This is a genomic window from Nibribacter koreensis (genome assembly GCF_039541795.1).
Classification (GTDB): Bacteria; Bacteroidota; Bacteroidia; order Cytophagales; family Hymenobacteraceae; genus Nibribacter; species Nibribacter koreensis.
Window position 1 is genome coordinate 57,672 of sequence record NZ_BAABGX010000001.1, and the last position, 57,671, is coordinate 115,342.

Sequence of the window (57,671 nt, forward strand, 5' to 3'; positions counted from 1 at the left end):
TGGAGTGTTCTGCTAGGGGCGGCCTTCCTGATGGCTACCTCGGCGGTAGGTCCGGGCTTTTTGACGCAGACCACCGTGTTCACGCAGAAGCTGGGCGCCAGTTTCGGGTTTGTGATTCTGGTGTCTATTCTCCTGGACATTGTGGTGCAGTTGAATGTCTGGCGCGTGATTGCCGTGTCAGAGAAGCGTGCCCAAGAAATTGCCAACCTCGTGCTACCCGGTCTGGGCGTGTTCATTTCCCTCTTGATTGTCTTGGGCGGATTTGCCTTTAACATTGGCAACGTGGGCGGGGCCGGGCTGGGCTTTCAAGTGCTGTTAGGCTTAACGCCAGAGACCGGAGCCGTTATTGCGGCGGCCATTGCCATCGTGATTTTCCTGGTGCGCGAAGCCGGCAAAGTCATGGACCGTTTCGCTCAAATCATGGGCCTGCTCATGATTATACTCATTATTTACGTGGCCGTGGTGTCTGCACCGCCATTAAGGGAGGCCGTCGTGAAAACCGTCCTGCCCGACCAATTAGACCTGATGGCCATCATTACGCTGGTGGGCGGTACCGTGGGCGGATACATCACCTTCGCCGGTGGGCATCGCTTGCTGGATGCCGGCATACGGGGCGAGGCCGCTTTGCCCAGCGTGAATGCCAGCGCCGTTTCTGGGATTACTGTGGCTTCCATTATAAGGGTATTTCTGTTTCTGGCCACTTTGGGCGTAGTGAGCAAAGGCTTGGTCTTGGATGAAGCAAATCCGCCGGCCTCGGTGTTTCAACTGGCCGCCGGGGCGGTGGGGTACAAGCTGTTCGGGTTGGTGATGCTGGCTGCGGCAGTTACGTCCATTGTGGGCTCTGCCTACACCTCGGTCTCTTTCCTAAAGTCCTTCCACCCCCGTATTGCCGCTAATGAAAAGTGGTTCATCATCGGGTTCATCGCCATTTCTACCATCATCTTTGTCCTGATTGGTAAACCAGTGCAACTATTGATTTTAGCTGGCTCCTTGAATGGCTTGATCCTGCCCATCACGCTGGCTACCATCTTAATTGCCGCGTACAGGTTCAACATCATTGGCACTTACAAACACCCGCTTTGGCTTGCCATTCTGGGTGTTGTGGCGGTGCTGATGATGGCGTATATGGGCGGGTATACCTTGGTCCAGCAGTTGCAGCAGTTGTTTGCGTAACCTCTTGTAAATAAAGATTTCCTCCATATCTTTTCAGAAAGATTCATATCTACTTGTCTCTGTTTCCATGAAAACCAAACTCCAGCTTCTATTGCTGTTGGTATTGTGCACCATGTGCGGCCAGCCACAGAAAAACTATGTGGCAAAAGTAAAGCTCCTGCAACTAGATGAAGATAACTTCTATGACAAAGAGCTGGTGTATGACGTCATTTTTGATGCGCAGGAACTGGAGATTGACTCTGTGAAGAACCTGAGCCGCCAATTGTTTTTGCAAGGCATGGACCAGTTCATCAATAAGAAGAACCCAACCCAAGCGGTAGAACTGCTAAAGAAATCCATCCGGGTTTTCCCAGACGCCAAAACGTATTATGAATTGGGTAACGCCATTGTAGAGTCACAGCTCTGGACCCATGAGGCCATCAAAGCCTATGAGGTGGCCGACCATCTACAGTTTCAGCCCAAGGCCAACATCAACTTCGCCAAAGCTACTGCCTATGCTAAAATAGAGCAGGAGAAGCAACAGAATGAGTACCGGGGTAATGCGTACAGTGAGCTATACAGAGCTTTTGAAAATGGTTTTTCAGATACGCTTCTGCTCTTTAAAAACCCATCCTTGAAACTTGTATATAATTCTCCTGAGTTTCAGAAACGCTTAGGCTATCTGCGCATGAGTCAGGAGGAGCGCCTACCAGACAACCAGTACGCACTGTTCCTGAAGTCCTTTAAGCCAGCCTCTCAGCCTTTTGAGATTCCTTTGGATAAGGTAGACATGAAGGCGTACAACCAGGCCGTTAGCTATGATTTTGCCAAGTTTATACCAGAGATGCAGAACACCAGCTTTGGACGTGATGTCTCTCATGACTTCTTCTTCGTGGCCAAAGTGGCGGAAACACCCCAATACACAGCGCTCCTCTATTCTTCGGTGAGCTTTTATGAAGAAGACATGCAACCGGTGCTTACCAAGTTGGTCACCTTCAATAGCACCAGAAAACAAATAGCCTCTCTACTGTTCAGTTGCCAGTGCTCTGCTGAGAAAGTGAAAAAAGGGAAAATTGAGAACAACCTCATCACTTTAGAAGACTTTAAACGCATCTGGAAACAACCCATAGACAAGGTGAGTTTTGAAGAAAACTCTGTTCTTAAATACGAGCCTCTGGCCACCGCCACGTACCGCCTGACAGACACCGGAGAGATTGTAGCAGAAGAGGTTCCTGCCAATTACAAAGACACCAAAATCATAGCCTCTAAAAACTAACGTTCTATGAAATCAATTGTAAGAATTTTAGTCTTGGCGGGGTTTGGTTTTTCTTTGGCTCAATGTACATCCAAGCCAGAAGTGCAGACCGTGGTCAAGCAGGTGCCTGTACTAAGGGCAAGCAGTATCTACCAAGCAGACTCTGTGTACAGGTTCAAAAGTGAGCACCTTGACTTTAACCAGGAAATGACGCTTTCTTACCTAGAGAAAGCCACTGAGGTGGAAGAAAGTAATCTTGAAAGAGCCATTTATTATGTAAAAAGGGCTATTACCCTACAACCTGCTTTGGACTACTATAAAAGGTTGGCTGGTTTATTAGTGAAGGCTGACAGACCGGAGGAATTGCTACAATTGTACCAGCTCATTTTACAAAAACATACCTTCTCCCTTGCTCGCCATGGCAACATCACAGAATTCTTGTTTGAGAAGCCAGATGAGGCCACTGCCTATGAGTACCTGACCTTGGTCCTTCTGAAACAAGAGTATGCCTTTGGAGAGACTTTGTCTGAACTGCAAGAACTTGGTTTCTCTATGGTCAACCTAAAAGAAAGGTTATCGAAAGATGAGCGTTTAAAGCTTATTCCCACCTCTGAGCGGTATAAGAGCCTTATGTTATACTTTCTTCCAGAAGAAGAGTTGGCCTCTTTTGTTAGAAGTGAGGACAATTTTCAAAATCTGTTGTCTTCTATCAAAGACAGCGCCTCTGTTTTTGAGATAGACAAGCAAGAAGTGGCGGCATTCAATTACCAAGAGTCAGAAATGCCTGAGGATTATGACGGTGCTCAAGATATAAGAAATCATTATGGTCTCTTTCTACAGGAGAAACACCAACAGCCCAAGGAGTGGTATGCGTACAATTTTAAGCGCAAAATCAAGATAAATGACAACGTGCAGGCTGTTGTATACGCCATTGATTCTTCTGCATTGGCAAGCCCTGTGAATATGCGTCACATCTATTACCGTCTGGTCACTTACACCAGAAAAGGTCAACTCATCGGCTCTGAAATTGTGGCTACCCAGGCAGGAGAACATTTATCTACGGCAAGCTTTCAACATAACACCTTCACGGTAACTGACCATACGCGCTTCTGGAAGAAGCCCTATCAGAAAGATGATTTTGACAATTTTCTTGTGAAGACGGAGAAAGTAGGGGAGCGTAGGTTTGAGATTCTACCTGATGGGAAGATTGTTCCTGCCAAAGCTCCAGTCGCTCCAATTGATTCTACGCAGGTAACGGCAAGCGCCGTCTTTTAATCAGCCATTCGGCTATCAGCAGGTTAGGAATCCAGCTTAGCCACGCAATCCAGACGTACATCTCACGGCCATGCAAATGATGTATGTGTGAAAAGAAAGGAAGAAGCCATGCCAAGGTTCTCAAAGTAATGGCAGACAGCGTAAGCGCGTAACTACGGTACATAAAGGCTTGGTGGGAGGGTATATCTTTGGTAACTGCTTTTCTGTACCCTTGCCATGTAAAGTACCACCATAGCACTGAGATAATCCCGAAGGAGAGTTTGGCCCAGAAGCCACCGCTGGCATAGAAGGCCATAACCAAACCAGAAGGAGCGCTTACCAATAAAATAGCGGCCACATATATTCTCCCTGCCCACTTGTGTACAGCAGGGTAGTGTAGAAGCAAATGCCTCACAAACTGAAAAAGCCCTGTAACTAATACTAGCAGGCTTGAGGTGATATGGGTATAAAAGGCTATCCGCCAGCTGACTATATGTAGAATGGATTGCTTGGTTAACAAGAAGTCTACATCATACTTAAAGGACAGGTACGGCCAGGTGATTCTTGCCATTAAAACGACGAAGAACAATCCTAGGAGTAACAGTAGGATCTGTAAGGTTTTGTACAGGATAGTCACACAGGCACATTCAACAAAGCCATAAGGTAGTATCAAAAATGAAAAGTTGCTAATTCCAAATCAAGGCATTGGGCCTGAGAGTTACAAGCATGCGCTCTGGCTGGCATTTCTGGACTTGGTGGCGGTAGTGATGATGGCGTACATGGGCGGGTATACCTTGGTCCAGCAGTTGCCGCAGTTGTTTGCGTAAGATCGTTTTTGGCCTGTTTTCTGGGAAGTAGGCTAAAATCAAGTTGTCTATATCTTTTCAATTTCCTTTAAATAATCAGGAGCTACATATTCTGTCAACCACACCCCATTCTCAGATTGATAGAAAAGGATTCCCTGCCGATGCATGAGGCCACTGGCCACTTGAAGAACTACAGGCTTGCCATGGCGTTGACCTACTTTTATAGCTGTCTCTCTATCAGAAGAAAGATGAACGTGTTGTCTGGACTGCTTCTGGAGGCCTTCTTTTAAGATAGCGGGAAGCCATTTTTCAGCAGTGCCATGATAGAGCGTGTCTGGAGGTGAAGCAGGAGTTAAGCCTAAATCAATTGGCAATGAATGGCCTTGGTTGGCTCTTATTCTGGTGCGGTCAGCGTTGAAGGCGAATCGTTTTTTGTCGTTGTTGGCTACTACCTGCTCCAAGAAAAGCATATCCACAACTAGTCCTTTTGCCTGCAGATTAGCCAATAGTTGCGGCACTGCTGCCCAGCCTTCTGGGTCTAAGCTAAGGTTTAGCGTCTCAGGCTGGTGTCTTAGGGCTAAGCTCAACAGTTTGCTCAAGTCTCTTTCTTTCATCACTTTTGAAATTGCTGTTTAAAACTGACATAAACAAAAAGGCCTGAGAAATCTCCCAGGCCTTTTCTATCAACAACATGAGAGTCTTACGTCTTATGTCCTGCGTCTTGTGTCTATTTCACTTCCTTCAACAACTCCTGCACGGCAGCTTCTAGTTGTTGGTCTTTGCCTTTGGCTACCAGCTCAAACTCGTTCATCACTTTCACGTCTGGCTCGGTTTGCAGGTTCTCCAGGTAGCGGCCTTGCACGTCTTTTACGCCCAGCGGTGGTACGCCCCAGCGCAGGCTGTTGTCCTGCAGAGACTCCCAACCCGCAAACGTACAGGTGCCCGGTACCGGCATGCCCACCAACTTACCCAGTTTCAAATCCTGGTAACTGAACGCGAAGCAGTGGCCGTCTGAGTAGTTGGCTTCGTTGGCCAGGGCAATGCTCGGTTTGTTCCATCTAAACGACGGTTCTACGCCAGTCACCCGGTTGTCAGTGGTGTAGGTAAGGAACAATTTGCCGCTCAGGAACATGGCCAGGTCTGCCACCAAGTCACCGCCGCCGTTGTTGCGGGTGTCTACCACCATGGCTTTGCGGTTGGCATACTTACCCATCACTTCTTCATAGACGGTGCGGTAGCTTGGGTCGTTCATGCCCGGTATGTGCACGTAGCCCAGTTGACCGTTGCTCAGGCGGTCCACCTCCTCGGCGTTGCGGCGCACCCAGCGCTTGTAAAGCAGGGTGTTTTCCTCGCCGCCAGAGATGGGTTTCACGGTAATATCACGACGGTTTTTAGTGCCTGGGTCATACACAGTGATGAGCGTGTTCTTGCCGGCCTTGCGGTTCAGATACTGCGCGTAGTCTTTTTCTGGCGTGATGGCCTCGCCGTCAATCTTCTCAAGGATGGTACCCGGCTTAATGTTCATGCCAGCCTTGCTCAAAGGTCCTTCAGCGATGACCTCGTCAATCTTGATGCCGTTGCCGTTATAGGTCTGGTCCATGAAAATACCCAAAGAAGCAGTAGCGTCTGCGTTCACGGGTACGTTGGAGAAGCTGGCCCCCGAGTGCGACACGTTCAACTCGCCCAGCAATTCGCTCAGCATTTCTGAGAACTCATAATTGTTGCTGATGTGCGGCAGGTACTTCTCATAGTCAGGCTTCAGCTCGGCCCATTTGGCCCCGTGGAAACCGGCGGTGTAGAAGGTCTTCTGCGTGCGGCGCCAAACGTGGTCAAACATGAACTCGCGCTCAGCGGCTACGTTCAGGTTCATCTCGCCGTTGATGGCAACTGCTTCTTGTTTGGCCGTGGCCGGATCCAGCTTTACGATTTTACCGTCGGACAGCAGGAACATGTTTTTCATCTCCTTGTCCCAGGCCAGTGAGGCGCGGTTGGCGTTCAAAGGTACCAGCATCTTGGTTTCTTTGGTGCGCAAGTTGGTAGACCACAGATTATAGCCTTTCTCAAAACGGGCCAGGTAATACAACGTCTCGCCGTCTTTTGAAACCACAGCATCACCTAATTGAGAAGAGTGAAGCGTGAGGCGGGCTTTGCGGGTTTTCAGGCCTTCCCAGTCAATGGTCATGCCTTTGTCTTCTTCCTTTTTCTTCTTTTTGTCTTTCTCGTTTTCTTTGGCTTTTTCCTTCTCCTTGGCGGCCTTGTCCTCTGCTTCTTTCACCAGGGCGTAGTCTTCTTTGCTCAGCCTGAATTTGTCATACGCATCCTGGGTTAGGAACATGGCGAACACGTCGCTTTGGGCGCCGCCGCTGTTGGCCTGGGCGCGCATGCCTTCGCGGGTGCTGGCCCAGATGAGCATCTTGCCTCCCTGCATCCACTTCGGGGCAAAATCCTGGTAACCGCTCTCCGTCAGGTTGATTTTCTTGCCAGAACCATCAGCGGCAATCAGGCCCACTTCGCCGTTGGCGAAACCCGGCTCTGAGAACTCAAACGACAACCACTTGCTGTCTGGGCTCCAGGTAAAATACTGGTCGTTGTCTGACATAGAGAACAGCTCATTGGTGGTGAGCAGGGTGCGCACCTGTTTGCTGGCCAGGTTGTACACCTTGAGGGTCATGCGGTCCTCCACGAAGGCAATCTCTTTGCCATCCGGCGAAAACTCTGGTTGATAGTTCTCTTTGTCATTGTTGATGATGGGCGTCTCGCGGAGTAGGGTAGAGGCGTAGAAATACGGCTCCTCTGAGCGCACCATCTGGGTCTGATAAATCTTCCAGCCCTTGCCGCGCTCGGTGGCGTACAGCAAAGACTTCCCGTCTGGAGAGAAGCTCACACTGCGCTCCTGCTCAGGGGTGTTGGTGATGCGCTTGGTCACGCCCCCTTCTACTGAGGATACGAACACCTCCCCTCGGTAGATGTAGGCCACTTCTTTGCCGTTGGGTGATACCGCCATGCCGCTCACGCCGCCACCCACGTTCACAATGCGCTCGTTGTTGGCCTTGGCATCGGTGGCGATAATCACGGTTAACTTCTGCGGCTCGCCGTTGGGTTGTTTGGTATAGAGTTCGCCGTCAAAGCTGAAGCACAGCACGCCGTTGTTGGACGCGCTCAGGAAACGCACCGGGTGCTTGCTGAATTTGGTGACCTGCGTAGAGGCGGCGTTTGGCGTGCCGGCTGCCATCTTGTGCACGTTGAAGGTGCCGCTGGCCTCACTCAGGTAGTAGATGCTTTTCTCATTGTCAGCAAAGACGGGATTGCGGTCTTCGCCTACATGGTTGGTCAGTTTTGTGTGCTTGTTGGCTTTGGCATCATACATCCACAGATCGCGGGCAATGGCAGACACCTGGTGCTTGCGCCATTGGTTTTCGCCGCCTTTCTTGTCATGGTAAAGCAGTACGTTGCCGTCTTTGCTCACTTTCACGTCCTCAGCGGGTGTAGTCAAGACCTGGGTCACACGTCCACCGGTTACGGCAACTTTGTACAGCTCTGGCAGCGCGAAGGTAGAGAACATGCGGTTGCTGGCTGCGTCCATGCGCGTGGACCCAAAATAGACCGTCTTGTCATCCGGAGAGAAATCATACGGATACTCATTAGACGAATGGAACGTCAGGCGCTGGGCCTCGCCGCCGGTGATGGACATCTTGAACACGTCAAAATTCCCGAAGCGGTCTGAGGCGAACACAATAGACTTGCCGTCATGGCTCCATACGGGCATGAAGTCGTGGGCCTCGTGCTGGGTGAGGGGCATGGCCGTGCCGCCGCCTGCCGCAACTTTGTACAGGTCGCCTTTGTAGGTGAAGACAATGGTCTGGCCGTCTGGCGAGATGGAAGGGTAGCGCAACCACGACGGGGTGCCTTGCGCCGAAGCGGCTATACTGGACCCCGCCAGCAACGCCGAGCACAGAAGTTTCTTTAGCATAGTATGTTGAATTAGGGAGAACTGGATTTGTGGCAGTAAGTTACTGACTTAGTAGCAAGATTAGTAGACTTTCGCTCTTTCATCTTACAACGGAACAAGGCTTTTTAGTGCGTTTTTGGCCTGGTTTCCAGAAAACAAGCCAAAAACGGATAAAGGCACCGGCGCTTACAGGGTCTGCTTGACGCTACAAACTCATTTGACCTACCCTATGGTTTCACAGTGTCCAAGGCTTTCCAGATGGCGGCCATGTGTTCGGCTAGTTTCTGGTTTACTTTTCCGGTGCTTGGAATGTCTAGTTCGGTGTTGGACATGAAGATTTTGCCCAGGCCCGTAGCAGGGTCAAAATAGAGCAAAGTGGTCACGCCCAGGTCACCGCCGGTATGGCCTATCTGCCCGTTCTTACGGTGCACCCAAAAGATGCCGCTGTTAGGCTCAGAGGCCTTAAGGCCGGCAGGCAGATTATCCTCTGAAAACTGCTTTTGGAACAGCGTGGCAAACTGAGATGCCGGTATTAAAGAAGACTGCCCTTGGTGTCCTTTTATCATCTCTTGCAGAAACCTGGATAAGTCTTGAATGTTGGTACGCAGGCTTCCGTCTGGATAGGTAATCTCGCTGTACAAGGGGTAAGCCTTCTTTTGAAAGCTGTAGTTTTTGCTACTGGCTTGGGCTAGCTCAGGGTTCAAGAACCAATCGGTCTGCCTCATGCCCAAAGGCTGGAAAATATGCGTATCGCAGAAATCAGAAAAAGACATCCCTGCTTTCACTTCAACCAAATAGGCCGCCAACGCAGAGCCGATGTTGGAGTAAGCATACGTCGTGCCGGGCGCCGTATGCCCGAAGTTTTTAGTGCTGTAATACTGCCCGTTTTGAGTGAAGTAACCTTTCAGGAAGGAAGCCAAAGTCGTGTCAGTCCGGTTAGCTAGTACCGCTTCTTTTTGCATCCATTTGTACAGCGGTGATTTGGGGTCTGAGAACTGCGTAAGCGTGAAGATTTTTCCATAGACTTCTTCTCTATCCAAAATGCCAGAGGTGTGGGTGGCCAAATGTTTTACCAGAATGGGAGTGGAGTTATTGGGATTAGCGACTGGCCAGGGTAGAATGTCATGGATGGGCGTGTCTAGCGTAAAATAGCCTAATTCTACCGCCTTCATCAAAGCCACCCCAATCACGGTTTTACTCACTGAGGCAATGTTCTGCACCGTGCCCGTGGTATAGGGCTTTTTCTGCTCCAGATCGGCAAAGCCAAAGGCCTGTTGGTATAAAACCTTGTCCTTATCTACTACCGCCACGGCCCAACCCACAAAGCCTGAGGATTTGTGTAGCTTCTCCAATGATTGCGTGAGCGCCTGATGCGACGCGGGCTGCCCAACTGAATGAAAGCCTACTAATAGAAGAACGACTAATGTAGAGGTGCGGCGGATAAAATGAGTGAATTTCAAGCGAAATAGGATTAGGGGACTGGTTTTGATTTCAGGTAAAGAACAAGGAGGCTACTCATAAATAGGGCGCCGTCGTTTTTGGCCTGATTCACCGGAAACAGCCTAAAAACGGCAACTACCTTTCCAAGCCAGCCAACCTGCTTTCTATCTCAAGAAAAGATGGCCTATTAGAAGCCACTGGGTGTAGGCAGTCTGCTTGCAGTAACAGCAAATCCTCTCTGGTCTTTTGTCGCGCCGGGGCGTCAAAAGTTACAAAGGGCAGCAAATCTTCCAGCAAACAGCCAAAGGCCCGCACCTCAAGCTTCTCTAATGCCTTGCCAAGCTCTTCATTCTTTACGTCATACACCGTAGCCGCGCCAAAGTCCCCGAACAGCGGATTGCCTTGCTCATTCACCAAGGTGTTGTGGGCGTACAAATCGCCGTGCAAAACGCCTTTTGAATGTAGGTGTTTGGCAACCGAAGCAATGCCTTTCACAATGGTTAGGACTTGCTCCAGCGTGAAGGTGGTTTCTGCCGGAAAGGTGTCTCTGGTAATGGTGGCAAAGCTGGGCGGACCTCCCAAGTTGCTGTACCCGCCTGGAATCAAGCCCATGACCAATCCCTGCTTCTGGTCTGGATGATGGGTGAGCACGCTTACCGTTTCCACTAGATTAGGGTGCGCGCCCGCCACCAGGCAAGCCTTTATTTCATCCGCCGGAAGGCCGTCGCTGGTGATGGCGCCTTTAAAGATTTTCACGGCCACTTCTGTTGGAAGGCAGGCGTTGGTTCCTGTTTTCACCTTCGCTTTGTAGATCATGCCCGAAGCGCCTTCGCCTAATTGATTCTCTATTCCTAAGTCTTTCCAGGATGTAGTAGGAATCTTGTGCTGAGCTATAGAAGCATGCCCTGAGCTGCAAGGATTGCCGGCGAAGGCCAGCCAAGCCAATTTAGGTAGGGAGAAAAGCCACTCTGGAAGTGTTGTTAATTGGTTTGCTGAGATGCGGATTAGTTCCAGGTTGTGGCAGTTGGCGAGCGCTGCTGGTAAGGCCTCCAGTTGGTTCCCGGCCAGCATTAGCTTTTGCAGATGCGTGCAGTTGCCAATAGAAGCGGGTAGGCGTGTTATTTTATTGTCTGTGAGGATAAGCCAGCGGCAGGAGATAGGGATGGCGTTTTCTGGAACGGTTTCCAGTTGACAGGCCTTAAACCCAATCATCTCCAAAGCGGAGCACTTGCCTAGTACCGCTGGGAATTCTGTGAACGGGTTGTTGGATAAAAAGACAACTTTGAGGCGGGTCAACCGGGCAACCTCCTCTGGCAAATCCGAGAGCTGGTTACCCGACAGATCTAATACTTCCAGCGTATCTGCCAAGGTTAGAATCTCCCTGGGGAAATGGGTGAGACCGCAGGAAAGTTTTAAGTGGCTGGTGCCGGTTAACGCGCCGCTTTGTAATTGCTCAAGGGTGTGCATAGCATGAGAATAAACCCAAAGGTACGCAGCAGGATTTTGTTCCTCTTGAAGCTGCCCAGTCGTTTTTGGCCTGTTTTCCGGAAAATAGGCCAAAAGCAGAGATCATACAGGGTTACTGTATTCTTAACATTGGCGTAACATAAACATAACAGTGCCATCACAAAATGGCCATTTGTTCAAAATACCTTTGTAGCGTAAAAATAGATTTACCAGATAAGCAATGGAGACGCCGTCGCTGCCAAATACCACAGTACCTTTTTTTGCTGTGGCTCTACATCCTTAACGGTTGACTACCGTTGTAGATGCTAATTTATTTCTGACCTAAAACCACCTGTTATGTTCTCACCCATAACTAAGTTTTTGACAAAGAAAGTAGTGCTTGTTGTAGGTGCTGCGTCTTTGGTAACATTGAGTAACCAAGATTTGCTTGCGCAAACCACCACCACTTCTGTAGATTCTATTCAATTGAATACTACCTCCGCCCCGGCTCAGGAAGAGAAGAAGGAAAGCAAATGGTATGACAAAATCTCGCTGCGCGGCTATGTGCAGATACGGTACAACCGCCTCTTAGAAACCAATCCAGAGCTCAAGACCGACTACGATAAATCTGTGGGAGACAAAGGTGGTTTCCTGATTAGAAGGGCCCGTCTGGTATTTAGCGGCAACGTGCATGAGCGCGTCTATATTTACATTCAGCCAGACTTTGCCTCTACTCCGTCTGGTAGCTCATCGCAACACTTTGTTCAATTGAGAGACGCCTACTTTGACCTGTCTTTGGACAAGAAAAAAGAATACAGACTGCGCGTTGGGCAGAGCAAAGTGCCTTACGGTTTTGAGAACATGCAATCCAGCCAGAATCGCCTTACGCAAGACCGTAATGACGGCTTCAACAGCTCAGTGCCTAATGAGCGTGACTTGGGCGTGATGTTCTACTGGGCGCCAGACCACATCAGGAAAAGATTTAGTGAGTTGGCCAACAGCCGCATGAAAGGCTCTGGTGACTATGGCGTGTTCGGCTTGGGAATTTACAATGGTCAGACGGCCAACCGCGCTGAAGCCAACAACAACCAGCATATTGTGGCCCGCGTGTCATATCCCTTCGCCTTTAAAAACGGGCAGATTTTGGAGCCCGGCATCCAGGCCTATACGGGTGTGTACACTGTAACCGCAGATCAACTGAGCAGTAATACGGTGAAAGGCGGCAATTTTGACGATAGACGCGTTGGGGCCAGCATCGTGTTATATCCACAGCCTTTTGGTTTTCAGGCAGAATACAACATGGGCAAGGGCCCCGAGTTTGACCCTGAGACCATGACCATCCAAACCAAGTCTTTAAGCGGCGGCTACGCACAGGCCATGTATGCGCTAGAAGTAGGAGACAATACGTTCATCCCGTTTGTAAAGGCCCAGTTCTATGAAGGCGGTAAGAAAGCCGAGACGGACGCCCGCTTTAGCAAAGTGTATGAGACCGAGGTAGGCGTGGAGTGGCAGCCCATCAGGAATTTTGAGCTGGCGGCCCAGTACACCATCACAGACAGAACCACCAAAGATGGTAAGGCCCTCAACAACCGCCAGCACGGACAATTACTGCGGTTACAAGCTCAATTTAATTTTTAAGCGTACAACAGGCATTATAAATACAAACCTATGAAAACGACATTTCTTTCTTTTAAATCGCAGGCGGCCAGCTTATTCTTGGCTTCTATGCTGTTAGTTTCCTGCGGCAAAGGCAATGACCAGAAAGCAGAAAACACAGAGACAGACAAAGGTTCTGGCAGCTCAACGGCTTCCATTACCATCAAAGGCTCTGACACCGTGTTGCCCTTAGCGCAACAGCAGGCTGAGCGCTTTATGGCCAAGAACAAGGAAGCCTCCATAACTATTGTAGGCGGTGGGACCGGCGTGGGCGTATCTGCCCTCATGGAAGGTACCACAGACATTGCCATGGCGTCCAGAGAGTTAAAGACCAAGGAGAAACTGGAACTGAAAGGCGCTAAGAAAGACGTGAAAGAAGCCTTGATTGCTTTTGATGCACTTTCTGTCATCGTAAATCCTAAGAACAAGGTCAACCAGTTAACGCGTGAGCAGCTGGAAGGCATCTTCACGGGCAAAATCACCAACTGGAAAGAAGTGGGCGGCTCTGATGCCAAGATTGTGGCCTACTCTAGAGAGACCAGCTCTGGCACCTATGAGTTCTTCAAAGAAGAGGTCTTGAACAAAAAGAATTACGCCTCTGGCATTTTGATGATGCCGGCCACCGGTTCTATTGTGCAGAGCGTGGGCCAGACCGAAGGCGCCATTGGCTACATTGGCCTGGCTTATGAAACCAAAGAGGTGAAATCACTGGCCGTGTCTTATGATCAGGGCAAGACGTATGTAAAACCCAGCGTAGCCGCTGCGCAGGACAAGACGTACCCTATTTCAAGACCGCTGTTCTTTTTCTATGACGCCTCTGCAGAAAGCAAAGTAAAGCCTTTTGTGGACTACATCCTGTCAGCAGAAGGTCAGAAGACCGTGCTGGAGATTGGCTACGTGCCCTTGAACAAGTAAGAATAAGTACCGCTCTGCCATGAAAGCACCTGCACCACCTCCTGTAAAACGCAAGGTCAAGAACCTGGGCGAAAAAGTCATAGAGGCACTCCTGACCATTAGCGGGACCGTGACCAGCTTAACAGTGCTTTTGATTGTCTTCTTCCTGTTTAAAGAGGGGCTGGGCTTGTTTTCCCAAACACCGGTGAGTGAAGGGACCGTGATTGCGGTCAGCAACCAGAACCCGGTCAAGGAGCTTTCTGCCCATGAGATAAAGGAGATTTTTGACCAGAACATCACCAACTGGAAAGAGGTAGGCGGGCAGAACGCACCTATTAAGATCTTCAGCGTAGATGACATCACAGACTACTACACAGAAGAAGAGATTGGCGCCGATTTTGAATACCTGCCTCAGCGCTTAAGTGACTTGATGGTGAAGGAGCCCAACCTTCTGGCCCACTTTCCGGAAGAGTATATGGCCAAAGACTTTAAAGGCCATGAAATCAAGCTCAAGAACTTTACCCTGGGTGATTTTTTGTTAGGCCGCGAGTGGTATCCTACCATTACGCCGGCCGTGCAGATGGGCGTGCTTTCGCTGATTCTGGGAACCCTGTGGGTAAGCTTGGGCGCCATTTTAATTGCCTTGCCTTTGGGTTTGGCCACTGCCATCTACATGGCCGAAATTGCCAGCCCGCGCATGCGCAACCTGCTTAAACCCATCATTGAGTTGCTGGCCGGTATTCCGTCGGTGGTGTTTGGTTTCTTTGGCTTGGTGGTCATTGTGCCCATGATCCAGAATGTGTTTGGGTTACCAGTAGGAGAGACGGCGTTGGCGGGTAGCATCATCCTGGGCATCATGGCCCTGCCTACCATCATCTCCGTGTCTGAGGATGCCATGCGTACTACCCCGCGGGCCATGAAGGAAGCCAGTCTGGCGCTGGGTGCCAACAAGTGGCAGACCATTTACAAAGTCATTATCCCATATTCGCTTTCTGGTATCTCTACCGCGGCCATTCTAGGCATTGGCCGCGCCATTGGCGAGACCATGGCCGTGCTGATGGTGACAGGAAACGCCTCTGTGATACCAAGTACATTCTTGGAGCCGGTGCGTACCATTCCGGCTACCATTGCGGCAGAACTAGGCGAGGCACCACAGGGAGGCATCCATTACCAGGCCTTGTTTGCGCTAGGTTGTATCCTTTTCCTGATGACCCTAGTCATTAACCTCACCGTGGACTACGTATCTGCCAAGAGAGAAGCGAAGTAAGTTTTTTAGACACAAGACATATTTTCCAGACACAAGACGTAAGATCCAAGACATAAGACAAATGGTGAACCCCAAAGGCAAAGAATTTCCAGTAAGGAGAAATCTTATGTCTTTCGTCTTGTGTCTTGCGTCCAAAATTAAAGCTGATTAGTCATGGGATTTCAAGAAGGAACCAAAAAGGGAGACAGTAAGCGCCTGAAGCAGACGCTGGCCTTTGGCGTGTTCAAGGTGATGAGCTTTCTGGTGGTGGCCATTCTGGTCATCATCCTGGGCTTCATCATCTTCAACGGCATCTCAGCCATCAGTTGGGAGTTCCTGACCGAGATGCCCCGTGAGGGCATGACGCAGGGCGGTATCTTCCCGGCCATTGTGGGGACCTTGTGTTTGGTGCTGGGCAGTATGCTGTTCGCGTTTCCGGTGGGCATCATGTCTGGTATTTACATCAACGAGTACGCCAAGGACGGCTGGCTCAAGCGTTTCATCAAGCTCATGACCAACAACCTGGCGGGCGTTCCCTCCATTGTGTTCGGTTTGTTTGGGATGGCTTTGTTTGTGAACAAGCTGGGTTTTGGCGACTCCTTGCTAGCGGGCTCGTTAACCTTGGGATTGCTGGCCTTGCCCGTAGTGATTAGAACCACCGAGGAAGCCTTGAAAGCCATTGATGATTCGTTCAGGGTGGGTAGTTTGGCCTTGGGAGCCTCTAAGTGGCAGACCACCAGTAAAGTAATATTGCCCATCGCGTTCCCTAACATCATTACCGGTTTGATTCTGTCTATTGGCCGGGTTTCTGGCGAGACGGCGCCTATCCTCTTCACGGTGGCCGCCTACTTCCTTCCCAAATTACCGACGAGCATTTTTGACCAGGTCATGGCCTTGCCGTATCACTTGTATGTGATTTCTACCAGCGGTACCAACATTGAGGCCTCGCGCACCATGGCCTATGGCACTGCCTTTGTCCTGATTGTGATTGTCTTGCTGGTAAACCTGCTGGCCAACTGGCTGCGCAAGTATTTCGGTAAGAAAGTAAAAATGAACTAAGCTCCGTTTTTAGCCTATTTTCCAGAAAACAGCCCAAAAACGAACAATTGAACTGCCTCTTTCTCAAAAGATATGAATAGCATAGAAACCAAAGACGTCCACCTGCACTACGGCGATTTTCATGCCCTCAAAGGCATTACCATGGCCATGAAGAAGAACCAAGTGACGGCTTTTATTGGACCTTCGGGCTGCGGAAAGTCTACCTACCTGCGGTGCTTTAACCGCATGAACGACCTCATTGACAACGTCAAAATCACCGGCGAGATCCTGATTGACGAGGTAGACATCTACGCGAAAAACATACGCGTAGACGACCTGCGCAAGCACGTGGGCATGGTTTTTCAGAAACCCAACCCGTTCCCTAAATCCATTTTTGAGAACGTGGCCTACGGCCTAAGAGTAGACGGCATTAGTGACAAGGCGTTCATTGAGGAGCGCGTGGAGCGTTCCCTTAGACATGCCGCCCTTTGGGACGAGGTGAAGGACAAGCTCAAGAAATCTGCCTTTGAACTGTCAGGTGGGCAGCAACAGCGTCTGTGCATTGCGCGCACGCTGGCCATTGAGCCGTCTGTGGTACTCATGGATGAGCCGGCCTCAGCGCTGGACCCTATTTCTACCGCCAAGATTGAAGAGTTGATCCATGAGCTCAAGAAAGACTACACCATTGTGATTGTGACGCACAACATGCAGCAGGCGGGCCGCGTGAGTGACAGCACGGCCTTCTTCTACCTGGGCGAACTGATTGAGTACGGCAAGACCAAAACCATCTTCACCAGTCCCAAGGACGAGCGCACCCAGAACTACATCACCGGCCGCTTTGGTTGATACTTGAGCCTTTAAGGCAGAACAAGTTTCGTTGATAAAGAAAGATTTCCTACATTCAAATCTAGCTACACGTGTCTCCAGGAATGAATCAATTAGATAAAGAGTTGCAGCTCATCAAGGCGAAGGTAAACGCCATGTGGGAGTTGGTAACGGCACAAGTGTCTTCTGCCCGCGAGGCACTGGAAACCGCCAACCATGACTTGGCGCGCAGGGTGGTCAAGCGAGACAAGAAGGTAAACACCTATGACTCCAAGATTGACCGCATGTGTGAGAACTTCTTCGCGCTGTACAATCCGGTGGCGGTAGACTTGCGCTGGGTTTTGGCCACGCTTAAAATCAACGCGAACCTGGAGCGCATAGGAGATTCTGCCGAAGGTATTGCCCAACAGGTGCGCGAAATTGAAGGCACCTTCTCGCCTGAACTTTTAGAGATCACCAGGCTGCCAGAGATGTTTACCGCCGCCCAAGACATGCTCCAGGATGCGTTCAGGGCCTTTGATGACCAAGACACCACCCTAGCTCGTGAACTGATTCTGCGCGACAAACTGCTCAATAAAATCAACGGCAAAAAGGATAGAATACTGGTCAAGTACATTCAGGCCCATCCAGACCAGATTGACCACTGCCTAAAAATGTCCAGTGTCCTGCAAAAGCTGGAACGCATTGGCGATCAGGTCACTAACATAGCCGAAGAGGTGATCTTCTACGTGGACGCCAAGATGATCAAGCACAAGAGCATGAAGAAGAAGACCAAAGGAAAAAAAGACAAGCCAGACACGGGAGAGGCACCATCCGTTTAAATTAGAATTCCATGGCGCAAGCGTCTGCTTGTGTCTGCACGTATGCAAGACCAAAAAAGGGAGAGAAGCCTTTTCCTAATTTAAGGTTAGTCCTAACAAGAAGGCCGATGCTACTTTAGCATCGGCCTTCTTGTTTGATAAGAATCTCGTTTTTGGCCTGTTTTCCGGAAAAGAGGCCAAAAACGACACGTTACGCTGGGTTGGTAGACCGCAGGTAAGTGGGTTTAGTACGCGCTTTGGTAGCCTGCTCAAAGGCATAAGCCAATCCAATCAATGGTCCTTCTGTGTACGGTTTCCCAAAGAACGAGAACCCGATAGGCAGGTGATGAACCAAGCCCATGGGCACCGTGATGTGCGGGTAGCCCGAGATGGCTGCCGGCGTGGACAGTCCGTAACCCGAGAAAGCGTCACCGTTCACCACGTCAATGCACCAAGACGGACCGTAAGTAGGACCAGAGATGGCGTCCAATTTGTTGTCCTCCATGATTTTGTTGATGATGGCGCGGGATTCTCTTAAATTCTTTTCACGGGCGGTGATATAGTCTTTGCTGTTGATGTCGCCTAGCTTCTCAGAACTCTCCAAGGTTTCCTGCTTGAAGTAAGGCATGGCCTTGGCTTCGTTTGCCTTGTTGAATTCAATCACTTCTTTCAAGGACTTTACTTTGGCATTGGCCGTGGCCAAGTATTTGTTCACGCCGTCTTTGAACTCGTATTGCAACACTTTGAATTCATCGCCGCCCAGCTGACTGATTTTCTCCATCACCTCTACTTCCACCACCGTAGCGCCTTTACTTCTGAGTACCTCAATGGCTTTTTGGTACAGCGTGTCTATGCCTTCATGGCCTTTCAGGAAGGATTTTTCTACGCCAATGCGTTTGCCTTGCAGGCTGTTGGCATCCAGGAACTTGGTATAGTCGGTAAGGGCTTTGCCGGTGCTTTCCTGGGTGATGGCATCATTGGCGTCTGCACCCGTCATAGCGCCCAGCAAAATAGCCGCGTCGGCCACGGTTCTGGCAATGGGGCCGGCCGTGTCTTGGCTAGCCGAAATAGGAATAATGCCCGCGCGGCTCACCAAGCCCACGGTTGGTTTAATGCCCACGGCGCCATTTACGGAGGCCGGGCATACTACGGAGCCATCGGTCTCGGTGCCTACGGCAATGGCGCACAGGTTGGCGGAAACGGCCGTACCCGAGCCAGAGCTGGAGCCACAAGGAGAACGGTCCAGCACATACGGGTTCTTGGTCTGACCGCCTCTACTGCTCCAGCCGCTGGTAGACCGCGTGGACCGGAAGTTGGCCCATTCGCTTAGGTTGGTCTTGCCCAGGATGACGGCACCGGCCTCGCGCAATTTAGTAACTACAAAGGCGTCTCTGCTGGCTTTGTTTTCGGCTAGAGCTAAAGCGCCCGCGCTGGTAGACATCTTGTCTTTGGTGTCAATGTTGTCTTTGATGAGGATAGGAATGCCGTGCAATGGGCCGCGCACCTTGCCGTTCTTGCGTTCCTGGTCTAAGGCTTCGGCAATCTGCAGGGCGTCTGGGTTGACCTCAATGACAGAATTAAGTTTGGGGCCGTTTTTATCAATGGCTTTAATCCGGTCCAGGTACAATTGCGTGATTTTTTTTGAAGTCAGGTCACCGCTTTTCATCTTGTCTTGGAGCTGCTGCACGGTGGCTTCGCTCAGTTCAAAATCGTCTTGGGTGGCTGTAGCTTGTTCGCCTTCAGAGGTAGTGTTGTCGGTTTTTTTGGTGGCACAGGCGCCTACGCCCAGCATAGAAAAAGTGATGCCCGCCAAAGAGCCGGCCTTTAAGAAGTTTCTGCGTTTCATGTTGGTTAGTTTGGTCTTGAAAGATAAGCGCCAGACGGTGAAATCAAAATAGGCAATGCCATTTAAGTGAGTCAGCGAAAAGAGCTTTACCGGTAAAATTCATATAGCAAATGCTCTTGCTCTACCAGGCCGTTTTTGGCGTGTTTTCTGGAAAACAGGCCAAAAACGCTTGCGGTACTGACGCTGGAGGGCTAAGCTAAAATGGATGGATCACTAAAGAGATTTTCTGAGAAATGTACCGGCTACTTTTTACATTTACTTCTAGCCAGAATCCTTGCCCATGAAACAGCTTCTCATCCTTTTATTTGCGCTATGCCTTTTGCCTTGGGCCCAGGCCCAGCAACGCAAGCGCGTCCGGGAGTACGGTGTAAAAATTGGCGTATTGCCCCCGGGTTCTCTGAACGCCATCACTGATGTGCCAGGCATACAGGTGGGGCACGTGACGTTAGTGCAGGGCACGCAGGTGCGCACCGGGGTGACGGCCATTCTACCGCACGGCGGCAATCTGTTTCAGGAGAAAGTGCCGGCGGCGGTGTTTGTAGGTAACGGTTTTGGCAAACTGGCGGGCGTGACGCAGATACAGGAACTGGGCAATCTGGAATCACCCATCATCCTGACCAACACCTTGGGCGTGGGTACGGCGATGAATGCCGTATTAGATTACACCCTGCAACAGCCCGGTAATGAGATGGTACAGTCGGTGAATGCGGTGATAGGAGAGACCAATGACGGCTATTTGAATGACATACGGGGAAGGCACGTGAAAGAAACCCATGTGCTGGAGGCCATTAAACAAGCCAAGGAAGGCCCGGTGGCCGAAGGAAACGTGGGCGCAGGGACGGGCACGGTGTGCTTCGGGTTTAAGGGAGGCATTGGCACGTCTAGCCGTCAATTGCCGCAGAGTCTGGGCGGGTACACCGTAGGCGTGTTGGTGCAGACCAACTTTGGCGGCGTGTTGCAGATAGACGGCGTGCCGGTAGGCGAGGAGCTGAAGCAGTTCTCCTTCAGCAAGCAGATTCTGGAGAAGGCCGATGGTTCTTGTATGATGGTGGTGGCCACCAATGCGCCGGTAGACGCCCGCAACCTGGAGCGCATGGCGCAACGGGCCATGCTGGGATTGGCCAAAACCGGCGGCATTGCCTCCAACGGAAGCGGGGATTACGTCATCGCTTTTTCTACCAACGCCGGGGTGCGCGTGCCGTTTACTCCTAAAGAACCTAGCCAAACGATGACCTACCTGCACAATGATGCCATGAGCGCCTTGTTTCTGGCCACCATTGAAGCCACTGAGGAAGCCATCATCAACTCGCTCTTCAAAGCCGAAACCATGCAAGGCAAAGACCAGAACACCATTCAGGCCCTGCCGTTAGACAAAACCTTAAACATACTCAAGAAACACCATGCCCGCTAACCCAACCCTGTACGCCTACCTGCGCGGCGAAATCCTGCCCTACGACAAAGCTTTTCTGCATGTGAGCGACCTGTCCATCCAGAGAGGCTACGGCATCTTTGACTTCCTGAAGGTGGAGAATGGACAGCCCTTGTTCATGGAGCATTACCTGGACCGGTTCTACCATTCGGCGCAACTGATGGAGTTGGAGATTCCTTTGGAACGGTCGGCCTTGCAAGAGACGGTTTTTCATCTGATAGACAAGAACAACCTGCCGCTATCCGGCATTAAGATGATCTTGACGGGTGGCTATTCTCCTGATGGGTACCAGCCGGTAGAACCTAATCTGCTCATCTTGCAACAACCAGTGACCATGCCTACGCCGGAGCAGGTGCAGAAGGGCTTTGCGATTATCACGCATGAGTATGTGCGCGACATTCCGGCGGCCAAGACCATCAATTACTCAGTGGGCATTAAGTTGCTGAGCCAATTGAAAGCCAAAGGCGCGGATGATGTGCTGTACCACCAAGGCGGGGTGGTGTCAGAATTCCCGCGGGCTAATTTCTTCATCGTGCGGCAGGATGATACGGTGGTGACGGCGGCCCAGGATGTCTTGCAAGGCATCACTAGAAAAAACGTGCTGGAGATTGCCGGCAGACTATTGAAAGCCGAGGAAGGCGTGATCACCTTGCAGGACATTGACCAGGCCAAAGAGGCCTTTCTCACCAGCACCACCAAACGCGTCATGCCCGTGGTGAAAATAGACGGTAACGCCATAGGCGGCGGTACGCCCGGCCCCGTTACCCTAGCCTTGCTGGAGGAACTACTGAAGTTGGAGAGACCGTCTGCTCAATACTAATTTGTGTTTTTGGCGGTTGGTTTTGCTTACCCGGGGCAGTAGGAGCGAAGTAAAAGTGATACACCATCAAGGCCAGGCAGAATAGTAGAATGAGCAGAATAGCCGCCGTCTGCCACGCTGACCAAACGAAGAACCTGCGTTTGCGTTTTTTCTTGGCCAGGTAGTGTTGCACGCGGCCGCGCGTTTCTTTGACGGCCTTGTATACTTTGGTGGCCTGCGCCATTTCCATGCCTTCCACCAGGTCTGAGCACAGTTCACAGGACACCAGATGACGCTCCACCTGGTGGGTCTGCTCAGGGGACAGGCGTTCTGACTGGTACCCGCGTAGCACCTCCAGTGACGGATGGCCCTCGGGTCCCCAATCCTGTTCCAAGTGGTGGTTACTGTTCATAGTTTTTCTCCAGGTATATGCGCAGGTTCCGTTTTCCGTTTTGGATGTGGCTTTTCACTTTGGCCACTTCATATCCGGTCAGGTCTGCTATTTCTTTGTAGCTTTTTTTCTGTAGGTAAAACAACTCCACGCATTGGCGCTGCTCTTCGTTTAAAGCCTGTAGTCCTTGTGCCAACAGCTGTACCTCCAGGTCAGGCTCAGGCTGGTCTGCATAGGCGTGGGCACTTGATTTCTCCAAAGTGACGCTGGTCTGGTCGTCAAAGGAACTGAATTTTTTCTTTTTATCAGCGCGCAACAACATCAGGCAATGGTTCTTGGCCAGGGTGTGCAACCAGTTCTTGAAAATGGTCACTTCATGCTTTTGCAGAGCAGTGAACAGGGTCTCAAAAATCTGCATGGTGGCGTCCTTGCTTTCCTCCTCGTCCTTTAAATACTTAAGGCACACCAAGTATACCATCTCTGTATGGCGCTCAAACAACTCTCCTACGCAGACCGCATCACCAGTCTGCCTGAACTGGTGTACCAGCTCCAGGTCAGTGGGGTCTTTTTGCCGTGCGAAGAGTTTTAAGAACATAAGGCCGTTGGGTCAATGCTTCAAAAAAGGTACAGGATTTGGGCAGAACTACCGCAAGGAGGGACCAAATAAATCCTGCGGCTTTAAAGGTAGATGCAAAGGCTGATGAATTTCCATACGAAGGGGCAAAAAATAAACCAGGCGACGGGCGTTGCCTGGTTTAGGAGGATAAGGTTATGTCTTACTAATTATAGAAACTGGTCTTATGCTTCGTTTTTGGGCTGTTTTCTGGGAAATAGGCGAAAAATGAATTCTACTTCCATTCCCTACTACTGCTAATTCTCACTTAGGAGAAGGCATCTCGCTGGGTGATAATCTAGCTAGAAGAAGTAAGAGCCTTGCTTGCGGTAGGTCAGGCTTCCAGCACTTTCAAAGCTTCTTCGTTGCCAATTTTATGGGCCATTTCGGTGGCGGTCAAGCCGCGGCTGTCTCTCAAAGATTGGTCTGCGCCGTGCTTGGCCACGATCTTTACCAGTTCATGACGCCCGAACATAGTCGCAAACATGAGGGCGGTGCCGCCGCTTCCGTTCTGCAGGTTCAAATCGGCGCCGCGTTCAATCAGGAGTTCGGCTATTTCGGCGTGGCCTTTAAAGCAAAGGCCCATTAAGGCCGTGTTGCCGCTGTTGTCTTGTATGTTCACGTCTGCGCCAGCATCTAACAAGACTCTGGTGGCTTCTAAATGTCCTTCATAGCTGGCCAGAATCATAGGCGTGAAACCGCGTCCATCGCGCACGTCTACTGGCACGCCTTGGGCCAACAGTTCTTTAATGAGCGTCACGTCTCCTTTGCGGGCGGCGTCAAAGAGCAAGTGTTCTGGGTTGGTAGAAGTGAATTCCATAGCGTGTGTCTTTTTAGATTATTGATGCAACATACGCAAAACATGAAACGCCGGACAATCAATCCTATTGATGCGCAATAGAGGGCGGCTATAAGAATGACAGGTGAATAGCTTATATCAGTTTCTGCCTGAAAAAAGAAATCCGTTTTTGACCTGTTTTCTAGAAAATAGGTCAAAAACGGATAGAAGTGGGTTTGGAGAGCGCGTGTTAATCCGCCCAGCGCCATTCGCCGGCAATTTTAAGCGGCTCTTTTAAGTTGTTCTTGAGCAGAAATTCCCTGGTCTGGGCATCTGACAACTTTTTTGCCGGAATCTGGTCTGCATCTGCCAAACCGTACAACAGCATCGTACTAAAACGTACTGTATTTTTCAATTGCTGTTCATTTACCAAAGAAAAGGAGTCACAATCGGCGTGGTAGCAGTCTCCTGAGTTATTGGGAAGCTTACCGCCTGAAGAACCGCCCGTTGGGATACCCTGCAGCATGAACGGCTGGTGGTCTGAGTGCAAGCCAGCCCTGGCAGAAAAGCTGTTCTTAAACGTGGTGTCAATAGAAGCGGCTATGGCCCCAATGGACTGGAACAGCGGCTTCATGGATTCCTGGCTGGCGCTGTAGCCTTTGGGGTCATTAGTCATGTCATAGTTGAGCATGAAAGCGACTTGATCCAGGGTCTTGTCCTTGTTGGCTTGCTCAATGTAGGCTTCTGAGCCTAGCAGTCCCTGCTCTTCGCCCATGAACATGACAAACTCAATGGTGCGCTTGGGCTTCAGGTTTAAGGCTTGCAAGGTGCGCGCCATGTCTATCACCGCAAAAGACCCAATGCCGTTGTCTATGGCACCCGTGGCCAAATCCCAGCTGTCCAGATGCCCGCCAATCACAATCTTCTCATTTGGGAGCTCACTGCCTTGTAACGTGGCAATGACGTTGCGGGCATTGATTTTAGCCGATTTGTTGGTCATTTGAATGTTAGCAGTCACTGCTGAGCCCTTATTTGCCAATTGTTCTTTCAGTTTTAGGCCGTCTTCCTTGCCTACGCAGATAGCAGGGATTGAAATGAGTTTGCCCGTCACGGAGGCTGTGCCGGTTAACAATGTACCGCCCGCCACGGTGTTGATGATGATGATGCCTTTGGCACCGTTTTTAATGGCCAGGGCCGTTTTCTCTGACCGGTGCAGGTTGCCCGTCCCCGTTGGCGAGTCCGGCAGAATGCCCAGGTATACTAAGGCAATCTTGCCTTTCACGGCGTCGGGCTTAGCTTTGTAGTCGGCTTCCAGGCCATTGCCCATGTCTACCACTTGACCGTTGGTGGTGGCTTTTACAGGCGAGTGCGCCAGTGATACTGCCTTTATCTCTTGGTATTGCGCGCCGCTTATACGAACTTGCAGCTTTAAAGTTCCTCTGCTCCAGCTTTCCACCTCAAACGGTTGATACCGCACATCTGTCAATCCATAGGATTGGAATAGGTTAAACGCAAAGGCTTCTGCCTTCTTGCCGTTCTCAGAACCCGTTAACCGATGGCCAATGGTCTTTGAGGCCTCTTGGAGGGAACTATACGCCTTGGAATTGGCTTGCACTTCAGAATTGATGTTCTGGAAGGTGGTGGGCCAAGTAGATTGGGCGTGGGTATGGGCATGACATGTTGCAAAGTATAGCAGCGATGCTAAAGTTGTTTTATGTATCTTTTTGATCATGAGTATTTTACTGTTTAATTGATTGGGTTTTAATTATTATTTTATAAAAACATTGTCCTAAAATTAAACCTTAAATAAAAAATCTGTCTAAAGCATTTACTTCCTGCTTTTTTAGGGTATAAACTGAAAGTAAAACCTATATTAAGAATATACAATCAAAAATATTTAAATGGTAGCTAGAAAATAGTTATGCATATTTTATAAGATAATAAATAATTGGAAAATTCAACTTTAAATAATAAAAATATATTGATTGTAACTGAAGGTTTTACTTTTGGTGGGCTAGAAACTCATTTAATAGGTAAGATTAAAGTATTAAATAACTTAAGTTATAAAGTATTTTTAGCAGTAGGGAAGAATTTTGCAGAGTCCAACTTGCCAGCCTCTTCTTGTGAGAAAATATTCAGGGGAATGAATCTTTCCCTTGAAAGCACCTCGCAAGATTTTGTGACAACAGTAAGCCAATTAACAGAAATCATCAATGAGAATAATATTTCTGTAGTGGACGCCCATCCCTTTCTGTCAGTGCTTCCTGCTTTCTTTGCAGCTAATCTAAATAAGGTTCGGTTTTGCTACACATTGCATGGTCCTGCCTCTGTCATGGAGTTTTATGGAAGTTTAGTGGATGGCCTTACCAAGCACCTTATTTTCCCATACGCTTCTTTGGTTGCCCATGTGTCTCCTGAGTTAAAAGAACTAACCAAAGGGTTAGTATCCGCCAAGAGAAGTAAGGTTTACAGAAACGCCATCAGCATACATTCAGAAGCTAAGCATTCTTTGCTGCCTCTTAAGTCAATTACGGTTTGCCTTGCCAGTAGACTAGATAGCTTTAAAGTAGAAGGCATAAAGGCATTTCTTTCCGTTGCTCCTGCCCACTGCATTGAGCGAATAGACATTTACGGCGACGGCCCAGAGACTGAGAACCTAGCTGAATGGATTTCAGAAGAAATTATGGATGGTAGGCCTCAGGTGGCTTTGAGGGGACTAAGTTTACAAATAGATCAAGTGTACGAGCAGACTGACCTGGTTGCAGGCATGGGAAGGGTAGTGTTGGAAGGAGCGGCTGCCAACAAACCAGTGTTGCTAATTGGCTATGATGGGGTGAAAGGTTTGCTTGATAAAAAGCGAATGCACCAGGCAGCCAAGACTAATTTTTCTGGTAGAGGGCTAGAAAGTATATCTGAAGATGAATTGGTAAGACAATTTAACCGGTTGTTAAGGTATCCTGAATCTTATAAACTAAGAGATTGGGTAGATAAGAACGCCAATCAAGAAATGGTGTGGAGTAGTTTTGTTAAGGATGTTTCTGTTAGCCCCATTAAAAAGTCCAGATTAGTGGCAGATGTCTACAAATGTTTTGAAAATACCATCTCTCCTATCCCATATTATCTGGACCCTGTTTTGCATGGCAAAGTAGAAAAAATAATAAATGCCGTTATTCAAAAAAAAATTAAAAGTAGGAGTGTATATGCTAATTCAGGTAACAATTAAATAGTGAATTAAATCCTGACCTAACTAATTTAAAAGAAATTGTAGTTGCGCTTAAGTAAAGGTTATTCTTGCTGTTAAATTTAATTAAGGAATTTCTTTTTGATTTATAGATTAATTATTTGAATGAAGAAACGTGTACTATTTGTTTTTGGCACCAGGCCGGAAGCTATTAAGATGGCCCCATTGATCAAAGCAATGGAAAACCATTCAAATTTTGAGGTCAAAGTCTGTGTGACGGGTCAGCATCGCAGCATGTTGGATCAGGTATTAGAATTCTTTGACATCAAGGCAGATTATGACTTAAACCTGATGAAACCAAACCAAGCGCTAGTGGATATTTCCTCTGACGTTTTAAAGGGCATCACAACCATCATCCAGCAAGATTTTACCCCTGATTATGTGGTAGTACAAGGTGACACTACCACCGCTATGGCGGGGGCGCTTGCAGCTTTCTATTCTAAAGTGCAGGTCATTCACATTGAGGCTGGTCTGAGAAGTGAGGATAAATACTCTCCCTTCCCAGAGGAGATGAACCGAGTACTTATTGGGCGCATGACTGACCTACATTTTGCCCCTACAGAAAATTCAAAGCAAAACCTTATTAGAGAAGGCGTGCATCCCGCAAGCGTATTCAACGTGGGCAACACCGTTATTGATGCTCTATTACTAGGCTTATCTACCATTAAGAAAAGTGAATCAGGCACGTTCTCAGATTACTTTAATTTCTTAGACAAGTCAAAGAGGCTTATTCTGGTAACAGGTCACAGAAGAGAGAACTTTGGAGAGCCTTTTGAGAACATATGCTACGCCCTAAAGCAGATAGTAGATACCCATGATGATGTAGAAATTGTGTATCCGGTGCATTTAAATCCTAATGTACAGGAGCCGGTGCAACGCATTTTAAAAGATGATCCACGCATTCATCTTATAGAGCCTCTGGGCTATCCATATCTGATCTGGCTACTTGATTTATGTTACCTGGTTATTACAGACTCTGGCGGTATACAAGAGGAAGCACCTGCTCTAGGCAAGCCGGTTCTGGTTATGCGTGATGTAACAGAGCGGCAGGAAGGAGTGGAAGCAGGCACCGCCAAACTGGTAGGTACCAACACTCAGGTAATAGTGCAAGAGGCCACAAAACTCTTGAATGATCAAGATCACTATCATTCTATGGCTAAGGCAGTAAACCCTTACGGTGACGGCACTACCAGCCAACAGGTTATATCAGAATTAGTTTTATCATATAGTTAAAAAAATACCACATGACTAAGTATAAGGGATTGGCAATCTCATGGTTTTTTGCGCCATACCAAGGATCTGCTGATTTTGACTTTTTTAAAAGGATTAAGGACACAAACCTTGAGTTTGATGTTGTTCAGATTAAGCGCGATCAGAAAGATTTATCACTTTTAGACTATATCACAAACGCCAAGATTAATAGGCTTGAAGTAGAAACAGAGCACAAAGAACCTCGCACCGCTAAAACTAGAGATGATTTTAAAAAATACGCTCTAGATTATTTTGAGAAAAATAATCAAAAATTTGATTTTATTATTTCCCACTCAAATGAGGTGCCTTCACATGCTATAGCCTATGAAATAAAGCAACGCAAAAAAGACTTGCCGTGGATAGCTTATTTTGGGGATTTAATTAAGATGAACCCCTATATAAAGTATATTCCCGGCTATCCACTTGTTCAGGAGGATAATACGACTGAACAAACTACAATAGAATCTGCAGACTTAATTATTCTGAATAATGAGTATCAAAAGGAGCTGATGTTTTCAGGGGCAAATGAGCAATATATACATAAGGCTGTGGTAATACCTCATTGCTATGAGCCTAAAATGTATAAGGGAGTAGATAAGCCTTTGTCATGGGCAGATGGTAAATTTAGATTATTGCACCTTGGTACCTTATATCATACAAAAAGAACTGCTGAACCTATCTTAAAAGCAGTTGATAGATTAATCCAAATCTATCCCCACTATAAAAATAAATTTATAGTTGAGTTTTATGGCGGAGCTCCATATACTCATGATATCAGTGTCCATGCTTTTATGAAAAACAGGAATCAAGTTGTGTTCCAAGATTCAGTTTCTTATAATGAAAGCCTCAATCTCATGCAGAGAGCAGATGCATTGCTCTTGATAGACGGTCTGTTCAATGAAGCTGAGGACGGTCTTTCAGTTAATCCTTTTTTTGCCGGTAAATTAACTGACTATATGGGTGCCAAAAAACCTATAATGGCTGTGACAATGGATAAGGGACCTAGTGCAGACATTTTAAAGGCAAGTGGGAATGTTATTGCAGATGATAAAACTGACAGGATTGCTTATGTTTTAAAAAAATACATAGATCAAAAAGTGATGCCAGATTATTCTTATTACGAAAATTATACGTGTGATAATGTGGCTCAACAAATGCAACAAGCTATAGAGAGTGTTATAAAATAATCATGAAAAATTACGACTTTATAATTGTAGGTTCTGGCTTTGCAGGATCTATTATGGCAGAGAGATTTGCTAATGTTCTTAATAAAAAAGTACTAATAATTGAGCAGCGCGATCATATTGCGGGAAATATGTTTGACTATTATGATGAGGCCGGTGTGTTGATTCATAAGTATGGTCCTCATTTGTTTAGGACTAATGAAGACTTTGTATGGGATTATATGTCTCAGTTTACAGAGTGGCATCCTTATCAGCATAAAGTAGTTGCAGAAATTGACACCCATTTAGTGCCAGTTCCATTCAATTTGACCTCGCTGGAAGTGTTAATGCCAGAGAAAGCTTCTGAGATAAAGGAGATTCTTTTATCAGAGTTTGGGATGGATAAAAAGGTACCTGTATCTGTGTTGCGAAAGCACCAGAACCCAATGATCAGTGAGCTTGGGAGCTTTATCTTTGAAAAGATATACTTAAACTATACAACTAAGCAATGGGGCGAAAAGCCTGAGAACCTGGATTTTGAGACAATCACGGCTCGGGTGCCAGTGCACGTTTCCTATGATGACAGGTATTTCCAAGAAAAATATCAGTTTCTACCTAAAGAAGGGTACACCCAAATGTTCAAAAAAATGCTTTCCAACCCTAATATTGAGGTTAGATTATCTGTGAAAGCAAATGAGGTTTTAAATTTAGATACTGATTCAAATAAAATTTTCTTTAAAGGAGAAGAGTTTACTGGAACAGTAATCTACTCTGGTGCCATAGATGAAATGCTTGGCTATGCATTTGGAGAATTACCTTATCGATCTCTCCGGTTTGAAGTAGAAACTCACGATAAGGAGTATTTCCAGCCAACTGGAACAGTGAACTACCCAAATGACCATGATTATACTAGAATTTCTGAATATAAGCATATGATGGCTCAGAAACCTAGTAAAACCTCTGTTATGGTAGAATATCCTCAAGAGTATAAAAGGCTTGTTCCTGGTCAGGATATTCCATATTATCCTATCCCTAAGGATGAGAATACCATAGCTTATGATAAGTACAGAAGCATAGCAGATAAATTCTCCAACTTGTATTTGATTGGTAGGTTAGCTGAATATAAGTATTATGATATGAATAATATCATCATGCACGCTTTGAAGACATTTAACGAAGAATTTGCAAATAAGAATTAGTAATGAGGCCTAAAATTAGCGTTCTAGTAGCAGTATATAATCTCGAATTTTACATTGAAAGATGTTTGGAATCTTTGGCCAAACAAACTTTAAAAGAAATAGAGGTTTTAGTCATAAATGATGGTGGGAGCGACGAAAGCCAACTAATCATAGATGAGTATGTGGTAAATTACCCCTCTATTTTTAAATCTTTTATCAAAGAAAACGGCGGGCACGGTTCTAGTCTAAACTATGGCATTGAAAGAGCCACTGGTGAGTACTTGATGATTGTGGATGGGGATGACTTTCTTGATGAAGATACATGTGAATTCATGTATGATAAGGCCAAGGAGAAAGACGTTGATATGGTAATGGGTAACTTGTTTTACATTTTCCCAGACTCAACCCTTATTTTTAAGCCCGTCCATGAGGATAGTGAGTTATTGATTGAAGGATCAAACAAATCGTTGCTTTTCAGAAATTGGGCTACTCCTTGCGCTCGTATTTACAGGAGAGAGCTTTTTGAAGACCCTGAGTTAAGATTTGTTCCTGGCATTGTGTTCGCTGATGCTAACTTTGCTCCTAAAAGCTATCACGCAGCTAAAAGTATCTATTATGTAAATAAAAATTTATATAACTATGATATAACTAGGCCTACCCAGTCTATGAAGCTAAACAATGTGAAAATCTTGGATATAATCACAGGTATGCGAGATATGCTCCAGTATTATAAGAACAAGGGAGAATTTGACCTTTATAAAACTGAGCTACAGTATTATGTAGGTATGCATTGTTTGGCATGGGTTAATAAAATAAAATTCTCTGAGGGTTTCTCTAGAAGCAAAGCGTTAAGAGAGTTGTTTAAAGTGGCAGATGATTATTTTGGTGATTCCTGGCTTCAAGATAAAAACATTAAGACGCTTAGAGGGCGAAAGGCTTATCATTGGGTTAGATTAGGAAGGATGACCAATTACTACTCTTTTATTGTGGCATGGCGATTGGCTCAAAAATCTGGCAAGTTTGACCAAGCGTTGTCAAAAGCTTTCAAGATTCCTTTATCTGGTTACTCTTGGGTTTCCTCCAAAGTTCAAAAAAGGCTAAATGACTTGCTTTATGTGAAAGTATGGGGTTAACTGAATTATGGGATGACCAATTCAAGTCCGAAGCTTGTTTCTATTATCTTGCCCACCTATAACGGTGAAAAATATATATCTGATTCTATCAGCAGCTGTTTGGGTCAGACATATATTAATATAGAGTTAATTGTAGTAAACGATTGCTCAATAGATGGTACAAGTACTATAATTGGAGAGTGGGCTAAAAAAGATGAAAGGATAGAAGTTGTCAATAATTCCACTAATATGAAACTCCCCAAATCTTTGAATATAGGATTTGAGCAGGCTAAAGGAGAATACATTAGTTGGACTTCAGATGATAACTTTTATGCTCCTCAGGCTATTCAGGCATTAAGTGAAATATTAGATAACAATCCAAAGGTAGATATTGCTTATTCTTCTTACCAATTTGTAGATGAGAATGGTCAATTAATTGGTAAGTTCGGCGGAGTACCTGAAAACTTAATCTTTAAGTGTGTTGTAGGAGCATGCTTTTTATATCGTAGAAAGGTTCATGAAGAATTGGGTGGTTATGATGTAAATAAATTTAGGATGGAGGATATGGACTACTGGTTAAGAGCTGCATCTAAATTTAAATTCTATTATTTAAATCGCAGTGATTTATATTGCTATCGCAAGCATAATGAATCGTTAACCGCCGAAATACATAGCTCACCTGGTTTGCTTTCGGAGTATAAAATTAATTATGTTGCTTCATTTGATTGTTTTCTAAACGGTACCTTAGAAGCTGGATTTACTGAGAAGGAGCTAGAAACCCACATTAAATTATTTTTTAATCAAGGTATTCATAATAGTGGCTCTTATAGGCTAGGTGAGGAAGTAAATACTGTTATTTCTTATTTAGATAAGTTGGCTTTTTTAAATTGGGATAGGGTGTTTTTTGATGCAGAAGAGATTAAGTCTGTAATTTTAGAGAAGAGGGAAGAAATTGTTAATAGTGTAATTAGTAATCTGGTATTTGAGAATAAAATACTGTCAAAGCAAAATCCCAAATTGTCAGAACAATTGGCAAGGAATGTTTCTTGGTATTACAAAGAATATGAAGTGTTGCCCGGGTGGTACAAAAAGATAGGCCACATTTTAAAGTGTTTGCAGGGGAATAAATCTTGGAAAGAGTTAATAGGGAGAGAGAGGTAATATGAAATATTGGTTAATGACTACTGAGTTCCCCCCATTTTTTGGCGGTGGCATTAGCACATATTGTTCCATAACGGCCGCTATGCTTTGTGAGAAAGGTTATGAGGTGACGGTGTTTGTAAATGATAGTTCAGTCAATAACATTGTAGAAGAGCAGGAAAAAGGAGTTAGGGTTGTAAGGTTTTGCCCCAGCCTAACCAATTCTTCTGCCTTTTTAGGGTATGTGACCAATCTAAGCTATGAATTTGCACATGTACTTAAGCAGTACGTGAAAAAGGAGGGCGTACCAGACGTCATAGAGTCCCAAGATTATCAAGGAATCGCTTATTATCTTCTGCAATACAAACACTTACACTATGATTGGTGCAAAGAGGCGTTTGTGGTCATTACCATGCACTCACCTTCTTTTCTGTACCATGAGTTCAACCATGTGCCTCTTTACAAATATCCTAATTATTGGATAGGTGAAATGGAGCGGTTCTGCTTGCAGGCGGCCAGCCTGATTATTTCGCCAAGTAACTATCTGGTAGAGGAGGTGAAAAAGAGGTTTCCTTTTGAAAATGCCCATCTGTTCATTCTTCCAAATCCCCACGTAATGCCCACTTCCCTTGGCAACAGGATAAGGAAAAATAAGGAGAAAGGGCACATCACCTTTTATGGGAAACTGTCTCCGCAAAAGGGAAGCTTTCATTTATTAAATTACTTTAAAGCCGCTTGGGAAACAGGTTTTAAAGAACCCTTAATTCTTGTGGGAGGGCAAGACATTGTCTACCATCCAGAGGGCAGGAGTATGGGGGACATCATTAAAAAGAAATACAAGAAATTTTTGGAGGCGGGGCTTCTTCAATTGGAGGATTCTATTCACCCTTCTAAAATAGAGGCCCAAATGGCTTCCTCAAAAGTGGTGGTGGTACCCAGCACCATTGACAATTACCCTTATGTGGTGTTGGAGATGATGAGTCTGGGGCTCATTGTGCTAGTGTCTAAACAAGGTGGGCAATCAGAGATTGTCGAAGATGGAGTGAATGGGTTTGTTTTTGACCATCAAGATCCTGACTCTTTCTTGCGTAAGCTGAAACAGATACTTGACCTTTCCGAAATAGAAGCTCAGAATATAATTGGTAAAGCACATACGTGGGTTAACCAGCATGTCAACCCTGCCCAGATTTTTGAGCGCAAGCATGAAATTCTGCAAAGAAGTGTAGCGCTTGCCCAAGCCAGTCACCGCTTTCCTTTTACAAGGGGGAAGAGTGCCTTGGTAGAAGGGACCCTACAAGAAGCTGACTTGGTGTCTGTGGTGGTGCCCTACTACAACATGGGTAGGTTTATTGACAGCACCATAGCTTCTTTGCAAGCTATTGAAGACATAGCCGTAGAAATTCTGTTGGTAAACGATGGCAGTTGTGAACAAGAGAGCCTTCAAAAACTTGATGCTTATCGTGGAAAGCCAGGCATCAGAGTGTTTGACACAAAAAACAACGGACTTTCTGCTGCTAGAAACTTTGGTGCTGAACAAGCGAAAGGTGCTTATTTAGCTTTTTTGGATGCAGATGACATGGTGGCCCCAAACTTCTATTCCAAAGCAGTCAAAGTATTAAAAGCTAGTAACAATGTCCATTTTGTGGGAGCATGGACCCAATATTTTGGAAGTTCTTCTAAAGTATGGCCTACTTTTATCCCAGAGCCTCCTATTATTCTGTACCATAACCTAATTAACTCCAGTGCTTTACTGTACAGGCGAGAGTCTTTCTTGGCCGGTGGTCAAAATGATACCCAGTTAACTTCTTTAGAGGACTATGACAGCGTTATTTCCATGCTAGGTAACTCTTATTATGGGGTGGTGCTGCCAGAGGTTCTGTTTTATTACCGGGTCAGGAAAAAGTCAATGTTCAGAAAGCTCTCTAAAACCAAGAAAACTATTCTTAAAGACTACATTGTCTCCAAGCACAAAGAGCTGTATGCCCAATATGCCTCAGAGGTAATTAATCTGTTAAACACCAATGGCCCAGGCATTCAAATAGACAATCCTACATTGGACTATTATTCAAAGTCTAATTTCTATTTGAATAACATGGTGTCTACCAAAGTGTTGTCTTTGGTTAAGAAGCATTCAAAAATCAAGAAAGCAGCATATCAAGTTTATAAAGTATTAAAATAGAGTAAGATGATTTTAGGTTTAGTAAGTAATTGGCTCCTTAGGTCAAATAAGGCAGAAAGAATTTGGTTGTTGTCTAAGATAGAGTTCAAGCTAAGGTACTATGAGAACAAGCTAGGTCTGTTTTGGGCATTGATTAAGCCTTTAATGGACATCACCATCTATTATATTGTATTTAATGTTATTCTGAAGCAGAACATACCGGCGTTTGCCTCTTATTTGTTTATTGGTCTTATCCTCTTCAATTTCTTTATAGAAAGTACCAGCGGCACCATCTCTATCCTGCATAGCAAGAAGTACCTGTATGAGTACAGCAACATGAACAAGCTGGAAATTTACTTATCTACGCTTTTGAGCAATGTAATAGGCTTTTCTTTCAACCTGATTATGTTTCTAGTTTTTTATGTGTTCATTGAGCCAGAATCTATTGGGTTGAACATTAATAATTTTTACATAATCCCTTTGTTTGTGAATCTGTTTATCACCGCTTTGGGTGTGTCTTTGATGTTGTCCTCAATTTTTGTGTTGGCCAAAGACATCACCCAAATTTGGCAGGTATTTGCCACGGTTCTAATGTTCATTTCTCCTTTGTTTTATAAACTATCTAGCTTTAAAGAGGCCTTGCCGTCCTTTGATTATGTAAATCCAATTGCCGGTATCATCATCAACGCTCGGCGAGTGATGATGCAGGGGCTGCCACCAGATTTTGATTTGATGATTTTTGACTATGGGTACGGCTTTTTATTTCTATTTATTGGGTTGATTATGTTGAATAAAATAGGCTCAAAAGCCGCTGAGAAATTATAAAAAATGATGGAAAGTGCAGTAGCGAAGGACTTGTTGGCTATTAAGGCCAGAAACATTAGTAAAACCTTTCAGATTTCTGAAGACAGTCACAATACCGTAAAACATAGGCTCTTCAACCTTTTTAATCCACCTAAGACAAAGTACGTACCTGCCCTTAAGAGTCTTTCATTAGAGATTAAGAAAGGCGAATGCATTGGCTTATTAGGGCGTAATGGCTCTGGAAAGTCTACCTTGGTCAAGGTGCTGGCCGGCGTATACCCTACAGACAGTGGTTATATAAACATTCAAGGGTCTACCATGCTGATGAACCTGGGCGTAGGCATGAGCCATGAGTTGACGGCAAGAGAGAACATTTATGTGTCTGGCTCAGTGTTAGGGCTAAAGATCAAAGAGATAGATGCCATCTTTGATGAGATAGTAGACTTTGCCGAACTGCGCGAATTCATTGACACCAAGATTAAATTCTTCTCTTCTGGTATGGTAGCGCGTCTGGGCTTCTCTATTGCTGTGAAGGCTGGAGCAGACATTATGTTCCTGGATGAGATTTTTGCTGTGGGCGATGTCAAGTTCCAGGAGAAGGCCATCAAAGTATTTGAGAGCTCCTGGATAGCAGGCAAAACCGTGATTTTGGTGAGCCATAGCATGGATGTGATTAAGAAATACTGTAGCCGCGCCGCCTTTATGAAGAACGGAGAGTTGAAATTCATTGGAGACACAGACATCGCCATTGAAATGTATATGGAAGACAACCATTAATTCCTGTACCTGACCTTAGAAAAACGAAGGCCCGTTGGTTGTACCAGCGGGCCTTTGTTTTTGGCGTATTTTGAAGAAAATAGGCTAAAAATGGTCTTCTAACCACCCAAGGGAAAGTAGCAGTTGTACTCTCTTATAACACATAATAGGCAATCACTCAGACTACTCTTCCTCTTTTACTAGGGCTATTGAAGTAGAAGCTTCCTTTTTCCTAAGCAATAAAAACGGCAGAAAAAATCCGGTCATCATAGCGCCAATGCTTCGGGCAAAATATACTTCAGACACCCAGGCAGCGGAAAAAGTAAGCGTTACCAGTACGGCCAGGCCATTGTAGGTTTTAAGGCCTTGCATAATAGGCAAACCCAGCCAACTTACCGCAAAGACAAGAAAACCTACCAGTCCCAGACTATACAGGATGTCAATGTAATTGCTATGCACGTTCCGGTCTGTCTGGATGGCGTATTGGAAGTTCTTCTCGGCATATTTCTCTTTTAACGCAGCGTCTTTGTCACCCAAGCCAGTGCCTAGCACCAGGTTCTCCTTGAATAGCTCCATGCCGCAGGTCCAGACGGCCAGCCTAAAGTTGACGCCGTTCCATTGGTCCTCGGTGATTTGCATATTGTAGTGGCTTTCGCGGCCCATATTGTCAAATTTGAAGCTGCTGTAAGCCACCTCTTTGTAGCGGTTAAAGGTAAGAGGCAGGGTTTTGTTCACTACCACCGTACCTATGATCAAGCCCAGCACCAGCGTCAGACCCTCCAGAAGCTTACGGTGCTTAATGACATAGTAAAAACTGAACCCCAGCGTGACTACCAACAGCCAGGCAAACATGATTCTGCTGGCCAACAAATAGGCAATTCCATATAAGAAAAGCGTGCCCAGCGTCAGTAACCCCTTATGCCTGTGACTGGAGTAGAAAATGGCGCGGGCAAAGATGAAGATGGACACGTTCACCAGAAGCGCTATGTAAATGGACTGTCTTTCTAAGATGACCGTCAACGCATCATTGTACAAATGCTCGGGCCGGGCAAAGAAGCCAGAATAGTAGATGCTGGCCAACAGGCAAATGAACATGACCAGGCAGGTGATGGTGCCAAAACTGAGCAACACCTTTTCCTTAAACTCTTGGCGCAGGTCCAGCAATCCTACCCCAATTGGCAAGAGTAGGAGCGGTAGCCTGAGTTTGAGGTGATGCAGGCCAGTCTCTGTGTCTGCAGACAACAAGGCGCTTACCATCAGTAGCCCATAGAAAACCAACATGGCCTGCACATGCGTCCGGCGCTTTAAAAGCAGCCACTTCTCCCTGATGGAATTAAAGTAGAACCCATACAAGAACAAGGCACCGGTGGTGATGCTAGAGAAGGCAGCCAGGCTACCAGTAAACAAGGAGACAAAGAAAAGTAAAAGAAGCGCGTAGAGGATTTTCTCTTTTTGATTCATACAGCAACAGGCCCGGTCTTGGATATAATCTAGAAATTAAGGTGGTCCAGCCCTTACTTCTAAATGCAAAGCTACATTAAAAAGCGGTAGCCCGCAGGCAGAAAGGCAAGGCTGTGCCTGCCTGATAAGCAGTTGCGCGCTAAAGCATCACTCAAGAATGGAGTTATGAAGAGTCATAAGTAGTAAATCTTAATATAGCCATTGCCTATATAGTAGAGGATTCAAACGCCTTTTGGTTACTTTGCAGCCGCATGAGCATACAGTACACATCACTTAATTCTGGCAGCAACGGCAATTGCTATTACGTGGGCAATGACCAGGAGGCAGTCCTGATTGACGCGGGCATCTCTTGCCGCGAAACCGAGAAGCGCATGGCCCGCCTGGGGCTGAGCATGTGCAAGGTAAAGGCCATCTTTGTCTCGCATGAGCATTCAGATCATATCAGGGGTGTGGCGGTTTTGGCCAGAAAGCACCAGATTCCGGTCTACATCACGCCGGCCACCTTGCAGAACTGCTACCTGCGCACAGAAGCCATTGAGGCCATTCCTTTTCTGGCAGATGAGCCGGTGCAGATTGGAGACCTGACCATCACGGCCTTCTCAAAATGGCATGACGCCGCAGACCCACACAGCTTTGTAGTGGCTTGCCAGGAGTATAAAATAGGCGTGTTCACGGACATTGGTAGAGCCTGCCAGAACCTCATGCGCCATTTTAGTGAGTGCCACGTGGCTTTTCTAGAGGCCAATTACTGTGAACACCTGCTGGAAACCGGTCGCTATCCTTATTACCTCAAGAACCGCATACGGGGCGGCCATGGGCACCTGTCTAACCGCGAGGCACTGGCCTTGTTTGCGGCTTGTAAACCAGACCACATGAGCCATCTATTGCTTTCGCATTTGTCAAAGGAAAACAACTGCCCTAACTTGGTCAGAGAGCTGTTTCTGGCGCAGGCAGAGAATACGCAGATAGTAGTGGCCTCCAGATATGAAGAAACCCCGGTGTTTACCTTGCAGATGCAAGAGGCCGTGGCATAAGTTTTAATGGGTAATTGTATTTTTTTGCAAACCATATACTTACTCCTGCGTTTTTATAGGCATATCCAAATCTTAACCTATAAACACTATGGAAGCAAGAGACCTTAAAAACGAAGCCAGAGAATTAAAGCAGAAAGCTGATAACTTCAACCCAGAGCACAGAGAAGGCCCTGTGGCCAGAACCATAGAAGAGTATACCGCAAAGTTGCCGTCAGATTTGTTCTTATGGGCCGCCCTAGGTTCTATGGCTATTTCTGCCACGCTTAAAATCATGAAAAAAGACGACGAGGCGCTGTTTGTTGGCCAGTGGCCAGCTCCGTTCTTGTTGTTAGGCTTGTACAATAAGATTGTAAAAGTAAAAGGACATGAGGGCGAGAAGACATCTGGCTCGCGCGGAGGTTTATAATCTCTAAAGATCTTGAAACAGAAAGGGGAGGCCAAAGCGGCTTCCCCTTTCTGTTTCAAGATAAGTAGTGAGAAAGTCGTTTTTGGCCTGTTTTCCTGAAAACAGACCAAAAACGACCAAGATAGGAAAATGGGATTATTGCGGTCTGTTTTTGGTTCGGCGGGTAGGCGGGGCCGTCAACGGGTCCTCGGGCCAGTGGTGTTTGGGGTAGCGGCCGCGCAAGTCTTTACGTACGTCAAAATAGCCCGTGGTCCAGAAGCTTCTCAAGTCGCGGGTTACCTGCACGGGGCGCATGGCCGGCGAGAGCAAATGGACCAGCAAGGGTACCTTGCCGCCGCCAATCCTGGGCGTGTCCAGCATCCCGAATATTTCCTGCAACCGCACCGCTAGCACCGGCGCCTCTGGGTTGGCGTAATCCAGGGTTATTCTTGAGCCAGTGGGCACCTCTATATGTGACGGCGCCAGACGATCCAGTTCCTGCCGCTGCTCCCAGGTGAAGTCCGTAAGCAGGATCTCCGCCAAGTCTAGGCGAGCCACCTGGTCCAATGATTTAAGCCCCAATAAATGCGGGCCCAGCCATTCTTCCAGGGTTTCCTGCAACTTAGAATCAGAGACGTCTGGCCAGGACGTTGCGTCTAACTTATGCATAAATGCCAGTCGCTCTTTTAACTGAAGTGCCTCTTTGGACCAAGGCAGACGCTCCACGCCCTTTTCCTGCAGGGCTTGCAGCAGCGCTTGGGCCACCAGTTCTGCGTTAGGATGGGCAATGGATTTTTCCTCCAGGATGAGAGCGCCCAATCTTACGATTTTCCTGGCCACCACTTTTTCGGTGGCGGCATCCCATTTCACTTCTTCTGCTTCGGCTAACTGATGTTTGAAGTGCGCCAGTATTTCAGCTTTGTCTATGGGCGCGGCCGACAAAACCCTGGACCGATGGCTAATCTCCAGGTGGGCTACTCCGTAAAACTCAGCCTCTGCAAACAGCTCGGTGGGCAGGGTGGCTTTCTGGCCAGTGACCAGCCGTACCCTGCCCGCCGATTCTCTCTGCGCCAACCGGTCTGGGTAGGCGAGGGCCGCCAAGAGTCCTGCCTTGTCTGGCTGGATGGTCTTCTGGGTTTCTTTGAGGCGCTGTCGCAAGTGCTGGGCCTGTTCTTTGATTCTTCTGAGCGCATTATCATCTATTACAAACCCCGGGGTAGGTGGTCGCTTATAGTCCAAGATCTCCAGCCGAAGGGCTAAGTCCGGCAATGGTTCTGTGAAGCTCCCGGCTTGTGGTTTAAGGATGTCACGGTCAGCGAGCAGGGCAGCCAAGGCGCAGGCGGTGCCACCTAACCCAAGCGCATGTCCCTGTAAAACCAGGTGGGCTAGCCTAGGCGGAAGTCCCAAGGCCGCCATCGCCTTGCCATGAGGAGTGGGATTGCCCTGGGCGTCTACGGCTTCTAATCTTAGGAGTAGGTCACGGGCTAAAGCCAGGGCGGCGGCTGGTGGCGTGTCCAGCCATTTTAACTGGTTGGCGTCTTTCACACCCCAAATGGCTAATTCCAGGGCCAGACTGGAAAGGTCGGCTTCGCAGATTTCGGGGGCCTGGCGTTCTGGCAACTGCAGTTGATCTGCCTGGGTCCAAAGCCGGTAACAGACGCCCGGGCCTAATCTACCGGCGCGGCCGCGGCGCTGGTCAGCGGCGGCCTGCGAGACCTGGGTGGTGGATAAGGTGGTTAGACCGTTGCGCGGTACAAACCTGGGCACGCGGGCAAAGCCTCCGTCCACCACAATGGTAACACCCTCAATGGTCAAACTGGTCTCAGCGATGCTGGTGGCTAATACCACTTTTCTTTGACCTGCAGGGGCCGGCTGAATGGCGGCCAACTGTTGGGACAAAGTTAGTTCACCGTGCAACAAATGCAGATGGGTAGTGGCAGGTAAGGTGCTTTCCAGCCTTTGTGCCACCCGGCGCATCTCGCCCATGCCGGGCAAAAATACCAGCACATCTCCGGTAGCATGTTTGGTAAGTGCTGTCCTGATGGCTTTGGGAGTTAAGGCGGCCAAGCGTTCTGGCGGTCTGGTGCCGGCGGCGGCTACTTCAGGGGGAGAGAGGTAATGCGTCTCTACCGGGTACATGCGGCCTTCGCTTCTTACCACAGGAGCCTCCAGCCAGATACCTACGCCGGTTGCGTCTAAGGTGGCACTCATCACCAGCAGTCTTAGATCTGGCCGCAGCACGGCTTGTACATCCAAGGCCAACGCCAAGCCCGTATCGGCGGCCAGGCTGCGCTCATGAAACTCGTCAAAGATGATGGCGGCAATGCCTTCCAGACCGGGGTCAGATTGAATGAGGCGCGTCAAGATGCCTTCGGTGACTACTTCAATTCTGGTCTTCTCAGATACCTTGTGCTCCAGTCTTACCCAGTAGCCCACCGTCTGGCCCACGGCCTCGCCTAAAATGTCTGACATGCGCTGGGCAGCGGCTCTGGCTGCCAACCGACGGGGCTCTAACATCAGGATCTTGCCGTCTGCGCGCCAGTCTGCCTGCAACAAGGCCAACGGAACCAAGGTAGTTTTACCAGCCCCCGGTGGTGCTTCCAACACGGCACGTGAATTGGTTTGTAGTGCTTCTAGCAAAGCCGGAAGCGCTTCTTTGACAGGTAAGTCGGGTAGTTGGGAAAGGGAAGGAATCACGGACATCTTGAGGCAAAGGTCGGGATTCTTGAGGAAAGAAAACACATGGCAGAATAGAGGTGTTTTCGGCTTGTTTTCCGGAAAGCAGGCCAAAAACGGAATCTTTACAGTAAACGAAAATTCCCATCAAACTCATCCTGCCTTCTGCCTTTGATGAATCTGATGGGAACCCTTGGTCTGGGACAAGAGGTTATAGCCCCTTATTGAATCACAACTCTCTTGGTGACCACTCCCTGATTAGTTTGTAAAAGTAGAATGTAGATGCCCGCAGGTACGTTGGGTAATACAATGTCCATTTTGCTGTTGGTGATTCCTTGCACCGCCTGCTGATGGATGGTCCTTCCCGTTTTATCCAGCATCTGCACGGACTGCACGTCAAAATCTGCCTTGAGGAAGTCAATGGTAAATCTGCCTTGGTTGGGCGAAGGATAGACCTCAATGGATTCTTGCGGAGTGAGCGGCAGGACCCTAAAGTCTGCTTTGGAGGTTCCGCCCATACCAGCAACGGTGACAAATCCACTGACGGCGCCTCTTGGGACTCTCACCTGCAGAACGGTAGGGGAGGCGCTCAGGACCTCGGCCTTTACATTCCCTAAGGTGATGGTGTCCTGATGGCCCATTGTTTGGAAGTGCGCCCCTTTCAGTTCTACCACGGTTCCTATGCTGGCTGCGTTAGGGAGCACATGGGTGATGACAGGAGCCGGGATGACTTCAAAGGATTTGCTGGAGCTTCCGCCGGGCGTAGTGATTTTTACCGTGCCCGTCACGGCGCCGGCAGGTACCTGCACCGTTACCAGTTGCTCCTGGGCAGTTAACACCTTGGCCGCGATATCACCAAACAGCACTTGGTTTCTGCTTGCCTCTGGCGCAAAGTTTTCGCCTTGCAGAATTATGTTGCCGCCCACGCGTTGTCTTGCCTGGTTAAAACCACCGAGGACAGGCGACTGCCATACTCTAAAGGCAGTGCTCTGAGCGGTGCCGCCTTTGGAGTTGACCGTAAACACGCCGCTGGAGGCTCCCTGCGGTATGGAAATAATCACCCCGTTGTTGGCGTATCTGGCTATCTGGCAGGTGACAGTGCCCAGGGTAATGCTTTCTAGCAAATCTGGTCTAAGGTTATGCCCTTGCAACGTCACCTCTGCGCCTATGGTGCCTTCTGTCACGCTTAAGCCGGTAAGGACTGGGGGCTGGTACACAGTGAAGTCTTCAAACGTGGTAGAGGATCCGGTTGGAGTAGAAACTTTTATCTTGCCAATGAGAGCTCCTACGGGCACTTGTACTTTCAAAATAGTATTGGTGGCCTCAAGTACCGGGGCCTGTATTCCATTGAAGAACACATTGTTCTGGCCAGGGGGCAGCAAAAAGTTGTTTCCAGAAATGGTTACATCGGTGCCTGGCTTGCCGGCCACAGGGGAGAAACTGACAATGCTTGGGGACACTACCACCTCTTTGGCCTGTAACTGTTTGTCACCCACTACAGGAGGTATGTTGTAGATTCTGTTGACGGTGGTGTTGGTGCGCACCGGCTCATTGTAGTCAAAGAAAATGTCCGCGAAGTTCTCAATCAACTGCTTCTCTGGCAGGGTTGTCTTAGGCCGGATGCTGAACTGAAGCAGACCGTTGCTTCCCGCCAGGTCTTTCGCGCTGTCAGGCAGCATGATGTTATCAAACGTGAAGGTGAGCACTGGTCTTTCTTTGCCCGTCACGGTTAAGCGATAGGGATGCGTGACCGTGCCCATCTGCAGCGTGCTCAGGTTCAAGTCAGCGGACAGGGTATCTACCACCACTACGCGGTACGCCACGTCTGTGCCTGTGTTCTGAAACCGGATGGTGTACCTAAGCGGGGTGTTGGTGGGCGTATACTTCTCAGAGGTAAGGCCCGCAGGGATGACCTGCTTGTCATTGGGGTCATAAGAGTCAATGATGGGCAGGCAGTCTATGGCTATCTCTGGCTCTGGGTCATCTGGCGGAAGAGCGTTCATGGCCGGTGAGGGAATGCCGTCGTTCTTGCTCCTTACCTCTACATTAGCGCTGGACATTCTTTTGACAGGATGGCCAAGGGGCTGGTCTGCCTCTACGCGCAAGGCCCGCGCCTCTGGTGTAAACCTTAGGGTGAGACTGTCCCCAGCAGCCAACCGGTACTTGCCATTCAGGGAAAGGTCACCGTCCTGCAAAACGCGGTAGGAGAGGCTGTCGGTCATGTCGCCGCTACCGCTGTTGTGTAGAGTGAAACGCACTTGCCCATCTTCTTGTACTTCGCCGTTTACTACCATGTTGGCACGATTCCAATCTACCGCCTTATGTTCTGGGTTGGCGGGCGTGATCCAGGCTTTGGTACAGACGGTCAGGCCCCGGATGGAGGGGTCTGCGCAGGTCACAGAATCAATGATGGAGATTACTCCTTTCTGATGGCCGGCTAGGTTGCCCACCTCAAATACATAATTCCCCGTGTGATCTCTGGTGAAGGGAGCAGACGCAGAAATTAGATGCACAAACTCTGGGATTTGTACGATTACCCTGGCGTCCTGCGCCGCGCCATAGCCCGCATTGGAGTAGGTGACGGTTGTAGTGTTCCGGAAACAGCGCCGACGACGGTCTGACGACACGTTCACGCTCAGGTAAGGCGTATAGGATACTTTAAAGCCTAAGTTAGGCCCTTGTACAACACCATCTTCCTGCGTGACTTTTACCGGTACCGAAATTTTACTGGTAGGACAGGTGGGTAAATAACTGATGCCCGTAGCAAGGGAGGGCAGCACCTTAATCTTATAGGTTCCGGTGTCTACAGGCACTTTATAAAATCCTGCCGCGTCTGTAATGCCATAATAGGGGCCAGGCGATACTTCTACCACCATCCCGGCAAGGCCATTTTCAGTTTGATCTTCCAGGCAGTTCCCATTGACATCATTGTATATCTTGCCGGTAATGAAGCGTTGGGTTGGTCCGTTGTCAATTGTGAAAATCTGAATGGCGCCGCCGTCTAACCGCGCTGCCAGCAAGGTGCCGCTTTTGTTAGTAGCCACCGCATTAACGGGCAGGTCCATCACTTTCTGCAAGGCCCCGCTAGCGCTAAATATTTTCAACTGTTTCTTAATAGGATAAGCCGCGTTATTGGCCACAAACAAGTCTCCAAATTCGGTCACTGATATAGTGAGTGGCCGAATGCCTGGTTTCTGGTTGGCTTCATTGTATTCCTTTAATACATTGCCGTCTGGGCGCAATACTTTAATGGTGTTCATGTCAAAATTGTCTATGACATACATGAACCCTATGCCATCTATTGCAATGGATTGAGGATAGGGAAAACTCCCATGACCTGAGGTGGTTTTACCAATGGTGCCTGCATACGTGCCCAATTTGGATAATTGGTGAATAACTCCCCCCCATCTATCAGAGATAAGCATGGTGCCCGCCTTGTCAATGGCAAAACCACTAGGGGAGATCAAGTTGTTTCCCTGCTGAGGGAGTTTTAAACTGAATTGCTTTACTAATAATCCAGCGGTGTTATATTTCCTGATGGCTGATGAACTGTCTCCGTAGGTTAGTAAATACAAGTCATTGTTGACATCTACCGCCAGGTGCGCCGTTATGGTGGTGTTCATGTAGACAGTCGTTTTCCGGCGCTCTAGGAGAACTCCCTGGGCATTGTATTTATGAATCTCTTTAGAGTTTATATCAAACACGTACAGGTTATTCAACAGGTCAAAGGCTGGCTCTGAGTAATTGAATTCCTTTCCATACTTCTTCAGGAAAAAGCCCCAGGGAGAATATTTCTTTACACTGGCACGGGTAGCATCACTGTCTGAGGCATACAAATTACCTTCTGCGTCCAGGGCCAAGTTCAGATAATTGCCCAGCAAGGCATCGTCCTGATTACCATACCCTGCAAACTGGGTGAGGAGTACCCCCTCAGCGTCATATTTATAAACCGTCTTGTTGTAAGAGTTGACCAAAAAATAGCCGCCCGTCTCTGTAACCGTGAAGGAAGGATTGTTGACCGTGTTGGATCCTGGTGCTGGTTGAGGGGTACTGAACTGTTGGAGCAAAGCCCCTTCATGAGAGTATTTATGGATGAGTGCTTTGGTGTTGTCCAGCACATAAACATTGCCTTGTCCGTCTAGGCTTATGTCTGTAGGCGAACCAATGGCACCACCGTTGACCACACTTGCCCCAATGCTGCCCAGGTACTGGCCTTGCAGGCTGAGTTTCTGCACGCGCGCATTCCTGGCGTCGGCCACGTACAGAGTCTGGTCCTGGCCAATGGCTATTTTGCCCATGTTAAGAAACTGGCCGTCTGCCGTTCCCTTAGCGCCAATGCTCATCAGGGGTTTTCCTGCCGGGTCAAACTTCTGAATGCATTGGCAGTAAGTGTCAGACACGTACATGTTGCCCATCTGGTCCAGGGCAAGGGAGGTGAAAATTCTGGTGGTATTTGTCCCGATGGGGAACGAGGCGAGCAATTTACCGTCAGGGCTGGACTTAGTGATGGTGTTTTGTTCCAGAATGTAGAGGTTGCCTTCTTTGTCTACGGCTACATCAAAAGGTGAGGTAACGGTAATGCCTATCTGGGCTTTTTCCTGGAAGTTATATTTTTGTGAGAAGGCGGATTGCAGAAACAAAAAAGAACATAGCAGTAGTAATGCTTTTTTCATAAGCAGAGAAAAGGGAGGGGATTAAATTCTAGATTGAATTGGTATATAAGATTCTGTATTAGAGAAGTAAAGCTATGGCTTTTTCTTTAGGTAAATTAAGACCCTGAGAATTTTCTAAACAATCATTGGCGCGCAAAAGCTACCCCCCAACCTGTTGCAAGAAACTATATTCTGGGTCAGAACTAGGGGAAGGCTCGCTTAAGAAGAGTAGTAGTAAAGCAGAAAAATTGAGCTGCGTTTTTAGCCTCTTTTCCAGAAAACAAGCTAAAAACGGAATCTTGACTAATTCTTCACACCCTTCTCCGCCACTTTTTTCTCAGCCAGTAGCATGGCCTGATAGGCGTTTACAATGCCGCCGGTTTTAGAAAGCGCCGTAAAGGCCACCTTGCGCTTGTTGGCCGAGGCCAGATTAGGCTGATACACTTTCTGCTTAGGGTGTTGTACGGTAGAGGCCAATAAGACCTCCTTTAACTCTACGGCCGTCAGTTCTGGGTAATAAGCCCAGACCAAGGCGGCCACGCCAGAAACCACGGGGCTGGCGAAGCTGGTGCCATCCATCTTGTGGTATTGGTTGCCGGGAGCCAAAGAGATGATGTCTACACCGGGGGCAAACAGGTCTACAGTGAGCTTGCCGTAGTTGGAGAATTCGCCGCAGAGGTTCTCATCCAGGAGGCGGGCGTTGGCGCCAACCTCCAGCCAATTGCTGGCCAGGGTGCCGTCGGTTCTTTTCTTGGTGGGATAGTTGGCGGCCTCGTCAATGTTGGAGGCGTCGTTGCCGGCGGCGTGGACTATGAGTACGTTTTTGGACTCGGCGTAGGCCGTGGCTTCGTCTACCAGGCTCCGCTGGGCAGAAAAGCTCTTCCCAAAACTCATGTTGATGATATGCGCACCGTTGTCTACGGCGTAGCGTATGGCCAAGGCAATGTCTTTATCGCGCTCATCACCCTGGGGGACGGCACGCAGGGCCATGATCTCTACGTCCTGGGCAATGCCGTCAATGCCTATCTGGTTGTTGCGCACGCCGGCAATGACACCCGCCACGGGTGTGCCGTGGTCGGGGCGGGGACCGGTCACGTTGCTGTTGCCGTATTGGCGGTCCTGGATGTCCTCGGGGTTGTCACCAATGATGGTGCTACGCGGGTCATAGGTCAGGTTCAGGTGCTGGTTCAGAAACAGGTCGCTGGTTTCAAGCATGCGCTGAAAGGAGTAGGGCGTGTACCCTAGGTCATACCTGCCCACCAGCCAGGCGCGGGCCCGCAGCACGTCTTCACTGGCGGTGGTGATGCCTTTCAGTTCTGCCAGCGTAAAGTCCTTCTTACCCAGATGCTGGGCAATGATGCCTTCTACTTTGGCCAACACCTGACTGAAATTGGCCAAGGACTGCTGGTTTTTCTGCTGTTTGGCCAGTTCCTCGTCATAGGCTTTTTTAGCCGCCGCGTATTGTTTGTACTCTTGTTGCTTGGCTACCGGCACCTTTTGCAGGGAGGGGTAGTGCCCATAAGTAAGCTGTAGCTTCCTCAAAATCCTGACAAACTCATAGGTCTCAAACTTGATGTCTTCACCCTTGGCGTTGCCCAGAAAGCCCCAGCCGTGCACATCGTCCACATAGCCATTGTTGTCATCATCCAGGCCGTTGCCGGCAATCTCTTTGGCGTTGGTCCAGATGCGGCCTTGCAAGTCCTCGTGCAGAATGTCTATGCCGCTGTCAATGACGGCCACCACCATTTTGCGTTTGGGCGTGCGGGTGGGCAACAGCTCCTGGTAGACTCGGTTCACGCTCACGCCCTGCACCTGCTCCACCTCGGGGCTTAGGTTGTACCAGTTCACCAAGGCCTTGTCAAAGCTGGCAATGGACGTGCTAGGGCCGTTTTGGGCTAGGGTAGAAACAGGAAGTGCCAGGGAGACTCCCAAGGCTACCAGCAGACTGGCAGAAAGCGTAGAGGTTTTTTTCATACAAAGGCCTAAAGCAGTACCAAAGAGAAAGGAAGATAAAATAACACAAGGCAGGAGAGCCTTCCAAAAGCGCGGTAATATGTTAAGTAGTTCTTGACGAAGTTACAGTTTTCTATAAATAAATCTAACTATTCTCTCAGTTTTTGCCAGCAAAAGGGATGGTCTAAGTTTAAAAGAATAGTTGATGGGTGTGCGTGACGGCAATCGTCGTTTTTGGCTTATTTTCTGTAAAACAGGCTAAAAACGGTAGTCAAGCCGCTGGCGTAAGGGCAAACATAACCCATCCATCAGAAAAAGGGTATGTTAGCACAGTGACTCTTCTAGGCGCACTACAAAACCAAACGGCAGTCCCCATGGAAACAACAGGCAGAATTGAACATGACTTTCTAGGCGAAAAAGAGATTCCAGCGCACGCGTACTACGGGGTGCAGACCCTTCGGGCGCTGGAGAACTTTAACATCACGGGCATCACCAACGCGCAGGAGCCGTTTTTTATCAAGGCTTTTGCTTACGTGAAAAAGGCCGCCGCCCTGGCCAACAGCGACTGCGGCGTGCTGGAGCCCGCCGTCTGCGAAGCCATTGTCTATGCCTGCGACCAGCTTATAGCCGGCAAGTACCAGGACCAGTTTCTCACAGATTTGATTCAAGGCGGGGCGGGCACGTCGTTTAACATGAACGTGAACGAGGTCATCGCCAACATTGGCCTGGAGTACATGGGCCACCAGAAAGGCCAGTACGAGTATCTGCACCCCAACAACCACGTCAACTTCTCGCAGTCCACCAATGACACTTATCCCACGGCGGTCATGCTGTGTTTGTACTTTAAACTGAACCTGTACATAGAGGCCCTCTCAGATCTGCGCAAGTCCTTTAAGCGCAAAGCCGCTGAGTTTGAGCAGGTCTTGAAGATGGGACGCACGCAGTTGCAGGACGCCGTGCCCATGTCTCTGGGGCAGGAGTTCAACTCTTTTGCCACCACGCTAAACGATGACTTGAAGCGCCTGCGCGAAGCCCAGCGCAAGCTCACCGAATGCAACATGGGCGGCACCGCCATTGGCACCAGCATCAACGCCCCCGAAGAATACCCGGCCCTGTGCGTCAAGTATCTGGCGGAACTGACGGGCCTGCCCATGGTCCTGGCCGAAGACTTGGTGGAGGCTTCCTCAGACATGGGAACCTACGTGCACATCTCCAGCATGCTCAAGCGCAACGCCATCAAAATCTCTAAGATCTGCAATGACTTACGCTTGCTCTCCTCGGGGCCGCGCGCTGGGTTAGCGGAGATCACTTTGCCGGCCATGCAACCAGGTTCTTCCATCATGCCAGGCAAGGTGAACCCCGTCATTCCAGAAGTGGTGAACCAGACGGCCTTCTACGTGATTGGCGCAGACCTGACTGTGACCATGGCCGCCGAAGCCGGGCAGTTGCAGCTCAACGTCATGGAGCCTGTCATTGCCTTCAGTATTTTCACGTCCATCAACTACATGACCAATGCTTTGAACACCCTGCGCCTGCGGTGCGTGGACGGCATTAAGGCCAACGTTGAGAACTGCCAGGCCATGGTCATGCGCAGCGTGGGCATTGTAACTTCCTTGAACCCCATTCTGGGCTATGAAACCTCGGCGTCTATTGCCAAAGAAGCGCTGGCCACCGGCAAGTCCATCCATGACATTGTAGTGGTGGAGCGTAAATTGATCACGCAGGAGAAATGGAATGAAATTTATTCTTTCCAGAATATGATACACCCCGTGTTCATTAATGCGTAAAAGCATTTTATGTCTGTGTTTTGTGTTTTCCCGATGGGAACGATTGAATACAGGCTTTAAAGATGAATGACGTTGTACTTTAAGAGAGAGGTGTATGTTTAAGATCCCCCTGCTGTACCTCACGGAATGGGTAGAATCCGTTTTCCAGCTACCGTACATGCGCGACCTGAAGAAGAAGTACCCGCGCTTCTTCAAGTTTCTGCATGCCCGGTTCAAGACAGACCATTTTTACGGCCTTCCTCTGACGGTCTTTCTGCTGTTGATTGGGTTCACGCTCTTTCTTTTAAGCCAGCTGGTAGAGAACGTAGTCAACTCAGAGGCTACCAAGGCCATGGACATTCAGGTGACGGCCTTCTTTTTTGACATGCGCTCTGCAGAACTGAGTTTGTTCCTGTACGCCTTCACGCACTTGGGCAACGTGTACGGCGTCACGGCCATGACCTTGCTGGCAGGCATTTTCCTGTACGTCAAGCGCATGTACCAGCACTTGGTGGCGCTTATTATTTCAGTGCTGGGCAGTGGCATTACCATGGACGTTCTCAAAACCTATTTTAGCCGGGAACGGCCCTTAGACGTGGCCTTCTACGTACCAGAAAACTCCTTTTCATTCCCCAGTGGGCACGCGGCCAGCGCCATGGCCTTGGTGGGCTTGCTGGCGTATTTCTGCCTGCTAGAGGTAAAGCACCAGCGGGCCAAGATTCTGCTGTTCTTGATGGGACTGCTCTACGTGCTCTTGATTGGCATAAGCCGGATTTACCTGGGCGTGCATTTCCTGACGGACGTGGTGGCTGGCTTCCTGCTGGGCTTGCTGTGGGTGGTGATGGCGGTAGGCGTTCTGGAATACCTGGCCATTGACCGCGTTAAGCAGGCCGTGAGCAAGGAAGACGTGATGATCACCTAGCTACAGCCATTTCCAATAAACCAGAAGAGCCGCCCTGTTGTACTACAAGGCGGCTCTTCTGGTTTATTAGACTACTTAATCAAACTCAAAATACCTTTCTTAATCTGCTTGGCGCTGTCGGTTAGGTTCTCATCATACTCCATGCCGGTGTGCTCATACAGGGAGTAGAACGCAAACTGGAAGGCTTTTTCGGCTTCTTCTTGCGTAGCGCCGCTCACTTCCAACTCCAGGTCATGGTAAGAGTAAAGGTACACCCCGTCTTCTACGTCTACCCGCACCTCCAGCGGTCTTTTCAGGACGATGGGTGGCTCACCGGCCACCGTGATCTTATGCAGCAGCACCATGGCGTATGCTGGGGCAAGCGCTTCTTCCTCTTGTTCTTCTTCACTAGCCGGCTCAGGGGGCGGAGCCATGGGAAGGCGCACTTTCTTGGGCCGTATCACCTTGGGCTTTTCCTTGGAAGGCGTCAGTTCCTGCACGGCGGCCTGCGGAATGCGAGTCAGGTTCAAGGCCTTTCCACTGCCTGGCGCACTCACCAGAATCTCGTGCCCATCGGCTTTCTGGATGGTCTTGAACAACGGCCCGAAGATGCGCTTGCGCTCCTCTGTGGTAAAGCGGTCACCTAGTTCCATCACTTTCTCTGAATGGCTGTAATCTGCCGTCAATATCTCCTGCACAAAAGTGGTGAAAAGTTCTTTTAACACCGGCAACGGGAAGTCCATGCTGCTGGCGCCTTTGGCTTTAGTGCCCAGGTAATCTGGGGCAATGCTGGCCTTGAACCCCTCAAAGTTTACGTCCACCATCATCAGGTCTGACGTGACCTCGGGCCTGGTGGACTGCGTGTTGATGACGCCTTTGCGCTTGTTGTTGGTGACGGTTAAATACTGGATGTACGATTCTTGCAGTAGCAACAGCATCTCTGCCAACAGGCCCACGGCCACGGCCTGGTCGGCGCGGTTCTTGGGCTTGATGTGCAGCGTGAAGGCAATGGCTCTAAGGTTCTCCAGGTACTGATTCTCCATACAAGGGTTGGGTGCTTTGTTGAGGGTAACAACAGTTTTACAAAGGTAGTTTGCTAAAAGGAAGAAGTAGATATTTTATTTTTGCTAAGTTTTTTAGTAGGAATGAGGGGAGTTTTGGGGATGAAGTTGACTGCGTTTTTGGCGTGTTTTCTGGGAATTAGGCGGAAAACGCGTTTATTGCTGGTTGCTGATTGTCAATTGTTGTAATACGGTAATTGCTCCCGCCGTTGTTGTGTTCTCACCAACAACCCAGACTGCCTTTCTGACTAGCTTTGTGCCTCTTCTATGGCGCGGATGTCATTTCCGTGATTCTCTGCCGTGCGCTTCCGTTGGCTATTCCTGAGAAGGTTCTTTCTCCCGGTGCCCTTATGCTGCCTTGTTTCATCTGCGCCGCCAAGCGCTCACGGCCGCGGGGCCCCGTCTTCCCGCCTCGCGCTGTACCAGCTTGCCTCTTTTGCATGGCTACTTCCTTGCTTATTTAACTAACATTGCTTTATCGTGACCGCTATCCTGTCAGAGGCGGCAACCTGCTTAGGCGACTCGCCGGAAAGACTGGATCAGGTGCACGTAGTAGAAGCCTTTGCCAAACGAGGATTCTCCCCTTGAGGATTGGCCAAACGAGAGTTTGAGCCAGCGAGCGGAGCTCTGTAGAGGGGTGTTTACATCAGGAGATGAATCAGCAATTAACAATCAGCAATAGAATAGTTTTTAGCCTCTTTTCCTGAAAGCAGCTCAAAAACGCATTACCACAATCCTTCTCCCTGAAGGAGAAGGTTGGCATTGCAGATGAAGAGACAAGGGCACTGCCTTTTCTCCCGCGCATTCCCTTCTTCTGCAACTTCAACAACCACCTTCCCCCAATTCTGACCATTCCTATCCCGTGCCTAACATCGTGCTTTTAGGAGAAGGATGTTTACGTTTTTGGGCTGTTTTCTGGAAAATAGGCTAAAAACGCCCTCGAAGTGCGTAGAGGTAGGAACTTGTGAAAAAGGACGTCGTAGAAAAATAGGCGTATGCTAGAAGAAGGATTTTTTTAGCGGCTTTCATTTAAACGACAGAAATATGTGGCAACCAATCTCAAGGCAGATGCACGGCGTAGCCGAGGCAGCCTATATTCCGGCCATGGCCTCTGCGCCAGAGTCTGTAGGGTTTACCAGACAAGAAACAGCCACCACCTTATGCCGGGCCATTGGCGGCATGGCGCTGGTGTCTGCCCTGGTCACCAAGGCTGAGTGGGGAGCCGTGCCGGTAGTACCTTATAAGGCGCACCTGGCCGTGGACGTAGTGACCAGTCTGTTTACGCTGGCTGCTCCCTGGCTGTTTGGCTTCTCTCATCATCAGAAGGCCAGAAATACGTTCATAGCGCTGGGCGTGACCGGCCTGGTGGTAGGGGCATTGTCCAGACCAGAAGAAATGGACCCCCTCAAGGAAAGAACCCTGCGCAGAAAAGCCGAGGCGCTGCCGGCATTGTAAGGGCATAACCCTACCGTGGCATTTTGCCGCTTCAAGTGAAGATTCGTGGGCAAGAACCTTTAACAACAGTTCGGCTCGTTTTTGGCCTGTTTTCTGTAAAACAGGCCAAAAACGAGCCGAACTGTTAATAGATAAAAGCTTCCTTACTTAGGAAAGTATACCTTAAAGGTGGTGCCTTTGCCTACTTTGGTAGAGACTTCAATCTTACCGCCGGCGTTGTGGACTATTTTTTTGACCATGTACAAGCCAATGCCAGAACCTTCTACGTGGTCATGAAAACGGGTGAACAGAGAGAACAGTTGGTCTTCCTGCGCCGGATTCATGCCCAGGCCGTTGTCCTCTACTTTTAAGACGCTGTAGCCGCCTTCGGTAAAGCACGTGAGATGGATGTAAGGCTCCTGGTCTAGGGAGCGGTACTTGATGCTGTTAGAGATAAGGTTATAGATGATGCTCCTCAGATTCTTCTCAGAAAAAGAAATAACAGGGCATTTAGATACGTCTACTTTCAGTTGCACGCCAGACTCCTTGAACATCTGGTCCAGGTCCATGACCACGTTCTCTATCAAGTCGCCTATCTGTATTTTTTCAATGACGCCGTGCTGTTCGTTTTGGAGTTTGGTGACTTCGGTGAGGTTGTCAATGGTCTTCTTGAACCGCTCTACCGCGCCCTCCATCATGCTAATGATCTGTTGCAGCTCTAACTGGGCAAACTCGTCTTCGGGCAGTTCTACCCTTAGCTCACGCAAGAGGGCCTCTATGTTCAGGATAGGGGCTTTTAAGTCATGCGAGGCCGTGTAGACAAAGTTGTCCAGGTCTTCAATGACCAGCAAGAGGTGTTTGTTGGTTTCTTTGAGCTTCTCTTGCGTCTCTTTTAGGTCTGTGAGGTCAATGAACGAGCCCAGCACGCGATGGGGCATGCCATACTCATTATGCAGAATGTAGGCCCGGTTGTAAATGTAGGCGTAGGAACCATCGGCGCGGGCCAGCTTGAACTCGGCTATCCATTGGTCCTTGCCCGAGTTGATGGCCTCATTGACGCCGTTCAGGACGCGTTGCCGGTCTTCGGGGTGAATCTTGCTGATCCAGGAATCAATGCCGTTTTCCATCTCCAGGTGGCTGTAGCCCAGAATAGATTCCAGGGTGTCGCTCCACCAGAGCTCATTGGTGACCACGTTCCAGTCCCAGATAAGGTCATTGGTGGCTTTTGAGACCAGCTTAAACCGCTCCTGGCTGTCAGTGACTTCCTTGGTTCTCTCCACCACCCGTATCTCCAGCTGGTTGTTCAGTCTAATAAGTTCTTCTTCGGCCTTCTTGAGGTCTTCATAGGCCATCAGAATCTTCTCTTCGCTGATTTTCTTGTCTGTGATATCTGCCAGCGTGACCGTGAAGCCGTCTCCCATTTTAACGGCCACAATCTCAAACCAGGCGCGGGTGCCGTTAAAGTCTAGGTACTGCTCCAGGTGCAACGGCTGGCCAGAATCCACCACCCGGACAAATTTCTTGAACAAGCCGTTTTTCTTGAGAAAGGACATGTCTTCCATGACGCTTTTGCCAATCAGGTGCGCCTGCGGCACGCCTATCAGTTTCTCGGCTTGCTTGTTGAGCAGGCTCCACTCAAAGTCTGTGATTTGTTTCTCTGCGTTGCGCACAGACCTAAAGGCCATGATGTTGTTGAGCGAACTGTTGAGCACGCCCTGCACCACGTTGCTGAGGGTTTTGAGGGTGGTTACTTCCACAAAGCTTAGCACAACGCCGTCCTTGTTGCCGTCATGCTTGAGGTAGGGGATAATGCGCAACAGAAAGTACTTGCCGTCCTTGGTTTCTACCTCTTGCTCTACTTCAACAGAGGTGTTGTTCACTTTCTGGATGTCTTCTAGCAGGTTAGGGTAGCGCAGGTTATGGGACAGGTGATGGATGGGCCTGCCCAGGTCAATGTCTATGATGTTGATGATGTTCTTGACAGACGGCGTAAACTTCCTGATGATGAGGTGATGGTCTAGAAAGAGCTGGCCAATGTTGGAACTCCTTATGTAGTTGTCCAGGTCCTCGTTCAATTCCTGCAGTTCACGTATTTTTAACTGGTGCTCAGAGTTGACTGTGTGTAGTTCCTCGTTTAAAGACTGCATCTCTTCATTGGAGCTTTGCAGTTCCTCATTAGAAGACATGAGCTCCTCATTGGTTGACTGCAGTTCCTCATTGGCGGTACTCAGGTCTTGCACCGTCAGATGCAGGCTTTCGCGGGCTTCCTTGAGCTCTATTTCCAAAGCGGTAAGCTGCGTGAAGTAGTCAGAATCCTCTTCTGTGATGAGGGAGGGCTTCAGGTTCTTGAGCGAAGGGCTGGCTTTGCCTACTTCCTGCAACAAGACCAGAATGACCTTGGGCATGTCACGGTCCACAGAGATGGGCTTCACGGACAGGTTCACCAACTGCTGTTTCTTGCCCAGCATCATCATGACCTGCCGTGCCACCGACTTTTGGTTCTTTAGCACCTTTCTAATGTCCACGCTCAGGGTGACGGCCAGTTCTTTGGGCACCATCTTGAGCAGGTTCAATTGCAGGCGCTTGTCGGGCAGCTTTAAGAACCGGTTAATGTCCCCGATGCCGTGCAGCAGCTGGAAGTTGTCATCTACGTACAGGCCCGTGATTTTAAAATCTTCGGCCACGGCGTCCATGAACTGGTCATTGTAGCGCACCAGCTGGGAGCTCTTGAAGGACGGACTGTGCTCTACCGGAAAGGAGTGGGCCTGGGGCGTGATGCCGTAGTTGCGTTGCACCCCGTGCTTGTCCTTTATCTTCTGGAACAGCTTCCATTTGCGGTTGCGCTCCGCGAAGTAGGTTTTCATGTCACCTATGTGCTCACTGGACCCCAGTAGCAAGTAGCCGTTCTGCTTGAGCGCGTACGGGAACACCGCCAACACCTTCTGCTGCAGATCTGGGTTGAGGTAGATAAGCATGTTGCGGCAGGTGATCAAATCCATTCTGCTGAACGGCGGGTCCTTTTGCAGGTCATGCTGGGCAAATACCACCAGTCCCCGTATGTTCTCATTGACTGTGTAGCGGTTGTTCTTTAGATGGAAGTATTTCTGAAGGCGCTCAGGGCTTACGTCTTTGGCTATGTTGGCTGAGTACGTGCCCTTTGAGGCTGCCTTGATGGCCCGCTGGTCAATGTCTGTGGCAAAGAGCTTGATGCGGGGCGCGCGTCCCAGCTTCTCAAAGCACTCATGAAACAATATGGCCAGGGAATACACCTCCTCACCGGTGCTGCAAGCCGTTACCCAGACTTTGACCAGTTCATCTTCTGTGACGCTGGCCACAATGTCTGGAATCACCTCTTGCTCCAGCAAATCAAACGCTTCTGTGTCTCTAAAGAACTTGGTGACGCCAATCAGGAACTCCTGGCACAGCTGCTTGATCTCTGCCGGGTGCTCATGCAAATAGGTGAGGTAGGCGGGCAGGCTTTCCACCTTAAGGGTGTCCATGCGTTTTTTCAAACGCCGGTAGATGGTGGCCTGTTTGTAGTTCTTGAAATTGGTCTGGGTATGGGTACAGATCAGGTCCAGGATTTCTTTGAGAACCTCCTCGTTTTCCTGGTCCAGGTCTTTTTCTAAAAGGGACTTTACCAGCGGTATCTGGCGGGTGTATTCTATGATCTCGCCGGGCATGCGCTCTGGAGAGAAGACGTAATCCACAAAGCCCGCTTCTATGGCGCTGCGGGGCATGCCGTCAAACTTGGCGGTATTTGGGTCCTGCACCATCACCATGCCCCCGGCGTTCTTGATCATCTTCACGCCCTTGGTGCCGTCAGACCCCGTGCCTGACAAGATGATGCCAATGGCATAGCGGCCGCGGTCCTTGGCCAGAGATTCAAAAAAGACGTCAATGGCAAAGTTAGGCTCGCGGTTGCGTA

Annotated in this window: 42 protein-coding genes (2 of these 42 cut by a window edge); 26 read left to right on the forward strand and 16 right to left on the reverse strand. The window is 48.6% G+C overall.

Going from position 1 to position 57,671, the window contains the following annotated elements; translation table 11 throughout:
* The 3 genes from ABD880_RS00230 to ABD880_RS00240 all read left to right on the forward strand — a co-directional run.
* Positions 1-1,173: the 3' portion of an NRAMP family divalent metal transporter gene (locus ABD880_RS00230; protein ID WP_345161130.1), read on the forward strand. Its footprint begins 18 nt before the window's first position; only the last 1,173 of its 1,191 coding nucleotides appear in the window; its start codon lies off the left edge, out of view; it ends in the stop codon at positions 1,171-1,173.
* A gap of 67 nt (positions 1,174-1,240) precedes the next feature.
* Entirely contained in the window at positions 1,241-2,428 is a 1,188-nt protein-coding gene (locus ABD880_RS00235) for a hypothetical protein (RefSeq protein ID WP_345161132.1), read from the forward strand.
* Between the two features lie 6 nt (positions 2,429-2,434).
* Positions 2,435-3,682 carry a hypothetical protein gene (locus tag ABD880_RS00240; RefSeq protein WP_345161134.1) on the forward strand — a complete coding sequence of 416 codons (1,248 nt, stop codon included), beginning with the start codon at positions 2,435-2,437 and terminating at the stop codon, positions 3,680-3,682.
* On the opposite strand, the gene ABD880_RS00245 is transcribed toward ABD880_RS00240, so the two are convergent.
* Positions 3,651-4,232: a DUF2306 domain-containing protein gene (locus ABD880_RS00245; protein WP_345161136.1), complete on the reverse strand. Its 582-nt coding sequence runs from the start codon at positions 4,230-4,232 to the stop codon at positions 3,651-3,653. The genes ABD880_RS00240 and ABD880_RS00245 overlap by 32 nt on opposite strands.
* Positions 4,233-4,344: 112 nt before the next feature.
* Here ABD880_RS00245 and ABD880_RS00250 point away from each other — a divergent pair, with 112 nt between their 5' ends.
* On the forward strand, positions 4,345-4,488 hold the full coding sequence (locus ABD880_RS00250; RefSeq protein ID WP_345161138.1) for a hypothetical protein: 144 nt from the start codon (positions 4,345-4,347) through the stop codon (positions 4,486-4,488).
* Positions 4,489-4,535: 47 nt separating this feature from the next.
* Here ABD880_RS00250 and ABD880_RS00255 read toward each other — a convergent pair whose 3' ends face one another.
* The 4 genes from ABD880_RS00255 to ABD880_RS00270 form a co-directional block, all read right to left on the reverse strand.
* Positions 4,536-5,081, reverse strand: coding sequence for an RNA 2'-phosphotransferase (locus tag ABD880_RS00255; protein ID WP_345161140.1), 546 nt, complete (start codon positions 5,079-5,081; stop codon positions 4,536-4,538).
* Positions 5,082-5,194: 113 nt separating this feature from the next.
* Complete coding sequence (locus tag ABD880_RS00260) at positions 5,195-8,437, reverse strand: S41 family peptidase (RefSeq protein WP_345161142.1); 3,243 nt, start codon at positions 8,435-8,437, stop codon at positions 5,195-5,197.
* 206 nt (positions 8,438-8,643) lie between these two features.
* Positions 8,644-9,876, reverse strand: a complete 1,233-nt coding sequence (locus tag ABD880_RS00265; RefSeq protein ID WP_345161144.1) for a serine hydrolase domain-containing protein — start codon at positions 9,874-9,876, stop codon at positions 8,644-8,646.
* Between the two features lie 115 nt (positions 9,877-9,991).
* Positions 9,992-11,323, reverse strand: a complete 1,332-nt coding sequence (locus ABD880_RS00270) for a leucine-rich repeat-containing protein kinase family protein (protein WP_345161146.1) — start codon at positions 11,321-11,323, stop codon at positions 9,992-9,994.
* 336 nt (positions 11,324-11,659) lie between these two features.
* Here ABD880_RS00270 and ABD880_RS00275 point away from each other — a divergent pair, with 336 nt between their 5' ends.
* The 6 genes from ABD880_RS00275 (at position 11,660) to phoU (ending at position 17,782) form a co-directional block, all read left to right on the forward strand.
* Positions 11,660-12,940: a porin gene (locus ABD880_RS00275; protein ID WP_345161148.1), complete on the forward strand. Its 1,281-nt coding sequence runs from the start codon at positions 11,660-11,662 to the stop codon at positions 12,938-12,940.
* Between the two features lie 30 nt (positions 12,941-12,970).
* Positions 12,971-13,873: a PstS family phosphate ABC transporter substrate-binding protein gene (locus ABD880_RS00280; RefSeq protein WP_345161150.1), complete on the forward strand. Its 903-nt coding sequence runs from the start codon at positions 12,971-12,973 to the stop codon at positions 13,871-13,873.
* A gap of 19 nt (positions 13,874-13,892) precedes the next feature.
* On the forward strand, positions 13,893-15,119 hold the full coding sequence (gene pstC, locus ABD880_RS00285) for a phosphate ABC transporter permease subunit PstC (RefSeq protein ID WP_345161152.1): 1,227 nt from the start codon (positions 13,893-13,895) through the stop codon (positions 15,117-15,119).
* A gap of 153 nt (positions 15,120-15,272) precedes the next feature.
* Complete coding sequence (gene pstA / locus ABD880_RS00290) at positions 15,273-16,157, forward strand: phosphate ABC transporter permease PstA (RefSeq protein ID WP_345161154.1); 885 nt, start codon at positions 15,273-15,275, stop codon at positions 16,155-16,157.
* Positions 16,158-16,229: 72 nt separating this feature from the next.
* Positions 16,230-16,982, forward strand: coding sequence for a phosphate ABC transporter ATP-binding protein PstB (pstB, locus tag ABD880_RS00295; protein WP_345161155.1), 753 nt, complete (start codon positions 16,230-16,232; stop codon positions 16,980-16,982).
* 83 nt (positions 16,983-17,065) lie between these two features.
* Positions 17,066-17,782 carry a phosphate signaling complex protein PhoU gene (gene phoU, locus ABD880_RS00300; protein WP_345161157.1) on the forward strand — a complete coding sequence of 239 codons (717 nt, stop codon included), beginning with the start codon at positions 17,066-17,068 and terminating at the stop codon, positions 17,780-17,782.
* Between the two features lie 190 nt (positions 17,783-17,972).
* On the opposite strand, the gene ABD880_RS00305 is transcribed toward phoU, so the two are convergent.
* Positions 17,973-19,607, reverse strand: a complete 1,635-nt coding sequence (locus ABD880_RS00305; RefSeq protein WP_345161158.1) for an amidase — start codon at positions 19,605-19,607, stop codon at positions 17,973-17,975.
* 280 nt (positions 19,608-19,887) lie between these two features.
* Here ABD880_RS00305 and ABD880_RS00310 point away from each other — a divergent pair, with 280 nt between their 5' ends.
* Together ABD880_RS00310 and ABD880_RS00315 are read left to right on the forward strand one after the other, a co-directional pair.
* Positions 19,888-21,018, forward strand: a complete 1,131-nt coding sequence (locus tag ABD880_RS00310; protein ID WP_345161160.1) for a DmpA family aminopeptidase — start codon at positions 19,888-19,890, stop codon at positions 21,016-21,018.
* Positions 21,008-21,856: an aminotransferase class IV gene (locus ABD880_RS00315; protein ID WP_345161162.1), complete on the forward strand. Its 849-nt coding sequence runs from the start codon at positions 21,008-21,010 to the stop codon at positions 21,854-21,856. Before ABD880_RS00310 ends, ABD880_RS00315 begins: the two co-directional genes overlap by 11 nt.
* Here the strand turns inward: ABD880_RS00315 and ABD880_RS00320 are convergent.
* From ABD880_RS00320 to ABD880_RS00335, 4 genes are all read right to left on the reverse strand, one after another.
* Positions 21,798-22,247 (reverse strand): anti-sigma factor, encoded by a 450-nt coding sequence (locus ABD880_RS00320; RefSeq protein ID WP_345161164.1) that lies wholly within the window; start codon positions 22,245-22,247, stop codon positions 21,798-21,800. The two genes, ABD880_RS00315 and ABD880_RS00320, sit on opposite strands and share 59 nt — an antisense overlap.
* The gene (locus ABD880_RS00325; RefSeq protein WP_345161166.1) at positions 22,237-22,821 is read right to left on the reverse strand and encodes an RNA polymerase sigma factor; all 585 of its coding nucleotides are present in this window, start codon (positions 22,819-22,821) and stop codon (positions 22,237-22,239) included. The genes ABD880_RS00320 and ABD880_RS00325 overlap by 11 nt, the downstream gene beginning before the upstream one ends.
* Positions 22,822-23,173: 352 nt before the next feature.
* Positions 23,174-23,659, reverse strand: a complete 486-nt coding sequence (locus ABD880_RS00330) for an ankyrin repeat domain-containing protein (protein ID WP_345161168.1) — start codon at positions 23,657-23,659, stop codon at positions 23,174-23,176.
* 208 nt (positions 23,660-23,867) lie between these two features.
* Positions 23,868-25,349: a M20/M25/M40 family metallo-hydrolase gene (locus ABD880_RS00335; protein ID WP_345161170.1), complete on the reverse strand. Its 1,482-nt coding sequence runs from the start codon at positions 25,347-25,349 to the stop codon at positions 23,868-23,870.
* Positions 25,350-25,565: 216 nt separating this feature from the next.
* Here ABD880_RS00335 and ABD880_RS00340 point away from each other — a divergent pair, with 216 nt between their 5' ends.
* The 9 genes from ABD880_RS00340 to ABD880_RS00380 all read left to right on the forward strand — a co-directional run bounded on the left by ABD880_RS00340 (position 25,566) and on the right by ABD880_RS00380 (position 36,441).
* Positions 25,566-26,840: a glycosyltransferase family protein gene (locus ABD880_RS00340; protein WP_345161172.1), complete on the forward strand. Its 1,275-nt coding sequence runs from the start codon at positions 25,566-25,568 to the stop codon at positions 26,838-26,840.
* Between the two features lie 123 nt (positions 26,841-26,963).
* Positions 26,964-28,091, forward strand: a complete 1,128-nt coding sequence (gene wecB / locus ABD880_RS00345; protein WP_345161174.1) for a non-hydrolyzing UDP-N-acetylglucosamine 2-epimerase — start codon at positions 26,964-26,966, stop codon at positions 28,089-28,091.
* 11 nt (positions 28,092-28,102) lie between these two features.
* Positions 28,103-29,296 (forward strand): glycosyltransferase family protein, encoded by a 1,194-nt coding sequence (locus ABD880_RS00350; RefSeq protein WP_345161176.1) that lies wholly within the window; start codon positions 28,103-28,105, stop codon positions 29,294-29,296.
* A 2-nt stretch (positions 29,297-29,298) separates the two neighbouring features.
* Entirely contained in the window at positions 29,299-30,471 is a 1,173-nt protein-coding gene (gene glf, locus ABD880_RS00355) for a UDP-galactopyranose mutase (RefSeq protein WP_345161178.1), read from the forward strand.
* Positions 30,472-30,473: 2 nt separating this feature from the next.
* Positions 30,474-31,583, forward strand: coding sequence for a glycosyltransferase family 2 protein (locus ABD880_RS00360; protein WP_345161180.1), 1,110 nt, complete (start codon positions 30,474-30,476; stop codon positions 31,581-31,583).
* A gap of 12 nt (positions 31,584-31,595) precedes the next feature.
* Positions 31,596-32,723, forward strand: a complete 1,128-nt coding sequence (locus tag ABD880_RS00365) for a glycosyltransferase family 2 protein (RefSeq protein ID WP_345161181.1) — start codon at positions 31,596-31,598, stop codon at positions 32,721-32,723.
* A 16-nt stretch (positions 32,724-32,739) separates the two neighbouring features.
* On the forward strand, positions 32,740-34,881 hold the full coding sequence (locus ABD880_RS00370; protein ID WP_345161183.1) for a glycosyltransferase: 2,142 nt from the start codon (positions 32,740-32,742) through the stop codon (positions 34,879-34,881).
* Positions 34,882-34,950: 69 nt separating this feature from the next.
* Positions 34,951-35,685 carry an ABC transporter permease gene (locus ABD880_RS00375; RefSeq protein ID WP_345161185.1) on the forward strand — a complete coding sequence of 245 codons (735 nt, stop codon included), beginning with the start codon at positions 34,951-34,953 and terminating at the stop codon, positions 35,683-35,685.
* A 3-nt stretch (positions 35,686-35,688) separates the two neighbouring features.
* On the forward strand, positions 35,689-36,441 hold the full coding sequence (locus ABD880_RS00380; RefSeq protein WP_345161188.1) for an ABC transporter ATP-binding protein: 753 nt from the start codon (positions 35,689-35,691) through the stop codon (positions 36,439-36,441).
* Between the two features lie 162 nt (positions 36,442-36,603).
* On the opposite strand, the gene ABD880_RS00385 is transcribed toward ABD880_RS00380, so the two are convergent.
* Positions 36,604-37,881 (reverse strand): O-antigen ligase family protein, encoded by a 1,278-nt coding sequence (locus ABD880_RS00385; protein WP_345161190.1) that lies wholly within the window; start codon positions 37,879-37,881, stop codon positions 36,604-36,606.
* 251 nt (positions 37,882-38,132) lie between these two features.
* Here ABD880_RS00385 and ABD880_RS00390 point away from each other — a divergent pair, with 251 nt between their 5' ends.
* On the forward strand, positions 38,133-38,915 hold the full coding sequence (locus tag ABD880_RS00390; RefSeq protein ID WP_345161192.1) for an MBL fold metallo-hydrolase: 783 nt from the start codon (positions 38,133-38,135) through the stop codon (positions 38,913-38,915).
* An 88-nt stretch (positions 38,916-39,003) separates the two neighbouring features.
* A complete protein-coding gene (locus ABD880_RS00395; RefSeq protein ID WP_345161194.1) occupies positions 39,004-39,321 on the forward strand; it encodes a hypothetical protein in 318 nt (105 codons plus the stop codon).
* Between the two features lie 135 nt (positions 39,322-39,456).
* Here the strand turns inward: ABD880_RS00395 and hrpB are convergent, their stop codons facing one another.
* From hrpB to ABD880_RS00410, 3 genes are all read right to left on the reverse strand, one after another.
* Positions 39,457-42,042, reverse strand: a complete 2,586-nt coding sequence (gene hrpB, locus ABD880_RS00400) for an ATP-dependent helicase HrpB (RefSeq protein ID WP_345161196.1) — start codon at positions 42,040-42,042, stop codon at positions 39,457-39,459.
* Positions 42,043-42,197: 155 nt separating this feature from the next.
* Entirely contained in the window at positions 42,198-46,649 is a 4,452-nt protein-coding gene (locus ABD880_RS00405) for a DUF7619 domain-containing protein (protein WP_345161197.1), read from the reverse strand.
* Between the two features lie 282 nt (positions 46,650-46,931).
* Positions 46,932-48,602: a S8 family peptidase gene (locus tag ABD880_RS00410; protein ID WP_345161198.1), complete on the reverse strand. Its 1,671-nt coding sequence runs from the start codon at positions 48,600-48,602 to the stop codon at positions 46,932-46,934.
* Positions 48,603-48,955: 353 nt separating this feature from the next.
* Here ABD880_RS00410 and aspA point away from each other — a divergent pair, with 353 nt between their 5' ends.
* Together aspA and ABD880_RS00420 are read left to right on the forward strand one after the other, a co-directional pair.
* Entirely contained in the window at positions 48,956-50,368 is a 1,413-nt protein-coding gene (aspA, locus tag ABD880_RS00415; protein WP_345161199.1) for an aspartate ammonia-lyase, read from the forward strand.
* A 94-nt stretch (positions 50,369-50,462) separates the two neighbouring features.
* The gene (locus ABD880_RS00420; RefSeq protein WP_345161200.1) at positions 50,463-51,269 is read left to right on the forward strand and encodes a phosphatase PAP2 family protein; all 807 of its coding nucleotides are present in this window, start codon (positions 50,463-50,465) and stop codon (positions 51,267-51,269) included.
* A gap of 71 nt (positions 51,270-51,340) precedes the next feature.
* Here ABD880_RS00420 and ABD880_RS00425 read toward each other — a convergent pair whose 3' ends face one another.
* Positions 51,341-52,291: a hypothetical protein gene (locus tag ABD880_RS00425; RefSeq protein WP_345161201.1), complete on the reverse strand. Its 951-nt coding sequence runs from the start codon at positions 52,289-52,291 to the stop codon at positions 51,341-51,343.
* A 1,062-nt stretch (positions 52,292-53,353) separates the two neighbouring features.
* Between ABD880_RS00425 and ABD880_RS00430 the strand changes: the two genes are divergently transcribed.
* Positions 53,354-53,764: an SPW repeat domain-containing protein gene (locus ABD880_RS00430; protein ID WP_345161202.1), complete on the forward strand. Its 411-nt coding sequence runs from the start codon at positions 53,354-53,356 to the stop codon at positions 53,762-53,764.
* Between the two features lie 143 nt (positions 53,765-53,907).
* Here ABD880_RS00430 and ABD880_RS00435 read toward each other — a convergent pair whose 3' ends face one another.
* Positions 53,908-57,671, reverse strand: partial view of a chemotaxis protein CheB gene (locus ABD880_RS00435; protein ID WP_345161203.1) — the 3' portion only. It continues 319 nt past the right edge of the window; only the last 3,764 of its 4,083 coding nucleotides appear in the window; its start codon lies off the right edge, out of view; it ends in the stop codon at positions 53,908-53,910.

Bases quoted from the DNA above. Each gene is read 5' to 3' on its own strand.
- ABD880_RS00235 (WP_345161132.1), top strand. From the start codon at position 1,241: ATGAAAACCAAACTCCAGCTTCTATTGCTGTTGGTATTGTGCACCATG.
- ABD880_RS00240 (WP_345161134.1), top strand. From the start codon at position 2,435: ATGAAATCAATTGTAAGAATTTTAGTCTTGGCGGGGTTTGGTTTTTCT.
- ABD880_RS00245 (WP_345161136.1), bottom strand. From the start codon at position 4,232: ATGGCAAGAATCACCTGGCCGTACCTGTCCTTTAAGTATGATGTAGAC.
- ABD880_RS00255 (WP_345161140.1), bottom strand. From the start codon at position 5,081: ATGAAAGAAAGAGACTTGAGCAAACTGTTGAGCTTAGCCCTAAGACAC.
- ABD880_RS00260 (WP_345161142.1), bottom strand. From the start codon at position 8,437: ATGCTAAAGAAACTTCTGTGCTCGGCGTTGCTGGCGGGGTCCAGTATA.
- ABD880_RS00270 (WP_345161146.1), bottom strand. From the start codon at position 11,323: ATGCACACCCTTGAGCAATTACAAAGCGGCGCGTTAACCGGCACCAGC.
- ABD880_RS00275 (WP_345161148.1), top strand. From the start codon at position 11,660: ATGTTCTCACCCATAACTAAGTTTTTGACAAAGAAAGTAGTGCTTGTT.
- ABD880_RS00280 (WP_345161150.1), top strand. From the start codon at position 12,971: ATGAAAACGACATTTCTTTCTTTTAAATCGCAGGCGGCCAGCTTATTC.
- pstC (WP_345161152.1), top strand. From the start codon at position 13,893: ATGAAAGCACCTGCACCACCTCCTGTAAAACGCAAGGTCAAGAACCTG.
- pstA (WP_345161154.1), top strand. From the start codon at position 15,273: ATGGGATTTCAAGAAGGAACCAAAAAGGGAGACAGTAAGCGCCTGAAG.
- pstB (WP_345161155.1), top strand. From the start codon at position 16,230: ATGAATAGCATAGAAACCAAAGACGTCCACCTGCACTACGGCGATTTT.
- phoU (WP_345161157.1), top strand. From the start codon at position 17,066: ATGAATCAATTAGATAAAGAGTTGCAGCTCATCAAGGCGAAGGTAAAC.
- ABD880_RS00305 (WP_345161158.1), bottom strand. From the start codon at position 19,607: ATGAAACGCAGAAACTTCTTAAAGGCCGGCTCTTTGGCGGGCATCACT.
- ABD880_RS00310 (WP_345161160.1), top strand. From the start codon at position 19,888: ATGAAACAGCTTCTCATCCTTTTATTTGCGCTATGCCTTTTGCCTTGG.
- ABD880_RS00315 (WP_345161162.1), top strand. From the start codon at position 21,008: ATGCCCGCTAACCCAACCCTGTACGCCTACCTGCGCGGCGAAATCCTG.
- ABD880_RS00320 (WP_345161164.1), bottom strand. From the start codon at position 22,247: ATGAACAGTAACCACCACTTGGAACAGGATTGGGGACCCGAGGGCCAT.
- ABD880_RS00325 (WP_345161166.1), bottom strand. From the start codon at position 22,821: ATGTTCTTAAAACTCTTCGCACGGCAAAAAGACCCCACTGACCTGGAG.
- ABD880_RS00330 (WP_345161168.1), bottom strand. From the start codon at position 23,659: ATGGAATTCACTTCTACCAACCCAGAACACTTGCTCTTTGACGCCGCC.
- ABD880_RS00335 (WP_345161170.1), bottom strand. From the start codon at position 25,349: ATGATCAAAAAGATACATAAAACAACTTTAGCATCGCTGCTATACTTT.
- wecB (WP_345161174.1), top strand. From the start codon at position 26,964: ATGAAGAAACGTGTACTATTTGTTTTTGGCACCAGGCCGGAAGCTATT.
- ABD880_RS00350 (WP_345161176.1), top strand. From the start codon at position 28,103: ATGACTAAGTATAAGGGATTGGCAATCTCATGGTTTTTTGCGCCATAC.
- glf (WP_345161178.1), top strand. From the start codon at position 29,299: ATGAAAAATTACGACTTTATAATTGTAGGTTCTGGCTTTGCAGGATCT.
- ABD880_RS00360 (WP_345161180.1), top strand. From the start codon at position 30,474: ATGAGGCCTAAAATTAGCGTTCTAGTAGCAGTATATAATCTCGAATTT.
- ABD880_RS00365 (WP_345161181.1), top strand. From the start codon at position 31,596: ATGACCAATTCAAGTCCGAAGCTTGTTTCTATTATCTTGCCCACCTAT.
- ABD880_RS00370 (WP_345161183.1), top strand. From the start codon at position 32,740: ATGACTACTGAGTTCCCCCCATTTTTTGGCGGTGGCATTAGCACATAT.
- ABD880_RS00380 (WP_345161188.1), top strand. From the start codon at position 35,689: ATGATGGAAAGTGCAGTAGCGAAGGACTTGTTGGCTATTAAGGCCAGA.
- ABD880_RS00385 (WP_345161190.1), bottom strand. From the start codon at position 37,881: ATGAATCAAAAAGAGAAAATCCTCTACGCGCTTCTTTTACTTTTCTTT.
- ABD880_RS00390 (WP_345161192.1), top strand. From the start codon at position 38,133: ATGAGCATACAGTACACATCACTTAATTCTGGCAGCAACGGCAATTGC.
- ABD880_RS00395 (WP_345161194.1), top strand. From the start codon at position 39,004: ATGGAAGCAAGAGACCTTAAAAACGAAGCCAGAGAATTAAAGCAGAAA.
- ABD880_RS00405 (WP_345161197.1), bottom strand. From the start codon at position 46,649: ATGAAAAAAGCATTACTACTGCTATGTTCTTTTTTGTTTCTGCAATCC.
- ABD880_RS00410 (WP_345161198.1), bottom strand. From the start codon at position 48,602: ATGAAAAAAACCTCTACGCTTTCTGCCAGTCTGCTGGTAGCCTTGGGA.
- aspA (WP_345161199.1), top strand. From the start codon at position 48,956: ATGGAAACAACAGGCAGAATTGAACATGACTTTCTAGGCGAAAAAGAG.
- ABD880_RS00420 (WP_345161200.1), top strand. From the start codon at position 50,463: ATGTTTAAGATCCCCCTGCTGTACCTCACGGAATGGGTAGAATCCGTT.
- ABD880_RS00425 (WP_345161201.1), bottom strand. From the start codon at position 52,291: ATGGAGAATCAGTACCTGGAGAACCTTAGAGCCATTGCCTTCACGCTG.
- ABD880_RS00430 (WP_345161202.1), top strand. From the start codon at position 53,354: ATGTGGCAACCAATCTCAAGGCAGATGCACGGCGTAGCCGAGGCAGCC.